The organism is Glutamicibacter sp. V16R2B1 (assembly GCF_005774635.1).
Classification (GTDB): Bacteria; Actinomycetota; Actinomycetes; order Actinomycetales; family Micrococcaceae; genus Glutamicibacter; species Glutamicibacter creatinolyticus.
In genome coordinates, this window is sequence record NZ_VATX01000005.1 from 167,325 (window position 1) to 224,373 (window position 57,049).

54 protein-coding genes (2 of these 54 only partly in view) are annotated in these 57,049 nt (G+C 65.6%); 19 read left to right on the plus strand and 35 right to left on the minus strand.

Annotation, left to right across the window (positions count from 1 at the left end; genetic code table 11):
- The 4 genes from tatC to FDN03_RS03085 all read left to right on the plus strand — a co-directional run.
- Nucleotides 1–523 carry the 3' portion of a twin-arginine translocase subunit TatC gene (gene tatC / locus FDN03_RS03070; RefSeq protein ID WP_054821779.1) on the plus strand. The gene continues 236 nt to the left of window position 1, outside the view, so the window shows 523 of its 759 coding nt (coding positions 237–759); its start codon lies beyond the left edge, outside the window; it ends in the stop codon at nt 521–523.
- A 38-nt stretch (nt 524–561) separates the two neighbouring features.
- Nucleotides 562–3,339, plus strand: coding sequence for a DEAD/DEAH box helicase (locus FDN03_RS03075; RefSeq protein ID WP_246049828.1), 2,778 nt, complete (start codon nt 562–564; stop codon nt 3,337–3,339).
- Between the two features lie 33 nt (nt 3,340–3,372).
- On the plus strand, nt 3,373–4,974 hold the full coding sequence (locus FDN03_RS03080) for an amidohydrolase family protein (protein ID WP_138173979.1): 1,602 nt from the start codon (nt 3,373–3,375) through the stop codon (nt 4,972–4,974).
- A gap of 369 nt (nt 4,975–5,343) precedes the next feature.
- Nucleotides 5,344–6,078 (plus strand): polyprenol monophosphomannose synthase, encoded by a 735-nt coding sequence (locus FDN03_RS03085; protein WP_138173981.1) that lies wholly within the window; start codon nt 5,344–5,346, stop codon nt 6,076–6,078.
- 190 nt (nt 6,079–6,268) lie between these two features.
- Here FDN03_RS03085 and FDN03_RS03090 read toward each other — a convergent pair whose 3' ends face one another.
- The 6 genes from FDN03_RS03090 to zapE form a co-directional block, all read right to left on the minus strand.
- Nucleotides 6,269–6,616, minus strand: a complete 348-nt coding sequence (locus tag FDN03_RS03090; RefSeq protein ID WP_054821413.1) for an RNA polymerase-binding protein RbpA — start codon at nt 6,614–6,616, stop codon at nt 6,269–6,271.
- Nucleotides 6,617–6,787: 171 nt separating this feature from the next.
- Nucleotides 6,788–7,711: an SPFH domain-containing protein gene (locus tag FDN03_RS03095; RefSeq protein ID WP_138173983.1), complete on the minus strand. Its 924-nt coding sequence runs from the start codon at nt 7,709–7,711 to the stop codon at nt 6,788–6,790.
- A 114-nt stretch (nt 7,712–7,825) separates the two neighbouring features.
- Nucleotides 7,826–8,296: an NfeD family protein gene (locus FDN03_RS03100; protein ID WP_054821414.1), complete on the minus strand. Its 471-nt coding sequence runs from the start codon at nt 8,294–8,296 to the stop codon at nt 7,826–7,828.
- A 118-nt stretch (nt 8,297–8,414) separates the two neighbouring features.
- Nucleotides 8,415–9,251, minus strand: a complete 837-nt coding sequence (locus FDN03_RS03105) for a putative RNA methyltransferase (RefSeq protein ID WP_138173985.1) — start codon at nt 9,249–9,251, stop codon at nt 8,415–8,417.
- On the minus strand, nt 9,251–9,892 hold the full coding sequence (locus FDN03_RS03110) for a peptide deformylase (RefSeq protein ID WP_138173987.1): 642 nt from the start codon (nt 9,890–9,892) through the stop codon (nt 9,251–9,253). Before FDN03_RS03110 ends, FDN03_RS03105 begins: the two co-directional genes overlap by 1 nt.
- A 5-nt stretch (nt 9,893–9,897) precedes the next feature.
- Nucleotides 9,898–10,956, minus strand: a complete 1,059-nt coding sequence (gene zapE / locus FDN03_RS03115; RefSeq protein ID WP_138173989.1) for an AFG1/ZapE family ATPase — start codon at nt 10,954–10,956, stop codon at nt 9,898–9,900.
- 315 nt (nt 10,957–11,271) lie between these two features.
- Here zapE and FDN03_RS16380 point away from each other — a divergent pair, with 315 nt between their 5' ends.
- From FDN03_RS16380 to FDN03_RS03130, 3 genes are all read left to right on the plus strand, one after another.
- Nucleotides 11,272–11,631, plus strand: a complete 360-nt coding sequence (locus FDN03_RS16380; protein ID WP_171021113.1) for a metalloregulator ArsR/SmtB family transcription factor — start codon at nt 11,272–11,274, stop codon at nt 11,629–11,631.
- A gap of 609 nt (nt 11,632–12,240) precedes the next feature.
- Nucleotides 12,241–13,119, plus strand: a complete 879-nt coding sequence (locus FDN03_RS03125; protein ID WP_138173993.1) for a class II glutamine amidotransferase — start codon at nt 12,241–12,243, stop codon at nt 13,117–13,119.
- 173 nt (nt 13,120–13,292) lie between these two features.
- Complete coding sequence (locus FDN03_RS03130; RefSeq protein ID WP_138173995.1) at nt 13,293–13,673, plus strand: DUF3054 domain-containing protein; 381 nt, start codon at nt 13,293–13,295, stop codon at nt 13,671–13,673.
- Here FDN03_RS03130 and FDN03_RS03135 read toward each other — a convergent pair.
- Together FDN03_RS03135 and FDN03_RS03140 are read right to left on the minus strand one after the other, a co-directional pair.
- Complete coding sequence (locus tag FDN03_RS03135; RefSeq protein WP_138173997.1) at nt 13,656–14,198, minus strand: hypothetical protein; 543 nt, start codon at nt 14,196–14,198, stop codon at nt 13,656–13,658. The two genes, FDN03_RS03130 and FDN03_RS03135, sit on opposite strands and share 18 nt — an antisense overlap.
- Nucleotides 14,195–14,791, minus strand: a complete 597-nt coding sequence (locus FDN03_RS03140) for a hypothetical protein (protein ID WP_138173999.1) — start codon at nt 14,789–14,791, stop codon at nt 14,195–14,197. The genes FDN03_RS03135 and FDN03_RS03140 overlap by 4 nt, the downstream gene beginning before the upstream one ends.
- Before the next feature lie 161 nt (nt 14,792–14,952).
- On the opposite strand from FDN03_RS03140, the gene FDN03_RS03145 reads away from it, so the two are divergent.
- Nucleotides 14,953–15,234 carry an Lrp/AsnC ligand binding domain-containing protein gene (locus tag FDN03_RS03145; protein ID WP_054820817.1) on the plus strand — a complete coding sequence of 94 codons (282 nt, stop codon included), beginning with the start codon at nt 14,953–14,955 and terminating at the stop codon, nt 15,232–15,234.
- A gap of 99 nt (nt 15,235–15,333) precedes the next feature.
- Here FDN03_RS03145 and trpD read toward each other — a convergent pair whose 3' ends face one another.
- Entirely contained in the window at nt 15,334–16,407 is a 1,074-nt protein-coding gene (gene trpD, locus FDN03_RS03150; RefSeq protein ID WP_249354250.1) for an anthranilate phosphoribosyltransferase, read from the minus strand.
- A gap of 288 nt (nt 16,408–16,695) precedes the next feature.
- On the opposite strand from trpD, the gene FDN03_RS03155 reads away from it, so the two are divergent.
- From FDN03_RS03155 to FDN03_RS03170, 4 genes are all read left to right on the plus strand, one after another.
- Nucleotides 16,696–17,334: a cytochrome c oxidase subunit 3 gene (locus FDN03_RS03155; protein ID WP_138174001.1), complete on the plus strand. Its 639-nt coding sequence runs from the start codon at nt 16,696–16,698 to the stop codon at nt 17,332–17,334.
- Between the two features lie 75 nt (nt 17,335–17,409).
- A complete protein-coding gene (locus FDN03_RS03160; protein WP_138174003.1) occupies nt 17,410–18,201 on the plus strand; it encodes a c-type cytochrome in 792 nt (263 codons plus the stop codon).
- A gap of 69 nt (nt 18,202–18,270) precedes the next feature.
- A complete protein-coding gene (locus tag FDN03_RS03165; RefSeq protein WP_138174005.1) occupies nt 18,271–19,320 on the plus strand; it encodes a Rieske 2Fe-2S domain-containing protein in 1,050 nt (349 codons plus the stop codon).
- Between the two features lie 2 nt (nt 19,321–19,322).
- Entirely contained in the window at nt 19,323–20,996 is a 1,674-nt protein-coding gene (locus FDN03_RS03170; RefSeq protein WP_138174007.1) for a cytochrome b, read from the plus strand.
- 244 nt (nt 20,997–21,240) lie between these two features.
- Here FDN03_RS03170 and FDN03_RS03175 read toward each other — a convergent pair whose 3' ends face one another.
- The 7 genes from FDN03_RS03175 to FDN03_RS03205 all read right to left on the minus strand — a co-directional run bounded on the left by FDN03_RS03175 (nt 21,241) and on the right by FDN03_RS03205 (nt 28,147).
- Nucleotides 21,241–21,960 carry a hypothetical protein gene (locus tag FDN03_RS03175; RefSeq protein ID WP_138174009.1) on the minus strand — a complete coding sequence of 240 codons (720 nt, stop codon included), beginning with the start codon at nt 21,958–21,960 and terminating at the stop codon, nt 21,241–21,243.
- 105 nt (nt 21,961–22,065) lie between these two features.
- Nucleotides 22,066–22,848 (minus strand): GntR family transcriptional regulator, encoded by a 783-nt coding sequence (locus FDN03_RS03180; protein ID WP_138174011.1) that lies wholly within the window; start codon nt 22,846–22,848, stop codon nt 22,066–22,068.
- 131 nt (nt 22,849–22,979) lie between these two features.
- On the minus strand, nt 22,980–23,381 hold the full coding sequence (locus tag FDN03_RS03185; RefSeq protein WP_054820881.1) for a cytochrome c oxidase subunit 4: 402 nt from the start codon (nt 23,379–23,381) through the stop codon (nt 22,980–22,982).
- 2 nt (nt 23,382–23,383) lie between these two features.
- Nucleotides 23,384–25,102, minus strand: a complete 1,719-nt coding sequence (gene ctaD / locus FDN03_RS03190) for a cytochrome c oxidase subunit I (protein WP_054820880.1) — start codon at nt 25,100–25,102, stop codon at nt 23,384–23,386.
- Between the two features lie 6 nt (nt 25,103–25,108).
- Nucleotides 25,109–25,999: a cytochrome c oxidase subunit II gene (gene coxB, locus FDN03_RS03195; RefSeq protein WP_138174273.1), complete on the minus strand. Its 891-nt coding sequence runs from the start codon at nt 25,997–25,999 to the stop codon at nt 25,109–25,111.
- 213 nt (nt 26,000–26,212) lie between these two features.
- On the minus strand, nt 26,213–26,587 hold the full coding sequence (locus FDN03_RS03200; RefSeq protein WP_054820879.1) for an iron-sulfur cluster assembly accessory protein: 375 nt from the start codon (nt 26,585–26,587) through the stop codon (nt 26,213–26,215).
- Between the two features lie 150 nt (nt 26,588–26,737).
- Nucleotides 26,738–28,147, minus strand: coding sequence for a dipeptidase (locus tag FDN03_RS03205; RefSeq protein WP_138174013.1), 1,410 nt, complete (start codon nt 28,145–28,147; stop codon nt 26,738–26,740).
- Nucleotides 28,148–28,219: 72 nt separating this feature from the next.
- On the opposite strand from FDN03_RS03205, the gene FDN03_RS03210 reads away from it, so the two are divergent.
- Nucleotides 28,220–28,807 (plus strand): DUF3043 domain-containing protein, encoded by a 588-nt coding sequence (locus tag FDN03_RS03210; RefSeq protein WP_138174015.1) that lies wholly within the window; start codon nt 28,220–28,222, stop codon nt 28,805–28,807.
- 339 nt (nt 28,808–29,146) lie between these two features.
- Here the strand turns inward: FDN03_RS03210 and FDN03_RS03215 are convergent, their stop codons facing one another.
- Nucleotides 29,147–30,211, minus strand: coding sequence for a quinone-dependent dihydroorotate dehydrogenase (locus FDN03_RS03215; protein WP_138174017.1), 1,065 nt, complete (start codon nt 30,209–30,211; stop codon nt 29,147–29,149).
- Between the two features lie 62 nt (nt 30,212–30,273).
- Between FDN03_RS03215 and FDN03_RS03220 the strand changes: the two genes are divergently transcribed.
- Nucleotides 30,274–31,308 carry an alpha/beta hydrolase gene (locus FDN03_RS03220; RefSeq protein WP_138174019.1) on the plus strand — a complete coding sequence of 345 codons (1,035 nt, stop codon included), beginning with the start codon at nt 30,274–30,276 and terminating at the stop codon, nt 31,306–31,308.
- A 36-nt stretch (nt 31,309–31,344) separates the two neighbouring features.
- Here the strand turns inward: FDN03_RS03220 and FDN03_RS03225 are convergent, their stop codons facing one another.
- The 7 genes from FDN03_RS03225 to FDN03_RS03255 all read right to left on the minus strand — a co-directional run bounded on the left by FDN03_RS03225 (nt 31,345) and on the right by FDN03_RS03255 (nt 38,870).
- Nucleotides 31,345–32,172: an isoprenyl transferase gene (locus tag FDN03_RS03225; RefSeq protein ID WP_138174021.1), complete on the minus strand. Its 828-nt coding sequence runs from the start codon at nt 32,170–32,172 to the stop codon at nt 31,345–31,347.
- Nucleotides 32,169–32,918, minus strand: coding sequence for a DNA repair protein RecO (gene recO, locus FDN03_RS03230; RefSeq protein WP_138174023.1), 750 nt, complete (start codon nt 32,916–32,918; stop codon nt 32,169–32,171). The genes FDN03_RS03225 and recO overlap by 4 nt, the downstream gene beginning before the upstream one ends.
- A gap of 139 nt (nt 32,919–33,057) precedes the next feature.
- The gene (gene leuA, locus FDN03_RS03235; protein ID WP_138174025.1) at nt 33,058–34,800 is read right to left on the minus strand and encodes a 2-isopropylmalate synthase; all 1,743 of its coding nucleotides are present in this window, start codon (nt 34,798–34,800) and stop codon (nt 33,058–33,060) included.
- 297 nt (nt 34,801–35,097) lie between these two features.
- Complete coding sequence (gene era, locus FDN03_RS03240; protein ID WP_138174027.1) at nt 35,098–36,060, minus strand: GTPase Era; 963 nt, start codon at nt 36,058–36,060, stop codon at nt 35,098–35,100.
- Nucleotides 36,047–37,342, minus strand: a complete 1,296-nt coding sequence (locus FDN03_RS03245; protein ID WP_138174029.1) for a hemolysin family protein — start codon at nt 37,340–37,342, stop codon at nt 36,047–36,049. The genes era and FDN03_RS03245 overlap by 14 nt, the downstream gene beginning before the upstream one ends.
- 3 nt (nt 37,343–37,345) lie before the next feature.
- Nucleotides 37,346–37,819, minus strand: a complete 474-nt coding sequence (gene ybeY / locus FDN03_RS03250; RefSeq protein ID WP_138174031.1) for an rRNA maturation RNase YbeY — start codon at nt 37,817–37,819, stop codon at nt 37,346–37,348.
- A 46-nt stretch (nt 37,820–37,865) separates the two neighbouring features.
- Nucleotides 37,866–38,870, minus strand: coding sequence for a PhoH family protein (locus FDN03_RS03255; protein ID WP_249354253.1), 1,005 nt, complete (start codon nt 38,868–38,870; stop codon nt 37,866–37,868).
- 293 nt (nt 38,871–39,163) lie between these two features.
- On the opposite strand from FDN03_RS03255, the gene FDN03_RS03260 reads away from it, so the two are divergent.
- Complete coding sequence (locus tag FDN03_RS03260) at nt 39,164–40,081, plus strand: GerMN domain-containing protein (protein ID WP_138174035.1); 918 nt, start codon at nt 39,164–39,166, stop codon at nt 40,079–40,081.
- A 127-nt stretch (nt 40,082–40,208) separates the two neighbouring features.
- On the opposite strand, the gene FDN03_RS03265 is transcribed toward FDN03_RS03260, so the two are convergent.
- The 3 genes from FDN03_RS03265 to hrcA are packed head-to-tail and all read right to left on the minus strand — an operon-like array spanning nt 40,209 to nt 43,188.
- Nucleotides 40,209–40,994, minus strand: coding sequence for a 16S rRNA (uracil(1498)-N(3))-methyltransferase (locus tag FDN03_RS03265; protein WP_138174037.1), 786 nt, complete (start codon nt 40,992–40,994; stop codon nt 40,209–40,211).
- Nucleotides 40,995–40,997: 3 nt separating this feature from the next.
- The gene (gene dnaJ, locus FDN03_RS03270) at nt 40,998–42,122 is read right to left on the minus strand and encodes a molecular chaperone DnaJ (RefSeq protein ID WP_138174039.1); all 1,125 of its coding nucleotides are present in this window, start codon (nt 42,120–42,122) and stop codon (nt 40,998–41,000) included.
- Between the two features lie 52 nt (nt 42,123–42,174).
- Nucleotides 42,175–43,188 carry a heat-inducible transcriptional repressor HrcA gene (gene hrcA / locus FDN03_RS03275; protein WP_138174041.1) on the minus strand — a complete coding sequence of 338 codons (1,014 nt, stop codon included), beginning with the start codon at nt 43,186–43,188 and terminating at the stop codon, nt 42,175–42,177.
- 153 nt (nt 43,189–43,341) lie between these two features.
- On the opposite strand from hrcA, the gene FDN03_RS03280 reads away from it, so the two are divergent.
- Together FDN03_RS03280 and FDN03_RS03285 are read left to right on the plus strand one after the other, a co-directional pair.
- Nucleotides 43,342–44,199, plus strand: coding sequence for a DUF3097 domain-containing protein (locus FDN03_RS03280; RefSeq protein ID WP_138174275.1), 858 nt, complete (start codon nt 43,342–43,344; stop codon nt 44,197–44,199).
- A 142-nt stretch (nt 44,200–44,341) separates the two neighbouring features.
- Entirely contained in the window at nt 44,342–44,689 is a 348-nt protein-coding gene (locus FDN03_RS03285) for a DUF4870 domain-containing protein (protein ID WP_246049456.1), read from the plus strand.
- Between the two features lie 120 nt (nt 44,690–44,809).
- On the opposite strand, the gene hemW is transcribed toward FDN03_RS03285, so the two are convergent.
- Both hemW and lepA read right to left on the minus strand, forming a co-directional pair.
- Nucleotides 44,810–46,039, minus strand: a complete 1,230-nt coding sequence (gene hemW, locus FDN03_RS03290; RefSeq protein WP_138174043.1) for a radical SAM family heme chaperone HemW — start codon at nt 46,037–46,039, stop codon at nt 44,810–44,812.
- Entirely contained in the window at nt 46,040–47,884 is a 1,845-nt protein-coding gene (lepA, locus tag FDN03_RS03295; RefSeq protein ID WP_138174045.1) for a translation elongation factor 4, read from the minus strand. It lies immediately after the preceding gene.
- Nucleotides 47,885–47,996: 112 nt separating this feature from the next.
- Between lepA and FDN03_RS03300 the strand changes: the two genes are divergently transcribed.
- Together FDN03_RS03300 and rpsT are read left to right on the plus strand one after the other, a co-directional pair.
- Nucleotides 47,997–48,554, plus strand: coding sequence for a type II toxin-antitoxin system PemK/MazF family toxin (locus tag FDN03_RS03300; protein ID WP_138174047.1), 558 nt, complete (start codon nt 47,997–47,999; stop codon nt 48,552–48,554).
- 169 nt (nt 48,555–48,723) lie between these two features.
- Entirely contained in the window at nt 48,724–48,984 is a 261-nt protein-coding gene (gene rpsT / locus FDN03_RS03305; protein WP_054821409.1) for a 30S ribosomal protein S20, read from the plus strand.
- A gap of 142 nt (nt 48,985–49,126) precedes the next feature.
- Here the strand turns inward: rpsT and holA are convergent, their stop codons facing one another.
- The 6 genes from holA to glpK all read right to left on the minus strand — a co-directional run.
- Nucleotides 49,127–50,113 carry a DNA polymerase III subunit delta gene (gene holA, locus FDN03_RS03310; RefSeq protein ID WP_138174049.1) on the minus strand — a complete coding sequence of 329 codons (987 nt, stop codon included), beginning with the start codon at nt 50,111–50,113 and terminating at the stop codon, nt 49,127–49,129.
- 37 nt (nt 50,114–50,150) lie between these two features.
- Entirely contained in the window at nt 50,151–52,388 is a 2,238-nt protein-coding gene (locus FDN03_RS03315) for a ComEC/Rec2 family competence protein (protein WP_138174051.1), read from the minus strand.
- The gene (locus tag FDN03_RS03320) at nt 52,385–53,167 is read right to left on the minus strand and encodes a helix-hairpin-helix domain-containing protein (protein ID WP_138174053.1); all 783 of its coding nucleotides are present in this window, start codon (nt 53,165–53,167) and stop codon (nt 52,385–52,387) included. The genes FDN03_RS03315 and FDN03_RS03320 overlap by 4 nt, the downstream gene beginning before the upstream one ends.
- Nucleotides 53,168–53,200: 33 nt before the next feature.
- Entirely contained in the window at nt 53,201–54,145 is a 945-nt protein-coding gene (locus FDN03_RS03325) for a DegV family protein (protein WP_138174055.1), read from the minus strand.
- 10 nt (nt 54,146–54,155) lie between these two features.
- Entirely contained in the window at nt 54,156–56,645 is a 2,490-nt protein-coding gene (gene leuS / locus FDN03_RS03330; protein WP_283205476.1) for a leucine--tRNA ligase, read from the minus strand.
- A 301-nt stretch (nt 56,646–56,946) separates the two neighbouring features.
- Nucleotides 56,947–57,049, minus strand: partial view of a glycerol kinase GlpK gene (gene glpK, locus FDN03_RS03335; protein WP_138174057.1) — the final stretch only. 1,421 nt of this gene lie beyond the right edge of the window; only the last 103 of its 1,524 coding nucleotides appear in the window; its start codon lies beyond the right edge, outside the window; it ends in the stop codon at nt 56,947–56,949.

Here is a 57,049-nt window from a genome sequence, read left to right on the forward strand (position 1 = left end):
CTACCAGCTGTGGGCGTTCATCGTCCCGGGACTGAAGAAGAACGAACGCCGCCTCGGGTACTCCTTCGCCGCCGCCGCGGTGCCGCTGTTTTTGGGCGGGGTCGCGATGGCCTATTACGTGCTGCCCTTCGCCCTGCAGTTCTTCGTCGGCCTGGCCCCGGAAAACTCGGAGATGCTGCTGACGATCGACAACTATCTGCCGTTCATCTTCCGGCTGCTGCTGGCCTTCGGGCTGGCCATGCTGGTGCCGGTGCTGATGGTGGGGTTGAACATGGTCGGCGTGCTGCCGGCCCGGCTGATCCTGAAGAACTGGCGCATCACCGTCTTCCTGATCGCCCTGGTCGCCGCGATGGCCGCCCCCGGCGGCGATGCGATCACCATGTTCGCCCTGGCCGGCCCGCTGTTCCTCACCTTCGCGGCAGCCACCCTGATCTGTTACCTCAACGACCGCAAACGCTCCAAGAAACTTGCCGAGCAGGAAGCCGAGAATGAACGGCTGGCTCGCGGGGAACGTCTGGAGTAGAGTCGGCCAACCCCCAACCTAGGAGACACCGAGTCAAAGTGAGCACCCCAGCCGAACGCTACCAGCAGGCCAAGGCCCGGGCAGTTGAGCGCGGCACCCTGATGCCCGACTTCCGTGCCAGCCTCGGATTCGACCTGGACCCGTTCCAGGAGCAGGGCTGCCAGTCGGTCGCCCAGGGCAAGGGGGTGCTGGTGGCCGCCCCCACCGGGGCCGGCAAGACGGTGGTCGGGGAGTTCGCGATCTTCCAGGCCCTGGCCCAGGGCCGCAAGGCCTTCTACACCACCCCCATCAAGGCGCTGAGCAACCAGAAGTACTCGGACCTGGTCAAGGTGCACGGGGCGCGCAACGTGGGCCTGCTGACCGGGGACACCTCCATCAACTCCGAAGCCCAGGTGGTGGTGATGACCACCGAGGTGCTGCGCAACATGCTCTACGCCGACTCACGCACCCTGGACGGGCTGGGCTACGTGGTGATGGACGAGGTGCACTACCTGGCCGACAAGTTCCGCGGGGCCGTGTGGGAGGAAGTGATCCTGCACCTGCCGCAGAACGTGCAGATCATTTCCCTCTCCGCCACCGTCTCCAACGCCGAGGAGTTCGGCGGCTGGCTGGACACGGTGCGCGGGGACACCGACATCATCGTCTCCGAACACCGTCCGATCCCGCTGTTCCAGCACGTCATGGTCGGCACGAAGCTGATGGACCTGTTCGCCGAGGACGTCTCCTTCGACCAGACCGCCGGACAGCAGTCCCGCGCGGCGGTGAACCCGGACCTGCGCAAGCTCACCCGGCCCTTCCGCCCCGGCGGGCGCGGACGCCGGGGCGGCTCGCGGGACCGCTACACCCCGCCGCATCCCGAAGCGGCCCGCGCCACCCGCCCGCAGAGCATCATCGCACTGGACCGGGCCGCGCTGCTGCCGGCGATCTTCTTCATCTTCTCCCGCAAGGGCTGCGACAATGCCGTGCACCAGTGCGCGATGGCGGACCTGCGCCTGACCACGGATGCGGAAGCCGCGGAGATCGCCGAGGCGCTGGAGGAAGTCGCCTACCGGATCCCCTCCGATGACCTGGAGGTGCTCGAGTTCTGGTCCTGGCGGGACGCGATGATGCGCGGATACGCCGCCCATCACGCCGGGCTGCTGCCGATCTTCAAGGAAATCGTCGAGGACCTGTTCGCCCGCGGCCTGCTCAAGGTCGTCTTCGCCACCGAGACCCTGGCCCTGGGCATCAACATGCCGGCCCGTTCGGTGGTGCTGGAAAAGCTGGTGAAGTTCAACGGTGAAGCACACGTGCAGATCAGCGCCGGGGAGTACACCCAGCTCACCGGGCGGGCCGGACGGCGCGGCATCGACATCGAGGGCCACTCCATCGTGATGTGGAACCCGGAGGTAGAACCCGAGGCGCTGGCCGGTTTGGCCTCCAAGCGCACCTACCCGCTGAACTCCAGCTTCCGCCCCACCTACAACATGTCCACCAACCTGCTCGCCCAGTTCGGCCGGGAACAGACCCGCCGGATCCTGGAGTCCTCCTTCGCCCAGTACCAGGCCGACCGCTCCGTGGTGGGTCTGGCCCGCCAGGTGCAGTCCCGCGAGGAATCCCTGGCCGGCTACCAGAAGGCCATGCAGTGCCACCTGGGGGATTTCCAGGAATACAGTGCGCTGCGCCGCAAGCTGAGCGCGGCGGAGAAGAACTTCTCCCGCAACCGCCAGCACGAACGCCGTTCGGCGGCGGAGAAGTCCATGCAGGCGGTGATCCGCGGGGACGTGGTGGACCTGCCCGGCTCGCGGCGCTTTGGCCGGGCCGTCATCGTGGAGGTGGACACCTCGCTCTACGACCCGCGGCACACCGTGCTCACCGAGGAAGGCCGGCTGCGCCGGCTCTCCGTGGAGGACCTGCGCGGTCCATTGGAGATCGTCTCGCGGATCAAGGTGCCCAAGGCGTTCACTGGCAAGTCACCCAAGGAACGCAAGGACCTGGCCGCGGCGCTGCGCAACGCCATCCACGAGCACCGGCCCCCGCGCAAGGACGCGGCCGGGTTCGACTACGCCGGCAGCGACAACTTCGAACGCGAGGTGGAGGGGCTGCGCCGCCAGCTGCAGGACCACCCCTGCCACCACTGCTCGGACCGTGAGGAGCACGCCCGCTGGGCCGAACGCTACTGGAAGCTGAAGAAGGAAACCGACCGGCTGCGCCGGCAGATCTCCGGACGCACCAACACCATCGCCAAGCAGTTCGACAAGGTCTTCGCGGTGCTCGAGCACTTCGGCTACATCGCCCCGCAGGCCGAGGACGACGAACCGGTCATCACCGATGCCGGGCGCCGGCTGCGCCGCATCTACGGCGAACGCGACCTGCTGACCAGCCGGGTGCTGGAAACCGGGGCGCTGAACTCGCTGAACGCCGAAGAGCTGTGCGCCGTCACCGCCGCCCTGGTCTACCAGGCCCGGCGCGACTATGACCGCCCGGACCCGAAGATGCCCACCGAACGGGTGGCCGGGGTGTGGGAGCTGATGGTCAAGTCCTGGGCGCAGCTTTCGGACGTGGAGGAGGCCAAGGGCCTGGAACCCACCGCCCCGCCGGAGTCCGGGCTGATCTGGCCGATGTACAAGTGGGCACGCGGCGCCACCTTGAACACCTGCCTGCGCGGGGCGGATCTGGCCCCCGGGGACTTCGTGCGCTGGGCCAAGCAGGTCATCGACACCCTGGACCAGCTGGCCAAGAACCCTGACCTGCCCACCAGGCTGTCCAAGAACGCGCGCAAGGCCGTGGACCTGGTCAAGCGCGGCGTGGTGGCGTACTCGAATGTATTGGATTAGCACCTACAGGTGCGGATTGAGGACTAGGAATTCATGGCACTGACCCTGTACCGCAACGGATCGATCTACTCGTCGGCCGACCCGTTCGCCACCGCAATGATGATCGACGGGAACACCGTCGCCTGGATCGGCGGGGAGGAAGCCGCCGACCGCCAGGCCGAACGCGCCGATGAGGTCATCGACCTTGAGGGCGGGCTCGTCACCCCGGCCTTCGTGGACTCCCACACCCACCTGGCGGATTTGGGGGCCGTGCTGGCCGGTGAGGACCTCAGCGCCGGCCGCAGCCCCGAGGACCTGGTTGCGCGGCTGCGGGAGCTGGCCGGGGCAACTGAGGGGCAGATCATCACCGCCCACGGCTGGGACGAAACCCGCTGGGCCACCGGGCAGCTGCCCGCCACCGAGCAGCTGGAGGCCGCGGCCGGCGGCAAGGGCTACTACCTGCCCCGCATCGACAAGCACAGCGCCCTGGTCAACCAGCGGCTGCTGGAGCTGCTGCAGCTCAAGGACATCACCCCGGGCCTGGTGCACGGCGCCGAACGCGATAAGATCGCCGCCGCCCTGGACGCCGACCCGGCCCGGGTGTCCGCCCACCAGCGCCGGGCACTGGAGCACTACGCCTCCCGCGGCTTCGCGGTGGTCGTGGAAATGGCCGCCGAACACCTGGGCGGCAAGCCGACGCTGAAGGCGCTGCTGGCAGAGGATGACCCGCAGCTGCCCGAGGTCTACGCCTACTGGGGCCAGGCGGTCAGCGGCGCGGATGAGGCCCGCGCGCTGGCGGACGAATTCGATTCGCCGCGGCTGCTGGGCCTGGGCGGGGACCTGAAGGTGGACGGCTCGCTGGGCAGCCGCAGCGCGGCCCTGCGCGAGGACTACGCCGACGCGCCGGGTGAGCGCGGCACCCTGTTCCTGGAACCGGAGCAAATCGCCGCCCACCTGGTTGCCTGCAGCGAAACCAACACCCAGGCCGGTTTCCACGTCATCGGCGACGCAGCACTGGACACCGTGCTGGACGGGTTCGACCTGGCCGCCGAACGCATCGGCGTGGCCCGGCTGCAGGCCGGCCGGCACCGCCTGGAGCACGCCGAAATGGTGGATGAGGCCAGCCGCCAGCGCCTGCTGGCCTACTCGATCACCGTGTCCATGCAGCCACGCTTCGACGAGTACTGGGGCGCGGAGCACGGCATGTACCGCCAGCGCCTGGGGGAGCGGGCCGGGCAGATGAACAACCTGGCCGCGATGCTCTCCGCCGGGGTGCCGGTGGTGCTCGGCTCGGACGCCCCGGTCACCGAGGTGGATGGCTGGGCGACCGTGCGGGCGGCGATGCGGCTGAACCAGCCGGCCGGGCGGATCTCGGCCCGGGCCGCGTTCCTGGCCCAGACCCGTTCCGCCTACCGCGCCATGGGCCAGGCCAGTCCGTACACCGGGCAGCTGGTGATCGGCGCCCCGGCCACCTTCGCGGTGTGGAGCGCCTCCGAACTGGCCGTGCAGACCCCCGATGAGCGCATCTCCTCCTGGTCCACCGATGCCCGGGCCGGCACCCCGCTGCTGCCGGTCATCGACGAGCAGATCCCCGAATGCCTGCGCACCGTGCGGGCCGGAATCACCCTGTTCGAAGCGCTGCCGGTACGCTCCTAGCACCGCGCCCCAAACCCCCGGAAAGGCAACTGCCAGGAAGCGCTGATTGCATGTGTGACTTGGCGCAAGTTTGTGTATCCAGTAGTCACCGGATGGTTGACACAACCGGTGGGTAGGGGACTAGGCTGGTGATCAGCGCCACGCCGCGGGCCGCTTTCCGGGCCCCTGCGGCGTAGCACATCAAGTTGATCCCCGGTGACCTTAGATAACATTCCCTGCCGTGCGGTGGGGGATAGGGCCGAAGTCACCGGGGATCAACTGTGTCACAACGCGGTTGAACGCTGCCCGGGTGACTATAATTTGAATTTGGACTAATTCCCCCGGACCGAGCTGGCGGGGATGCCAAGCAGAATTCGAGAAAGGTGCCGCGTGCGCGTCATTACGATCATCCCCACGTACAACGAGCTGGAGTCACTGCCCCTGACGGTGGGACGACTGCGCAAGGCCGTGCCGGACGCCGACGTGCTCATTGCCGACGACAACTCGCCCGACGGCACCGGGGAGCTGGCCGACAAGATGGCGGCCGAGGACAGCCAGATCCACGTCATGCACCGCAAGGGCAAGGAAGGGCTGGGCGCGGCCTACATCGCCGGCTTCCGCTGGGCCCTGGAGCGCGACTACGACGTCATCGTGGAAATGGACGCGGACGGCTCGCACATGCCCGAACAGCTGCCCCGCCTGCTGCAGGCCAGCGCCGAGGGCGCCGACCTGGTGATCGGTTCGCGCTGGGTCAAGGGCGGGGAAGTGGTCAACTGGCCGCTCTCGCGCAAGATCATCTCCCGCGGCGGCAGCTTCTACTCGCGTACCCTGCTGGGCCTGCCGCTGAAGGACATCACCGCCGGGTACCGCGCCTTCAAACGCGAAACCCTGGAGGCCATCGACTTCGACGCGATCGAATCGCGCGGCTACGGCTTCCAGGTGGATATGACCTTCCGCGTGGCCATGCTGGGCAAGCGCATCGTCGAGGTCCCGGTGACATTCGTGGAACGCGAGCTGGGGGATTCGAAGATGAGCGGAAACATCGTGGTTGAGGCGATGCTGAACGTCACCCGCTGGGGCCTGTCGGCCCGCTGGAAGAAGCTGACCGGCAAGCTGCAGAAGTAGCCGCTGCGGCGCTTTGCCGCCAAGAACAGGACGCCGCGCGTTCGGGCCCACCGGCCCGGGTGCGCGGCGTTTTCCTTTCCCCGCCGTCCCTGGGCCTAAGGCGGAACACGGCGCGAGACGCAAAAGGTGAGGCTGCCCTCCCCGTGGGGAAGGGCAGCCTCACCGTGTGCTTGTGGCGGAAGGACGCGTCCTAGACCGCTTCGCCGCGCGAGGCGCGCAGCTGGGTCAGGCGGTCGGCCAGGATCTTTTCCAGTTCCTCTTCCGAGCGGCGCTCCAGCAGCATGTCCCAGTGGGTACGAACCGGCTTCTCGTTGGTCGGCTCGGCCTCCTTGGCTTCGCCGTGCACCAGCTTGGCTTCCTTGCCGGCCTTGGTCAGCCAGGTGGCCGGGATGTCGGCTTCAGCGGCAAACACCACGAAGACGCGTTCGCCGTCCTCGCTCTGGTATTCCACGCGCTGGCGTGCAGCCGGCTCTACACCTGCCTCAGATTCCATGCTCTGTGCGCCCAGGCGCATGCCTCGTAGGCTGCGATCGCTCATGTTACTCCTTACGAGAGGTCTTCGTGTACGCTACACATTCCAACGGTCGGTGTGGCCAAAAGATTCCCCGCTCCAGTGGCCGGCACCCAAAATAACCATTATACGTGCCAACGGCGGGACCCGTTTCCGGATCCCGCCGTTGGGGACTGAATCATAGGGCGGAACCGGGTATTAGATGCCCGTGGAGCCCGAGTCGTTCTTCCGAGCCGAGTCGGATACGCCGCCCAGCGCGCCGCCGATGCCCTTCAGGGCCTCGGTGACCTCGCTGGGGATGACCCACAGCGTGTTCGAGGTGCCTTCGGCCAGCTTCGGCAGGGTCTGCAGGTACTGGTAGGCCAGCAGCTCCTGGTCCGGGCGTCCGGCGTGAATCGCGTCGAACACCTTCTGGATTGCCTGGGCTTCACCGTCGGCGCGCAGGATCGAGGCCTGGGCGTCACCCTCGGCCTTGAGGATGGCGGCCTGGCGTTCACCTTCGGCGGTGAGGATGTCGGACTGCTTGGTGCCCTCGGCGGTGAGGATCGCGGCGCGGCGGTCACGTTCGGCGCGCATCTGCTTCTCCATCGAGTCCTGGATCGAGATCGGTGGGTCGATGGCCTTCAGCTCGACGCGGGAGACGCGGATGCCCCACTTGCCGGTGGCCTCATCCAGCACCCCGCGCAGCTGGCCGTTGATCTGGTCGCGGCTGGTCAGCGCCTCTTCCAGGTTCAGCCCGCCGACCACGTTACGCAGCGTGGTGGTGGTCAGCTGCTCAACGGCCTGGATGTAGTTCGCGATCTCATAGGTCGCCGCGCGCGGCTCGGTGATCTGGAAGTAGACCACGGTGTCGATGGAGACCACCAGGTTGTCCTCGGTGATCACCGGCTGGGGCGGGAAGGAGACAACCTGTTCACGCAGATCCAGCAGCGGCAGCAGTCGGTCAACAAAGGGGATCAGGATCGTCAGCCCGGGATTCAGGGTGCGGTTGTACTTGCCCAGGCGCTCGACGATGCCGGCGCGGGCCTGGGGTACGATGCGCACGCTGCGCAGCAGCACGACGATCACGAAGATCGCCAGAACCACGAGCACGATTATCAGCCCAAGTGAATTGGACTCCATGGGTACTCACTTTCTTGGTGCGTTGATGATTTGGTCTTTGGTCTGCTCCCTGGCCGGCGGGTTTGCCGTGGCCGCGCATCCGGTCAGGGGGCGCACCGGGGGAGCTGACGGGTGTTAAAGGTCGGCCTCGGGCTTCAGCTTCAAATAGGCGGTCGCCCCTTCGATGCGGCTGACGACGGCATAGCTGCCGGGGTCCATGCTCGGCTGGTCCACGTCGGTGCGGGCCGTCCAGACCTCCCCGACGATCTTGGCACGCCCGGAGATCCGGGAGACCGGTTCGAGCACCAGTGCGTCCTGGCCGATCAACCGGTCAATGTTCGTGCGGAACCCCTCCGGCGCCTTGCGCAAATGCCTGATGGCAATCGGGCGCACCAGCAAAACCATTGCCAGTGACACCAGACCGAACACCACCACCTGCAGCCAGCCCGGGCCGCCCGCCAGGGCCACGGCCAATCCGCCGAGCGAACCAACGCCGAGCATGATGAAATACAGGTCCAGTGACAGCATCTCCACGATCGCCAACAGCAGGAACACCGCGAGCCAGATGACCCAGGCGTTGCTTAGAACCCATTGCGCTGTACTCAATGCCTCATACCTTCGTTTACGAGTTCAGCCGACCCGTCAGTCCGGTCGGCTTTGCCTCCATTCTGCCGCATGCGCCACTGGATGTCGGTAGTCACTTAGGGGGATATTTGGTTTCGCACTATCCGAATGAGTAAATGCCGAAGGCGGCGGTGACCCGGCGCGGACCCAGGCGCCCGACGGTGGCCGCCAGCGCCTGTTCATCCAGGTGATGCCCGGCCGGCCCCATGAACGCCAGGTTGTACAGCGCCGTGGGGTCCAGTTCCATGGGGTAGCTCAGCTCCCGCGAGTCGAGCAGCTCCAGCCCGGCCGCAGCGAACCGGGCCACCAGCTGCTCTTCCTTATCCGGGGCGATTCCCAGCATCTGCAGCTCCTGGCGGATCTCCTGCAGGTGAGTGGGCAGGGCGGTGACCACCACGCAGGTGCCACCGGGGGAGAGGACCCGGCGGAACTCGGCCGGGTTGTGCGGGGCGAAGCAGTTGAGCACCACCTGGCGCGAGGCGTCCGCGGTGGGCAGGGTGCGCCACACATCCCACACCAGCGCCGTGGTGTCAGGCAGTTTTGCGGCACGGCGCATCGCATAGCGGGAAATGTCCAGCGCCACGGCATCCACGGTGCGCGAGCCCGCCGCGCGCAGCAGCTGGCCCAGGTAGTAGCCGGTGCCGGCCCCGGCATCCAGCAGGTGCAGCGGCGCCCGATCCTCCGGCAGCCTGGCGGCGGCGATGATGGCCTCGGCCAGCGGCAGGTAGTGTCCGGCCTCGAGGAAGGCCGCCCGGGCGGCGACCATCGGGGCGGTGTCCTCAACGAAGTTCGTGCCTTTGCCGGTCAGGAAGTTGAAGTACCCCTGCTTGGCGGCATCAAAACGGTGCCCGTTGTCGCAGCGCAGGCTCGGGCGTGGGTCAGCGAACCGCTCCAGGGGAAACTGGCACAGCGGGCAACGCAAAGTCGTGGATGGCATCAGAACCCCAGCAGGCTGCGCGCCTGGTCCAGGTCGAACCCGGGGTAGCGGAAGGCCTCGGAGGCGCAGATCAGGGAGCGGGTCTCGGCCCGGTCAATGTAGACCGTGCCGCGCAGGTGATCGATCTCGTGCTGCACGATGCGCGCCTGCCAGCCGGAGAAGTCGCGTTCCTGCGGGTTGCCGTCACGGTCCAGGTAGCTGGCGTGCACGGCGGTGGGCCGACTGACTACCGCCTGGAAGCCGCTGAAGGACAGGCACCCCTCGTAGAACGCCGCCTGGCGCGCGCCGATCGGGGTATAGCCCGGATTGATGAACTCCAGGTAGTCCAGGGGTTCGCGCTCCCGCTCGCGGGCGGCGTCGGCCTCGATTGGATACCGGTCCTCCAGCACGGCCAGCTGCAGCGGAATGCCCAGCTGCACGGCCGCCAACCCGACACCGGGGGCAGCGTGCATGGTGTGGCGCATGACCAGCAGCAGTTCGTTCAGTGTCGGCGCATCCAATTGGCCGTCGTAGGGCAGCGCCGGCTGGCGCAGGGCCGGGTGGCCCAACTGCACGATGGGCGCCACGTTCTGCTGCGCGTGCTGCAGCACCTGCTCGACGATCTGCCCCAACTTCTCCGGGCCGAGTTCGCTATAGTCCATGGTTCCTAGTATTTCCGATGCCCAGCCGCTGCGGAAACCGGCAGCTGGGCCAGGCGGGAGAGCAGCCGGTCGCGTTCGATGCCCTGCAGGGCCTGGCCCAGACGCTGCAGGTTGTCCGCGCAGTACAGTTGCACTTCCCGGTTGTGGTCGTAAAGCACGTCGATCAGGTTCGCGAATCGGCGCTGTTCATCCATGGGCATGTCCGCCACCGCGGGAATGTCGGTGATGATCCAGTGTTCGAAGCGACGGCTCATCTCCAGGTAGTCACGGGTGTTGCGGCGGGTGCGGCACAGCTGGTCAAAGGACGTGCGCAGCCCGGTGCCCTGCATGTACACCGGTTCGATCTCGTCGTAGCCAACGGGCAGGGTGGTTCGCGGGGTGGTCGGGGCCGGGGGAGTAGCGCCAACGTTCAGGCTTCCGGCCCGGTAGCCGCTGGCCGCCGAGGCCGTCGTGGGCACCGTGCGGTAGTCCAGCCGGTGATCCAGTTCGTGAACCAGGAAGCTGCTGCGCACAACGCCAATCGTGGGCTCGATCAGATGGTGGAAATACGGGTCATCCAAGAGGAATTCCGGTGCGTAGTTCGAGGTGGTGATCAGCCTGATCCGGTGTTCCTGACAGTAGCCGACCAGCCGCGCCATGAACATCGCGTCCCCGGGCTCAACACAATGGAACTCATCGAAGCACAGGACCTCCAAACCCGACAGCTCGCGCTGCAGACCGCGCATGAAGATCGATCCCTTGGGGCCGGTTTCCGAAGCACCGGCCCGACTGACCGCATCAAAGAACTCGTGGAAATGCATCCGTGCGCTGCTGGCAGGATCCAGGGTCAGCATCAGGGCGTCCAGGATCATGGTTTTTCCGCGCCCGGGTGGGCCATAGATGTAGCAGCCGGTGGGTGCCGTCTTGTTGGCCCCCGGGTCCAACAGCCGGGATAGCGCCCCCATTAGCTCCATCTGGGATTCATCTGGGGTAATGGCCTGGCGTTCCAGGAAGTGGGTGAGCATTTGTTGGCGTTCGGTGCAACTAATTCGTCCCAGGGCTGTCGGGGCTTCAGAGGCATGCATTCCACCAGTTTGCCAGCAGCTTCCGGCCACTCAAATCGGCCCCATGCTCCCATGCAGTGCTCCGTAGCGCCCAGTTGTCTGACACCCTGCAACGAAGAACTTAAAAGCCCATGTCAAACCGGGTTTCATAGTGGAATAACAGTTTCGCTTCAGGGGAGTGGGCGGCACTACTGCTCGCAGGTGTGCTGCAGATCATTTGCTGATGACCCCTCGCCATATCGTGGGCTGGTGCCCATAATGGGTAGCACCAGGGCGTGCATGGAACCGGTATCGATTCCATGGAACTGCGGTGGATGTTCGGGGAGAGTGAGTGAAATGACCGACTATGCCGTAACACCTGCTCGTGATGTGATCATTTCCAACGAGCTGCTGGAGATGTCGATGACGGTGCTGAAAACGTTGGCTGACCCGGCTCGGCTACAGATGCTGTGGGCGTTGTCGTCATCCGATCACACCCTGTCGGAACTATCGCAGTTTGTGGGCGTCAGTCCATCGGTGGCCAGCCAGCTGCTCTCACGCCTGCGAACCAAGGGTGTGCTTCAGACACGCAAGGAAGGTCGGCACATGGTCTATTCCATGAGCGACGAGCGGCTCAAGCAGTTCATCGCGCAGACGCTGAACTTCGCGGACTACCGGCTCGACGTGGCAAATGCGGAACCCGAGGATGAGGACTAAAGGCAGAACCCAGGCAGCATCACCATGGGATATCCCAGCGCAGGAACCTGCCGACCCAGGGCCCGGGTACGGGTGCTACTACCCCGATAATCCTCAGTTCCATAAAGAGCCGATAATCTACATTATGTAAAGTAGAGGATTTCAGAATACCCTTGAGGGCTCCCCTTGGTGACCTCTTGTCGCCTGCTACGTGCTCCCATCACCTGGCACCAATCGGCCATCGGGTAACCCGGCTTAGACACCTTCGATGCGCTTGCTGACGATCAACCGGATTCATTACACGGCGATATGGCGCATGATGCGTTTGCCTCGGCTTCGCATGCGGGAACGAGAATGCCCAGGGTCACGAACTGACGAGCTCGCACCGAAGAGGTCCATGATAGTGCGTGGGAACATCGGCACCTTGCGTTCGCTGGTGCCGTGGGTTCCAGGGGCCGCTCCCCTGGCCATCTCGCGATCTCAGTCGTGTCCAGAAGCCATACCCCGGATTCGCGTGCATGCAGAAGATGAAAGGAAACTGATAGGAAATCGGCCATCCTTGAATATCCCCGTCTGATCCCTCCATGGTGGAGAAAGTGTTCAATTCAATGGGGAACTTAAGGTAGGAACATGTGCCGATTGTTCGGGATGCACGCAGGTAACGATCGAGCGAGGGCAACCTTCTGGCTGCTGCACGCGGCAAATAGCCTGGCGATTCAAAGCCATTATGAACCGGATGGCACCGGGGTGGGCACGTTTGACGCATCGGGGCACGCCATCGTGAACAAGCAGCCACTCACGGCCTGGAAGGACCGTGAGTTCGCCCAGGAAGCGAAGAACCTGAAGAGCGAGACGTTCCTGGCCCATGTCCGATATGCCAGCACGGGCGCGCATACGCAGATCAATACGCACCCGTTTGAGGAAGACAATCGGCTTTTTGCGCACAATGGGATTGTCGAGGGCCTGCAGGCCCTCGATGAGCGCCTGGGCGAACTGGGCACGGAGCCGCTGGTGCGCGGCCAAACCGACAGTGAACGGGTCTTTGCATTGATTACTGCCGAGATCCGCAGGGCAAATGGCGATATACGCGCCGGGATCAAGGCGGCCCTGGGCTGGATCGCCGAGAATCTGCCCGTGTACAGCCTGAACATGATTCTGACCACGGCAGATGAATTGTGGGCAGTGCGCTATCCCGAGACCCACGATCTCTATATCCTGGACCGAACTTCCAAGAGCGGCGGTGAGGACCACGCCCTGGTGGCCGACAGCCGTCGAATTCGGACGCACAGCCCTGAACTTGCTGACCGTCATGTGGTCATAGTCGCCACCGAGAAGATGACCGACCATGATGACTGGCGGCTGCTTGAATCTGGCGAACTGATCCGGGTCGGTGAAGACCTGCGGGTTTCCAGCGAGGTCATCTTTGATGAACCTCCGCGGCACCTGCTGAAGCTGGAACACCTGGATCAAAAGGCGGCAGCCTCGCAACATCCACCGAAGACTGCTTAACAGCTCCGGTGCAGGGTGATTGGGTGCCGCTGATGGTGCCTCGCTAGGGAGGATGACAGGGGGTGCGCCAGGAAAAGCCGGTCCCACTCCCCTGCTTGTAATGTGCATGAGCTAACACGGTGGCGGTGTGTGCGCGGACAGGCAGGGCGTGGTGGGCAACCTAAGATGGAGGCATGACTGCCAAAGTTCGCTCATGGCCATGGTGGGTTCTGCTTGATGTGGTTCTCGTCGTTATTTTTGCCACCTTGGGGCGCCGCTCGCACGAGCACTCGTTGTCCGTGGCGGGTATCGCCGAAACGGCCGCGCCTTTTGTCCTGGCCTACCTGGCCATGACGCTGATTTCCCGTCCTTGGCTCACCATCAACCGCATTTGGCCTACCGGCGTTCTGGTCTGGGTTGGCACCGTGGCTCTTGGCATTGCCCTGCGGCTTGCCTTTGGCTCCACCGCTGCGGTGCCGTTCATCATTGTTGCCGCCGTAGTCCTTGGCGTCTTCCTGATCGGCCGTCGCCTGCTGACCCGCCTGCTGACTCGTAGCTCAGCCGAGCAGCATTAGGCCCAACCCGTAGGCCCCGGCCGCACACAGGCTGCTGCTGAAGGTTCCAAGAATGAACTGCTCGGCCGCGTTGTGGTCTTTCAGTTCCGAGAACCGGCCCAAGCCCTTGATCGCCAAGATGACGGCAATGCCCTCAGGCCAGTTGGCCCAGAGGGTACAGACGAAGGCCGTGCGCTCGAGCAGGCCGATCCACAGTCCGCCGCGCAGGGGCGACTCCCCCGCCGGCGACTTGGTTTTCCGTGCCTGGTGATTGGCCGCCAGATGAAAGACCAGCTCCGTGTAGGGGCTCCCGATTGCCACGGCGAAGACGACCGAGGCAGTGACGACCAGAACGAAGGGCACTGCCGCGGCATCGGGATCATGCATCGCGATCACCGCCACGATGGCCGCTGCCACCGCAATGGCGAAGGAGATCACCGTCAGGCCAACCTTCAGCGGCGTGGGACGCTTTGCCGGCTTGAGCAGATGCGTGCCGGCGGCAACCACGGTGGAGGCCAGCATGAGAAGGAAGGCCGCCCAGGTCATGACTTCTCCCCCGGCTCAATCAGCTTGCCCAGGGCCTTCGCCGATTCGAGCATCATGCGATTGGTTTCAAACCAAAGGCTCGACGCCAGGCGCATGGACACCGCCTGCTGGGTGATCCCCAATTCCTTGGCCACCTCGCTCTGGGTCATCCCCCGGTCCATCAACAGGCCGGCTTCCCAGGAGGTGCTACGGCGCTTGGCGACGATGCTGGCCGTCAGCTGCAGCTCCGCCTCGAGCCGCTCCGTCTCTGGATGGGCGGAGCTCACCGCGATGTTCCCGGCTGCTCGCTTGGCACGTTCCACCGCATCCCGGGCGTGTTCAAAGGCCGGGCCGCGCCCGGCCCGGGTCTCCTTCGGCAAGGGCAGTTCCACCTCGCCAAACCCGACTCCCACGCTCCACTCCCCTGAGGCTGCGAGCATGACGGCCAGGTGTACCGCTTCGCCGGCGTGATCCAGCACGCCCTGAACCTCATCGCCGGCGGTACGCTGGAACGGACGCAGCGGTCCGACGGTGGAGTTGGCGTTGTCGATCAAGTGCTCAACCTTGTCCTCGCTTTTGCGGGAACCGCGCTGATCAACGGTCAAAACAATCATGCCACAAGGTTACAACTTTGTAATCGAACGCACAAACCCATAGGTTTGTGCGACCGGTGTTTTCTCGGTGGATCCCGAATGAGGTCGATCACGCCCGTGGACTAGACTTAATCTAGGTTCCCGGCCGATTCGGCCTTCCGCATCACTCCAGAGAGGTACTCATGGTCACCGCGTTCGTCATGATCCAGACAGCCACGGACAGCATCCCCGAATGCGCACAGCAGATCTCGGAGATCGAGGGGATCAGCGAGGTGTATTCGGTAGCCGGTGACTGGGACTTGATCGCCATTGCCCGGGTGCGGCGGCATGACGATCTGGCCACCGTCATCCCCAATGAGCTGTCCAAGGTTCCCGGAGTTCGCGCTACCCAGACCCACATTGCCTTCCGCGCCTACTCCAGCCATGACCTGGAAGCGGCGTTTTCGCTGGGACTGGACGACTAGCACCCCCCCCCCCACGACAGACGCGCAAGGCGTCTGCATCAGCCCCAGGGCTTGTGCAGACGCCTTGCGCGTTTTGGTTTCCGGTGGTTCAGTGAGCAGCTAGCGGTTGCTCTGCTTTGCGTTCTGGTTGGCCTCAGCCCACCGCTGTAGGGCCTGCGCCGCAGCGCCGCTGTCAATTGACTGCTCGGCCCGGCGCATGGCCGCGGAAATCCGCTCATTGAAGCTGCCTTCGGCTTGCTCGTCGTAGGCGACGATTCCCACCGCTGCATTCAATACGACGGTGTCCCGCACCGGGCCAGCGGCGCCGTTGAGGACCTCGTGCACAACCCTGGCGTTGTGTACGGCATCGGCCCCGCGCAGCTGATCCAGCGTGGTGCGCTCAATGCCCACCTCGCTGGCGTCGAACATGAACTCCTGGACCTTGCCCTCACGCACTTCCCAGACGCGGTTCGATGCCGTGGTGGTCATTTCATCCAGCCCGTCCTCGCCGCGGAACACCAGGCCGCGAGCTCCCCTGGCCGCCAGCACGCCGGCCATAATCGGCGCCATGCGCAGATCCGAGCAGCCGATCGCGGAGGCCGAGGGCAGCGCCGGGTTGGTCAGCGGTCCCAGGAAGTTGAAGGCGGTGGGGATGCGCAGCTCGCGGCGGGCCACGGCCACGTGGCGCATGGAGGGGTGGAAGAGGTTCGCGAAGCAGAAGGCGATGCCGGACTGTTCGTACACCCAGGGCAGGCGCTCCACCGGAACATCCAGATTCACCCCCAGGACCTCGAGCACGTCGGCCGATCCGGAAGATGAGGAGGAAGCCCGGTTGCCGTGCTTGACCATCTTCACCCCGGCACCGGAGCACACCAGGGTGGCCATGGTGGAAATGTTCACCGTGTTCTGCCGGTCTCCCCCGGTGCCCACAATGTCTAGGGTTTGTCCCTCGATGTGAATCTTGCGGGCATTGGCCACCATGGAGTCGACCAGGCCGGTCAATTCGGCGATGGTTTCACCCTTGGAGCGCAGGGCCACCAGGAAGCCGGCGATCTGCACATCGGTGGCGTTGCCGGACATGATTTCATTCATCGCCCAGGCGGCCTCATCGCGCTGCAAATCCCGGCCGCTGATCAGGGCGGAAAGCAAGCTCGGCCAAGTGGGGAACTTTTGGGAAGACTGGGTCGTTGACACGAGTACAAGCTTAATGAGGAAGCGCGCCGGGCTGCCACTTCATTGCGTCGCATGAGTCACACCAAAAGCCCAGAATTCCGGGCAAAATAGCGGATAATTAAGGAACAATCACGTTGCTTAAGTCCTGCAACACGGCCCCCGGCGCGACACGGCTCTACAAATTGTAGAAACAGTTTCTCGGCTACTTCCGCGAGTTTCCGGGCTTGTGGCCGAGGTGTGGTGCAAAAAACCACTGTCACGTGCCTTTTGCATTGGTATCTTCGGTCCGTTTAGAGACATAATGACAGTGTGACAACTGCGACTCATGCCCCAAATACACCGGTGCCAAGTGCACCGAACCGCCCCAATATGGCGTCGGTGGGAACGATGGTGTGGCTCTCCAGCGAGCTCATGTTCTTCGCCGCCCTCTTCGCCATGTACTTCAGCCTGCGCGCTGCCGCGCCAGAGCTCTGGGCGAATGAAACTGCCAAACTCAACGTGCCTTTCGCGCTGACCAACACCTTGATTCTTGTTGCCAGCTCGTTCACCTGCCAGATGGGTGTCTTCCGCGCCGAGGAGTTCAAGGCCCGCCGTTCCGGTGGCGTCTTCAACTTCAAGGAGTGGGGAATGATTGAATGGTTCATCCTGACCTTCATCATGGGATCCATCTTCGTCTCGGTCCAGGCATATGAATACGCCATGCTCGTTCACGAGGGTGTGGCTATGAGCTCGAACTCCTACGCTTCGGCCTTCTACATCACCACCGGCTTCCACGGCTTGCACGTGCTCGGTGGCCTGATTGCGTTCCTGCTGATCATCAGCCGTGCGATGCTGGCCAAGAAGTTCGGCCACTTCGAGGCGACTGGCGGAATCGTCGTGTCCTACTACTGGCACTTCGTTGACGTCGTGTGGATCGCCCTGTTCGCGATCATCTACTTCCTGAAGTAGGCAACTAACAATCATCAGTTGCCTCCATAGAAGTAGGGCAACACCACACCAAGAAATAAGTGAGGAACCAGCAAAGTGAAGGCTCTTTCGAAAAAGCGCCGCCACCCGCTCGCCGCTGTGGCTCTGCTGTTGTTTGGTCTGCTGGTCACCGGCAGCCTCTACACTGCAGCGGGCAGCATCAACGAAGCAAAGGCGGCCACCGCGACCGCTTCGGCTGCAGACATCCAGGAAGGTCAGAAGCTGTTCGTTGCGAACTGCGCGACCTGCCACGGGATGAACGCCGAAGGCACTGACTCTGGACCGACCCTGATCGGCGTGGGCGCAGCCTCCGTTGACTTCCAGGTGGGCACCGGCCGCATGCCGATGCAGATGCAGGGCCCGCAGGCCCAGATCAAGCCGGTCCAGTTCAATGACGAGCAGATTTCGCAGCTCGCAGCCTACGTGGCCAGCCTGGGTGCCGGCCCGGCGATCCCGGACGAAGAGTACCTGGACACCGAGAAGGGTGACGCTGCCCATGGCGGTACCGTCTTCCGCGTCAACTGCGCCATGTGCCACAACGCTGCGGCAGCCGGTGGTGCTCTGACCCGCGGTAAGTTCGCACCAACCCTGGCCGGTGTCTCTGAAAAGCACATTTACGAAGCGATGGTTACCGGACCGCAGAACATGCCGGTCTTCAACGATTCGAACATCACCCCCGAAGAGAAGCGTGACGTCATCACCTTCCTGAAGACCATTGAAGCCAACGGCACTGCCGGTGGCGCCGCCCTGGGTGGCCTTGGTCCGGTGGCTGAGGGTCTGTTCGTTTGGACCGCCGGATTGGGCATCATCATCGGCTTCGCCGTTTGGTTGACCTCGCGTCCTTCCTAAGACGCCCACGGCTTCGGCCGACCCCATCACTACGTACATTAAATTCTTGAGAGAAGGATGAGAGACAACATGGGCAACCATAGTCACGGGAGTCCCGAAGACTCGGGCACCGTTGCTAAGGCTGACGATGTGGCTCAGGATCGGTTCCCGGATCCGGGTCTACCACCGCACCGTCCGCGCATCGCAGACCGCGACCCGCGCCAAGCCAAGCGACACGAGCGCCAAGTAGCGCTGCTATTCATTATCTCCATCATCGGAACCGTGCTGTTCTTCGTGGCCTACTTCGTGCTGGGCCACCTGGGCGACATGACCTTCGCCGAACTGCGCGTGCAGAACGCCATGCTCGGCCTGGGCACCACCTTTGCGATGCTGGGCATCGGTGTGGGCATCGTTCACTGGGCCCGTACCCTGATGCCCGACCACGAGCTGGTCGAAGAGCGTCACGAAATCCGTTCCGAGGAGGACCGCCAGGACGCCGCCGAGATCGTTGACACGATCCTGGAAGAGTCCGGCATCAAGCGCCGCCCGCTGATTCGCAACACCCTGATCGGTGCGCTGGCACTGGCCCCGATCCCGGCGATCTTCTACATGCGCGACCTGGAGCGCTCGGGCAAGACCGCCCACCAGATGGTCGACCAGCTGCGCCACACCATGTGGGACACCGGCGTCCGTCTGACCCGCGACCCCTCCGGCACCCCGATCAAGGCCTCCGACGTGCAGATTGGCTCCGCCCTGCACGTGATTCCCGAAGGCCTGAACGACGCCGAGCAGCCGCTGAACGAAAAGGCCAAGGCCGTTGTGCTGGTCATGCGCATGGATCCGGCCGAGATGCAGATCTCGGAAGGCCGCGAGGACTGGCACGTGGATGGCATCGTCGCCTACTCGAAGATCTGCACCCACGTGGGCTGCCCGATCGCGCTGTACGAACAGCACACCCACCACCTGCTGTGCCCGTGCCACCAGTCGACCTTCGACCTGACCCAGGAATGCAAGGTCATCTTCGGCCCGGCCGGTCACGCACTTCCGCAGCTGCCGATCATGGTTGACTCCGAAGGCTACCTGGTAGCCCGCAGTGACTTCCACGAGCCGGTTGGCCCGAGCTACTGGGAGCGTGGTTAGTCATGTCAACGAACGCTGAGTTCACTGCCAAGACCCGCACCGGCCGCATCACCAACTTCGTGGATTCCCGCGTGGGTGGTTCGGCCATCGTCAAGGAATTCGGCCGCAAGGTCTTCCCTGACCACTGGTCATTCATGTTCGGTGAAGTCGCCCTGTACACCTTCGTACTGCTGGTGCTTTCCGGAACGTTCCTGACCTTCTTCTTCGATCCGTCGATGACCCACATCACCTACAACGGCTCCTACGTGCCGTTGAAGGGCACCGGGATGTCGGTGGCCATGCAGTCCACCATGGACATCTCCTTCGATGTGCGCGGCGGTCTGTTCATGCGCCAGATCCACCACTGGTCCGCGCTGCTGTTCGTGGCCTCGGTTTCGGTGCACATGCTGCGCGTGTTCTTCACCGGTGCGTTCCGTCGCCCGCGCGAACTGAACTGGGTCGTCGGCTGTGTGCTGTTGATCCTGGGCCTGGCCGCCGGCTTCACCGGCTACTCGCTGCCCGATGACCTGCTCTCCGGTAACGGTCTGCGCATCATCGACGGCGTGATCAAGGCGCTGCCGATCGTTGGTACCTACATCTCGATGTTCTTCTTCGGTGGCGAGTTCCCGGGCGAGGACGTTATCCCGCGCCTGTACTCGCTGCACATCATGGTCGTGCCGGCGCTGATCATCATGATGGTGGTTATCCACCTGTTCATGGTTGTCACCCACAAGCACACCCAGTACCCCGGCCCGGGCCGCACCAACAACAACGTTGTCGGCTTCCCGGTTGGCCCGGTGTACGCTGCCAAGGCTGGTGGATTCTTCTTCATCATCTTCGGCATCGTGGCCTTCATCGCAGGCTTCTTCCAGATCAACGCGATCTGGAACTACGGTCCGTACGACCCCTCCCCGGTGTCGGCCGGTACCCAGCCTGACTGGTACATCGGTTTCGTTGACGGCGCCCTGCGTCTGATGCCCGGCGTGCTTGGCAACTTCTCGTTCGAATGGGTCATTCCGTTCCCGTGGGGCGACAACACCCTGGTGCTCTCGGTGCTGCTGCCGGCCCTGGTTCCGGCAGGCATCCTGTTCGCGGTCATGTTCGCCTGGCCGTGGATCGAACGCTGGGTCACCAAGGACAACCGCGAGCACCACGTGCTGGACCGTCCGCGCAACGCGCCGTTCCGCACCGCCGTGGGCATGGCCGGTGTGGTCTGGTACTGCACCATGTGGGCCGCTGCGTCTTCGGACCTGATGGCCACCCACTTCCATGTGTCGCTGAACGACGTGACCTACTGGCTGCGCGTGCTGTTCATCGTGGGACCGTTCGTCGCGTTCTTCGTGACCCGCCGCATCTGCCTCTCGCTGCAGCGCAAGGACCGGGAAACCGTCCTGCACGGCCGCGAGACCGGCACCATCCAGATGTCGCCGGAGGGCGGCTTCGCGGAGAAGCATGAGGAGCTGGATGCGTACACCCTGTACCATCTGACCAACTTCGAGGACCGCAAGTTCATCCCGGCCGAGCCGGACGCTGCAGGACACATCTCCCGCCAGGAGAAGCGTCGTGCGAAGTGGTCGAAGTTCTTCTTCGAAGATCGCGTCGCCCCGGTCACCCCGAAGGAGCTGGAAGCAGCACACGCTGCCCACGGCCACCATGAGGTCGAAGGTGCAACCGACAGCGCATCCATCGAGAAGTAAGCTCGAAACGCATTAGTCACATCTAAAACGGTGGGACCCGCAGCCAGCGGGCCCCACCGTTTTCGTTTAACCACTGGCCACTACCCCACCATGGCCAACCCAAGGCCAGCGCTTGGCGGCGGCTCAGCAAGCCTCCGGCCCGCCGCGCGCCGATCCCCCTGCAGGAACCGGTGCGGGCCACTGCACGGAAACCGGTGCGCTGGCCACCGACACCGCTGCTGGCACTACGGTGTGGGAAAAGCCTCTACTGAACTCCGCCGCCGGTATCGTCCCGACCCGTCAGGCGCTCACTGAGATGATCCAACGCCAGCGCGACCTGCCCTGGATCCCGCAAAAATCCCAGATGGCCCAGCTGCAGTCGCTGCGCGGGCCAGCCGGATCCCACCGCCCGCTCCCAGTCCCCCAGATAACCGTCGCTCAGCAGAAGATATCCAGCCGCGGCCTGCGCGCTCCAGCCTGCGGGCACGGGAAGACGTTCATCCACGTAGGACGCCGCCACACGCGGACAGTGCTCATCCAGCTGCGCGAAGTCCGCATCACTGTCCACCAGGGCCCGCACGCTCGCCCGCGGCCACCAGCGCGACCAGCGCGGTAGCAGGCCTGCCTCCGCCCTGCCCCGCAGGGGCTCTCCCAGTGTCGCGGGCACCAGCGCCAGGCTGCGGCCATCAAACGGCGGCAAAATGGCATCCAGGAAGATGGCACGGGTTCCAGGAAAACGGTCCAGCAGGGAAGGTAGATAGGCGCCCGCGTTGGAGTGGGCGATCACGAGCACGGGCTCCGCCTCAACCTTGAGCCGGAGCCCATCCAACGCCGCTGAGTACTGTTCAAGCGCCTCTTTGGCCCCTTCGCCGGGATCAGCGCCCTGAACCTCCACTTGATGTCCTCGGCCCGTCAGCTGTTCGGCCAGGGGCAGCAGGGCGCTTGGTTGCAGAAAGATGCTCGTGAGCAGGAGCAGGCATGCCATGGCGCTGAGATTATCAGCTGCGGCAACGAGATGTACACGGCGGATCCCCTAGCACCGCCGCCAGGGGCTTGGAGGCGTTTGCACGCCGGACGGGAGGGCGAATACCTAGAAGGAGGTGGAATAACGCGGCGTGCGGGTCCCCAAGCGCTGCAGTGGCACGAAGAGCTTGTAGCGGTCCGAACGGTAGAGCGAGACCGAGTAGTCGGCCAGGCGTTCGCCGATGTAGGCGTAGCGGGTGATCTGCAGCAGCGGGAACCCGTCTTCCACGGCCAGCAGTTGGGCCTGTGCGGGGCTGGCGGCCGTGCTCTCGACCTGATCCTCGCCCCACTCCAAGAGGATGCCATAGCGCTCATGCAGTGTTTGGTAGAGCTTCGAGGGTGGCTGCCCGTCGACGAAACCGGGGACCAGGTCGGCCGGCATGTAGTTCTCGTCCAGACTCATGGGGGTCCCATCCGCCAGCAGCAGACGCTTGAAGCGCACCACGGGTGTCCCCTCGTCGACCATCAGCTGGCTGGCCAGGTGGGCGGACGCCTTGATTTCGTCGAACTTCAGCACGTGGGCGTCCGGGACCATGCCGCGGCGCATCATGTCCTCGCTGTAGGAGTGCAGACGGACCCGCAGGTCCATTTTCTCCGGAACCACGAACGTGCCGATCCCGACGACGCGTTTGAGCACCTGTTCGTCCACCAGCGCGTCGATGGCCTGACGGATGGTTTTGCGTGCGACCCCAAAGTGCTCGGCCAGTTCACGTTCCGGCGGCAGCTTGAAGCCCGGCTCGCACGACTCCCGGGCGTGGGTCTTGAGGATGCGTCGGATCTGCCGGTACTTGCTCTCGCTCGATTCTGGGTCGAGGCGGGCCGTGACGGCCGGCTGCGGCGCGTAGCGCATGGCCAGCTCCTTCCACTGGGTCTTCTCCCATTAAACGCCATCTCGGTGGCCTGGCGACAACGCCCGGCTACGGCTGGGTTAAATGAGAAAGGGCGACGAGTTCGAAAACTCGTCGCCCTTTCTCAGTTTACTTAGTGAGCGTGCTTGCCACGGCTGAATTCGTTGACCCAGCCGACCACGCCGATGATGGCCAGGCCAGCACCGATGTAGAAGACCCACCAGCCAACGGCCAGACCCAGGAAGCTGATACCAGCTGCCGAGGCCAGAACCAGCGGCCACCAGCTCCACGGTGCGAACAGGCCGATGTCGCCTGCGTTCTCGTGGATCTCGCCGTCAACACGGTCCTCGGGACGGATGCCGACGTTCTTGGCGGTCATCTTCAGGTACCAGCCGACCATGCCGGACATGGCGGCGAGCATCAGCAGGGCCAGCATGCCGACCCATTCTTCCCAGTTGACCATGTAGCCGTAAACGATGGCTACCGGAGTGAAGAAGAAGATTCCGCCCATGAAGAGCCAGGATTCAATTTTCATTCTTACTTGTCCTTCTGGTCAGCCGGGCCGAAGATCTTCGCGACCGGGTTTTCCGGAGTAGCACGTCCGTTCAGTTCCGGGTGGTGCAGGTCCAGGGCCGGACGCTCAGAGCGGATCCGCGGGATCGAGTGGAAGTTGTGACGCGGCGGCGGGCAGGAAGTTGCCCATTCCAGCGATGCGCCGAAGCCCCACGGATCATCAACGGTGACCTTCTTGGCCTGACGGTGGGTGATCCAAACGTTCCAGAAGAACGGGATCATCGAGATGCCAAGGACGAAGGAGAACACGGTGGAAACCTGGTTCATCATGGTGAACCCGTCTTCCGGCATGTAGTCGGCGTAGCGACGCGGCATGCCGATGACGCCCAGCCAGTGCTGGATCAGGAAGGTGCCGTGGAAGCCGATGAACAGCAACCAGAAGTGGATCTTGCCCAGACGCTCGTTGAGCATGTGCCCGGTCCACTTCGGCCACCAGAAGTAGAAGCCGGCGAACATGGCGAACACAACGGTACCGAAGACCACGTAGTGGAAGTGTGCCACCACGAAGTAGGTGTCAGACACGTGGAAGTCCAGGGCCGGAGCCGAGAGGATAATACCGGTCAGACCACCGAACAGGAAGGTCACCAGGAAGCCGATGCTCCACAGCATCGGGGTTTCGAAGGTGATCGAACCGCGCCACATGGTGCCGATCCAGTTGAAGAACTTCACGCCGGTCGGAACCGCGATCAGCATGGTCATGAAGCCGAAGAACGGAAGCATGACGGCACCGGTCACGTACATGTGGTGAGCCCACACCGAAACCGAGAGGGCGGCAATGGCGATGGTCGCGAAGACCAGGCCCTTGTAGCCGAAGATCGGCTTGCGGCTGAAGACCGGGAAGATCTCCGAAACGATGCCGAAGAACGGCAGCGCGATGATGTACACCTCGGGGTGACCGAAGAACCAGAACAGGTGCTGCCAGAGCACCGCTCCCCCGTTATCCGGATCAAAGATGTGTGCACCCAGACGACGGTCGGCACCCAGTGCGAACAGCGCAGCTGCCAGCGGCGGGAAGGCCATCAGGATCAGGATCGAGGTGATCAGGGTGTTCCAGGTGAAGATCGACATGCGCCACATGGTCATGCCAGGTGCGCGCAGGCAGATGATGGTGGTAATGAAGTTCACTGCACCCAGGATGGTGCCGAAGCCGGACAGTGCCAGACCGAAGACCCACAGGTCACCACCGACGCCCGGAGAGAACGTGGTGTTGGACAGCGGTGCGTAAGCGAACCAACCGAAGCTCGCGGCGCCCTGAGGAGTCAGGTAGCCGGCCAGGGCAATGGTCGAACCCAGCGAGAAGAACCAGAACGCCAGGGCGTTCAGGCGAGGGAACGCCACGTCGGGCGAACCAATCTGCAGGGGCATCATCACGTTCGCGAAGCCCGCAAACAGCGGGGTGGCGAACATCAGCAGCATCACGGTGCCGTGCATGGTGAACAGCTGGTTGTACTGTTCCTTGGTCTGCACGATCTGCATGCCCGGCTCAAAGAGCTCGGCACGGATCAGCAGTGCCATCACACCACCGATGCAGAAGAACACAAACGAAGAAATGAGGTACATGTACCCAATCTTCTTGTGGTCCGTGCTGGTGATGTAGTCAACGAAGATGCGTCCCTTTGACCTCGGGACGACGGCCGAGTTGATGCTCTTCACATCATCGGTCGCGTATTCAAAAGTTGTCATGACCGGTTACTCTCCTTCCCCTTGTCCTTCGTGCTCGACGACCACGGAGTTAACCTTGTTCGGCTGACGGTCATATTCCTCGCCGAGGTGTCCGTCTTCCAGCTTCGCCATCTGGGCCTTGAACTCGGCCTCGCTGACGACCTTGACGTTGAACAGCATCTCGGAGTGGTACTCGCCGCAAAGCTCGGCGCACTTACCGTCGAAGGTGCCCTCAACCTGCGGGGTGAGGTACATGTAGTTGGTGCGGCCCGGAATCATGTCCAGCTTCTGCACGAACGCCGGCACCCAGAACGAGTGGATGACGTCGCGGCTGTTCAGTTCCAGGGTGACAGTCTTGTTGACCGGCAGGTACAGGGTCGGCAGGGTCTCCTGGGCGCCGGCCGAGCCGTCCTCGTTCAGGTGAGCCTGCTTGCCAGCGAAGTACTTCTCCTGGCCGTCGTACGAGTAGTTGAAGTCCCAGGCCCACTGCTTGGCGCGGACGTCGACGACAACTTCGGAATCGACCTTGGTGTTGATTGCCTTTTCAACGTTGTTGTTGAAGCTAAAGAAGACCAACACCAGAACCAGCGGAATGGCGGTGTAGAAAATCTCGATTGGCAGGTTGTAGCTGATCTGACGCGGGTAGCCAGTATCGGACTTACGGCGGCGGTAGGCCACGACACACCAGAGCATCAAGCCCCAGGTCAAAACACCGATCACGGTCACAGCGATCCACGAGTTAACCCATAGATCCTGAATCATCCCGGTGTGGTTGGTGGTGTCACGCTCCACGTTCGGGAGCCAACCGCGCTTTACCTCCGCTGAACATCCCGTCAACAGCAGTGCGCCAGTACCTACCAAAGCCATGACTTTGGCTTTGGCAGATCCGCGACTGCCGGTTCGGTCTTGCGAACTCACAGACGGCCCTTCCTCTTTGTTGGTGCAGAATGTGTGGTCTTCGTAGGTCATCCCGCGTTTACGAGTGTGTCCCGTGAGCTGGCCCACGAAGCGAAACATAGTTTTACTACTTAATGTAGAGCTTACCCTCTCAAGCCCCTGAATGCAGAAAAACACCTCTGTTCCAACGAAAGTTTCTTAAACGTTTGAACAGAGGTGTTAGTTCCCGCTGATTTAGTGGAAAGAGTCCCCGCAGGCACAGGATCCGCCAGCCGACGGGTTGTCGATGGTGAAGCCCTGCTTGGAGATGGTGTCCTCGAAGTCGATGGAGGCGCCATTGAGATATGGGACACTCATCTTGTCGACGATCACTTCCACGCCGTCGAACTCGCGCACGTGGTCCCCGTCGAGCATGCGCTCATCGAAGTACAGCTGGTAGATCAGGCCCGAGCAGCCCCCGGGCTGTACGGCGATGCGCAGACGCAGGTCGTCGCGGCCTTCCTGGTCCAGAAGTGAGCGCACCTTTTCGGCGGCCACGTCGCTGAGGTTCACCTCGTGGGTCGGCAACTCGGTGGCGTCGCCCTTGACATCATTTGCTGGTGCAGTCATGTTTCTCCTCCCATACTGCAGTGGTGCGCCCTGCCCCGGTTCGTGGGGTGAAGATGTGCACCTCTCCTCTAGTTTCTATCGTACGACTCATCTGGGAATTCGCACCCATGTTTGTTTCACACTATGAGCCGATTCATAGCCGGGCGGGCTCTACAGCCCTTCGCTGTCCAGCCGGGCCAGCAGCAGCGCCTCGGCAACGATCGCGTTCTTGAAGTCCCCCAGGTGCAGCGACTCGTTGGCCGAGTGGGCCCGCGAGTCAGGATCCTCCACGCCGGTCACAAGGATCTGAGCTTGTGGGAAGACCTCGAGCAGGTCGGCGATGAATGGGATGGATCCGCCCAAACCCATGCTCACCGGTTCGGTCCCCCAGGCCTGGGCCAGGGCCCACTGCGCCTTTTCGTTCGCCGCCGCACGCAGGTCCGCCTGGTAGGCGCTGCCCGCCTCGGTGGCGGTGAAGGTGACTTCGGCTCCGCGCACGTCCTGGGCCAGGATGTGCTCCTCCAGCGCCTTCAGTGCCGCTGCCGAGTCCTGCCCGGGTGCCAGTCGCATCGACACCTTGAACCGCGTGCGCGGGATCAGGGTATTGGAGGAATGGTCAACGCTGGGCATATCCATTCCAATGACGCTCAGCGCCGGTTTATTCCACAGCCGGTCGGTGATCTTGCCGGTTCCGGCCAGGGACATCGAGTCCAGCAGGCCCGAATCGGCGCGGAACTGCTCCTCGGAGTAGTCCACGTCGGCGTGGTCGTTGGAGACGAGCCCGGGTACGGCAACGGCCCCGTTCTCATCGTGCAATGAGGAGATCAGCTTGGCGGCCAGCAACGGGGCATCGAGCACCGGCCCGCCGAACATGCCCGAGTGCACGGCATGCGTCATGGACCGGACCTCGATCTCGGCGGCGGCCATGCCGCGCAGCGAGGAGGTCAGCGCCGGGGTGCCCACGGCCCAGTTCGAGGAATCGGCCACGATGATCACGTCGGCTGCCAGCTTGTCCTGGTGCGCCTCCAGGAAGTTGCGGAACGACGGGGAGCCGGCCTCTTCCTCACCCTCGAAGAAGAAGGTCACCCCGACACCGAAGTCGGCGACCCGGTCCAGCACGGCGCGCAGCGCGGCAACGTGCACCATGATGCCGGCCTTGTCATCCGCGGCACCACGGCCAAAGAGCCGGTCCCCGACACGGGTGGCCTCAAAGGCCGGGGTGTTCCAGTCCGCTGGGTCTCCGGGGGGCTGTACGTCGTGGTGGGCGTAGAGCAGGATGGTGGGCTTGCCGGGTTTGGCTGTGCGGCGGGCCACCACCGCCGGGCTGCCCATGGTTCCCTCATCGGTGGGTTCGCGCAGGATCTCCACGCTGTCCACCCCGATGGCCTCCACCAGTGCGGCCACGGCCTGGGCGCTTTGCTCCAGGTTTGCCGGGTCGAAGGATTCCCAGGCGATGCCGGGGATTGCCACCAGCTCGGTCAGTTCGGTGAGGATCTTCTCGAAGTTGGCCTCGACGTGCTCGCGCAGGCCGGCGATGTCCACCCCGTGGGCGGCCGCTGCGGCCGAAGTGTTACTAGTCATGCTTCCAAGCCTAACAACCGATCAAGTCCGGCCAATGTCACGTCACAGCCGCGGAACCGATAGGATGGGCGGGTGTTTGGACGTAAGAAGGAAGAACCTCAGCCCCCGCAAGAGCAGGCCCCAGAGACGCTGGCCTCGCCCGATGGCCGCAAGAGCGGCCCCACCCCGAAGCGCAGCCAGCAGCAGGCACGCCACCAGCGTCCGCTGGTGCCCAATGACCGCAAGCAGGCCAAGGAGATGGAGCGCAAGCGCCGCATCGAGGCTCAGCAGCGTCTGCGTATCGCCAATGAAACCGGTGATGAGCGCTATCTGATGCCGCGTGACAAGGGTCCGCAGAAGCGTTTTGCCCGCGACTTCATCGACTCGCGCTGGATGTTTAGCGAGTTCATGATGTTCATCATCCTGCTGTTCCTGGTCGCCTCCCTGGTGTTCAGCCAGAACCTGACGCTGCAGGTCTACGTGCAGTTCGGCCTGTACATCGTGTTGGGTGTGGTGATCATCGAAGGAATCCTCACCGGATGGCTGCTCAAGCGCGAGCTGGTCAAGCGCTTTGGCAAGCTCGAGCGCGGTGTCCGACTCTACGCCTTCATGCGCGGCATGCAGTTCCGCAAGCTGCGCCTGCCCAAGCCGCAGGTCAAGCGCGGTGCGAAGCTGAGCTGATCCAAGCACTCAGACATTAAAACAAGGAGGGTTCCTAGTGGAGCCCTCCTTGTTTTTGGCTTTGGGGCGAGGATCATGCCCACCTTGTGCCTTCGGCCCAGGACTGCCCCGTGAACACGCGTTTTATGCACAAAGCCATAGTTTTGTATCATTCAATACAAACCGTTAGCTTTGTGCACAGCCTGAGGTCGGTATTGCTTCTCCCCCGAGGACTACCGAGAACCGGTCTCAGACGACCAGTCAGTTTCCGGGCACAAGAAAAGGCGGGTGCCCGCTGGCACCCGCCGTCATCTTCAACTCGACTGGCCGTATCTGGGCACGACGAACTGGTGAGAACTCCTAGAGCATCTGCGCCAGCTCCCGGTTGATGTTCCGGGCCCAGAACGGTCCTTCATACAGGAACGCCGTGTATCCCTGCACCAGGTCCGCTCCGGCGTCCAGGCGCTGCTTGACGTCCTTCGCATCGCTCACCCCACCCACGGAGATGATCGCCATTTCGGCGGGCACCAGTTCGCGCAGCTGGCGCAGTACCTGCAGGGAGCGTTCCTTCAGCGGGGCACCGGACAGTCCCCCGGCCCCGATGTCCTGGACGCGCGCCGAGTTACTGACCAGCCCCTCGCGACCGATGGTGGTGTTCGTGGCAATGATGCCGTCCAGTTCCAGTTCAATGGCCAGGCGTGCCACATCGGCCACGTCCTCGTCGCTGAGGTCCGGGGCGATCTTCACCAGCAACGGCACGTGCCGGCCGGCCACCGCATCGGCCTTGGCCCCCACCTGCTCCAGCAGCGGACGCAGGGAATCCACGCTCTGCAGCAAACGCAGCCCCGGGGTGTTCGGGCTGGAGACGTTCACCACCAGGTAGTCGGCGTGGTTCGCCAGCTGGCGGGTGGATTCCAGATAGTCGCCGACCGCGTCCTCCAGTTCGACCAGCTTGGTCTTGCCGATGTTCACGCCAACGACCGGACGGTGCCGGCGGTAATCGGCCTTCAGCTGCTGCCGGGCGGTGGCCACCCGGGCGGCGACGACCTCGGCGCCCTCGTTGTTGAACCCCATCCGGTTGATCACCGCGCGGTCCTCCACCAGGCGGAAGAGCCGCGGGGTCGGATTGCCCGGCTGGGCCTGACCGGTGACGGTGCCGATCTCCACGTGCCCGAACCCGATGTCGCTCAGCGCCAGGATGCCGGTGGCGCCCTTGTCGAAGCCGGCGGCCAGGCCAAAGGGCGAAGGGAAGTCGATGCCCATCACCGTGCGGCGCAGCTTCGGGTCGGGAGCAAAGAACTTGCGGGTCAGCTTGCTCAATCCGACACGCTGCGCCAGCTTGATGGCGTCAAAGGCGAAGTGGTGGGCCTTCTCCGGATCCATCTTGGTGAAGACGTGCTTGAAAACCAGGGGGTAAATGCGCATGGTTTCAATTTTCGCCGCTGGCCAGTGCGCTTGCCAAATTCTTTACCGGCTAGGCTGGTGCCATGAGCGGTCTGCACGGTATTCCATCAAGCCAGTGGCCGGATTTCTTGACCAGCACGGATCCCGGCGGTTGGGCCGCCGACCCGTTGGGCGAGGGCTTTGAGCACACCACCTTGAACCTAGGCGTTGATGGGGAGGGCCCGGTGTTGGGCACTTTGGTCCGCTATGTGCCGAAGCAGCCGCCCCCGGGCGATCCGGAAGAGCGCGGCATCCTGCTCAGCGTCCATGGCTGGAGCGACTACTTCTACAACCGCGAGCTGGCCGAATTCTGGCGGGCCGCCGGCTACCGCTTCTACGCCCTGGACCTGCGCCGCTATGGGCGCAGCCTGCGCAGCGAGCACCAGCGTCCCGGCTATGTGGAGCACCTGGCCGAATACCACCAGGAGCTGGACGCGGCCGCGGAGCTGCTCACGGCCGAGCACCCGGGGCTGCCGCTGCTGGTGCAGGGCCATTCCCTGGGCGGGCTGATCATCAGCCTCTGGGCCCAGCAGTCCACCGCCAAGCTGGCCGGGCTGGTGCTCAACGCCCCGTGGCTGGAATTCCAGGGCACCCAGTTCCTGCGGATACCGGCCCAGGGGCTGATGGAGGCGATGGCCCGGCGCTCCCCCACACGCACCCTGCACCTGCCCGAACTGGACCACTACTGGCTCTCGCTCTCCCAGGACGGGCACGGGGAATGGGACATCCACCCGCTGTGGCGTCCCCGGCACGCGTTCCGTCCCACCGTGGGCTGGATGCGCACGGTGCTCGAGGCGCACGCGAAGGTGGCCAAGGGGCTGGACCTGGAGCTGCCGGTGCTGGTGCTCACCAGCGCCCAGTCGCACTTCGGGGCCAGCTATGATCCGCTGATGCAGCGCACCGATTCGGTGGTGGACGTGAATCTGGTGCGCCAGCGCAGCCTGAAGCTGGGCAGCTTCGTCACCAATGCGATCATCACCGACGCGATGCACGACGTGTTCACCTCATCCGCCGGGCCGCGCGCCGAATCCTATGCGAAGGTCCGGCGGTGGCTGCACCTGCTGCAGGGCGCAAGCTAGCCGGCGCCGCGCCAGTTTTCCCCTGGCGGAGTGCGCTTAGCTGTGGGCCGGTGCGGCCTCGGGCTGGGGCTTGTCCACCGCGCCACCGTAGCGGCGGTCGCGTTGCGCGTACTGTTCGACGGCCTTGAACAAGGTGGTGCGGCCCACATCCGGCCACAGCTCGTCCAGGAACACCATTTCGGCGTACGCCGACTGCCAGAGCAAAAAGTTGCTGGTGCGCTGCTCCCCGGAGGTGCGCATGAACAAATCCACATCCGGCAGTTCCGGGGCGTGCAGGTAGCGGCCAATGGTTTTCTCGCTGATCCCGGAGGGCTTCAGCCGTCCGGCCTGCACGTCCTGGGCCATCAGGGTCATGGCGTCAGCCAGTTCGGCCCGTCCCCCGTAGTTCACGCACATGGTCAGCTGGCAGCCCAGGTTGTCTTCGGTGAGTTCCTCGGCGGCCTTCAGCTCGTTGATCACGCTCTTCCACAGCCGCGGTTCACGCCCGGACCAGCGGATGCGCACGCCCCAGGAGTTCAGGGTGTCGCGCTGGCGGCGCAGCACGTCGCGGGAGAAGCCCATCAAGAAGCGCACTTCCTCGGGGCTGCGCTTCCAGTTTTCGGTGGAGAACGCGTACACCGAGACGTACTTGATCCCCAGCTGCACGGCCCCGGCCATCACATCCAGCAGCGCGGCTTCCCCCGCCCGGTGTCCCTCGGTGCGCGGCAGCCCGCGCTGGTTCGCCCACCGGCCGTTGCCGTCCATCACGATCGCCACGTGCTGGGGCAGCACGGCGGCCGGGATGGAGGGCACCTGCGGATTCTGGGGGTGCGCATAGGGGCTGACCGGGCCGCGCTGGCCGGTGATCGGGGCGAGCTTCTTCATGTTCTCTCCACATGGCGTAGGGACTTCACGGCACGTTCCAGGTGCCACTGCAGGTAGTTGGCAACGATCTTGGCGCCCTGGTCGCGCGCCTTGGGCCCGGCGGTGGCCACCGTGTCCCAGTCCCCGGTCAGCAGCGCCTGCAGGTAACTGACGGTGACCGGGTGCGGGGAGGTGGAGCCCGGCGGGCGGCAGGCCGGGCAGACCACGCCGCCCAGCTGGATGTTCAGCGCCGAATGCGGACCGGGTTCACCGCAGCGCACGCAGTCGGTGAAGGAGGGGGCCCAGCCTGCCACGGACAGGGCGCGCAGGAGGTAGGAGTCCAGAATCGGACCGGGGTCCACGCTGCCGCGGGCCAGCAGCGCGATCGCCCCGTGCAGCAGCCGGTATTGGCGCATCGTGGAGTCGGCGTCCGCCTCCAGCAGCCGTTCGGCGGTTTCCACCATCGCGGTGGCCACCGTGTAGGCGGAGTAGTCGCCGACCAGTTTTTGCCCGTAGGGGTGGCGCAGCTGGGCCTGGGAGATGATGTCCAGGCTGCGGCCCATCACCACCTGGGCGTCGACCTCCATGAACGGTTCCAGGGTGGCGCCCATCCGCGAGGAGGTGCGCCGCACCCCCTTGGCCACGGCCCGGACCAGCCCGTTGGGGGTGATCAGGGTGATGATGCGGTCGGACTCGCCAAGCTTGTGGGTACGCAGAACAATGCCGCGGGTGCGGTAACTGCGTGATGCGAATCCAGATCTTGCCACACCCCCAATTATCGCACTTTTGCACCGCACCCGCGCACCACGGCTCGCCTGCCCGGGGCTGGGGCCGCACGGCACGGCGCCCCGCAGCGTTGCACGCTGCGGGGCGCCGGGTTGGTGGTGGTGCCGTTGGCCGGTGGGGCTACTGGGCGTCGCGGATGGCGCGGTTCACCGCGGAGACCACGGCCTTCAGTGAGGCGATGGTGGTGTTCGCGTCCATGCCCACACCCCACAGGATCCGGTCCCCGACCGCGCATTCAACGTAGGCGGCCGCCTGGGCGTTGCCGCCCTCGCTCAGCGCGTGCTCGGTGTAGTCCAGCACCCGCAAATCCACGCCGTCCTCGTTGAGCATCTTCACCAGTGCGGAGATCGGGCCGGTGCCCTCGGCGCTGCGCTCCTGGGCGTCGCCGTCCACCAGCAGCTTGGTGTGCAGCACGAAGCTGCCGTCCTCCGCGGATTCGGCGGTTGCCGAGGCGATCTTGTAGTACCCCCAGGGCTTGAGGCCATTGCCCTCGGCCACCGGCAGGTACTCGTCCTGGAAGACCTGCCAGATGGTCTGCGAGGAGACTTCCCCGCCCTCGGAATCGGTCTTCTTCTGGATCACCCCGGAGAATTCGATCTGGGCGCGGCGCGGCAGGTCCAGGTTGTAGTCGTTCTTCAGCAGGTAGGAGACCCCGCCCTTGCCGGACTGGGAGTTCACCCGGATCACGGCCTCATAGCTGCGCCCGATGTCCTTGGGGTCCACCGGCAGGTAGGGCACCGCCCAGACCAGGTCGTTGATGTCCTTGCCCTGGGCGGCGGCCTTGGCGTCCATCGCCTCCAGGCCCTTCTTGATGGCGTCCTGGTGGGAGCCGGAGAACGCGGTGAACACCAGGTCCCCGCCGTACGGGCTGCGCTCGGGCACCGGCAGCTGGTTGCAGTATTCCACGGTGCGTCGGATGTGGTCCATGTCGGAGAAGTCGATCTGCGGGTCCACGCCCTGGCCGAACATGTTCATGCCCAGGGTGATCAGGTCCACGTTGCCGGTGCGCTCCCCGTTGCCGAACAGGCAGCCCTCGATGCGGTCCGCGCCGGCCAGGTAGCCCAGCTCCGCGGCGGCCACCCCGGTGCCGCGGTCGTTGTGCGGGTGCAGGGAGAGGATGATCGACTCCCGGTTGGCCAGGTTGCGGTGCATCCACTCGATCGAGTCGGCGTACACGTTCGGGGTGGCCATCTCCACGGTGGCCGGAAGGTTCAGGATCACCTTGTTCTGCGGGCTGGCCTCCAGCACCTCGGCCACCGCCTCGCAGATGCGCTTGGCGAACTGGAGCTCGGTGCCGGTGTAGGACTCCGGGGAGTATTCGTAGGTGATCTTGGTGCCGCTAAGCTGCTCCTCATACTTCTTGCACAGCCGCGCACCCTGCACCGCGATGTCCACGATCCCGTCCTCGTCCTGGCGGAACACCACTTCGCGCTGCAGGATCGAGGTGGAGTTGTACAGGTGCACGATCGCCTGCTTGGCGCCTTCCAGCGCCTGGTAGGTGCGCTCGATCAGGTGTTCCCGGGATTGGGTGAGCACCTGGATGGTCACATCCTCGGGGATGCGGTCCTGTTCGATGAGCTGGCGCACGAAGTCGAAGTCGGTCTGCGAGGCCGAGGGGAAGCCCACCTCGATCTCCTTGAAGCCCATCTGCACCAGCAGGTCGAACATCTTGTGCTTGCGCTCGGGGCTCATCGGGTCGATCAGCGCCTGGTTGCCATCGCGCAGATCCACCGCGCACCAGCGCGGGGCCTTGGTGATGTACTTGTCTGGCCAGGTGCGATCGGGCAGGTTGACCTCGATCTGGTCCTGGAAGGGAACATACTTGTGGATTGGCATGTTCGAAGGCTTTTGCATGTTCTGCATTTCGGTATCCCCTGGACAATTGGTGGTTGTTTGTATGGGGCCGGATGAGGGCGAACTCCGCGACGAGGGGTCGGCCGTGGGACCACTAGCGGTCCGTTGGATCCTCGCAGCGGCTAAGTAGCAGTAGTAGCTCGAAATGCATTTTTCAAACATAGCACCGCCGGTGGGATGCGACGCAGTTGTTGCACGTTTATGTCACATTCCGGACGCCCGGCCCTGGACCGCGCCTTTCCCGGGCATGGCACAACCCCTGCCCGACCAGGTCGGACAGGGGTTGCGGCAGCCCGTGGCGGCGGGCTAGAAGCCGAGGCGGCCCAGCTGCTTCGGGTCGCGCTGCCAGTCCTTGGCCACCTTCACGTGCAGGTCCAGGTACACCTTGGTGCCCAGCAGCTTCTCGATCCCCTGCCGGGCGCGGGTGCCGACCTCACGCAGCCGGGCGCCGCCCTTGCCGATCACGATCGCCTTCTGGCTGGGCCGCTCCACGTACAGGCTCACGTGGATGTCCACCAGCGGGTTCTCCTTTGAGCGGCCCTCGCGCGGGGCCATCTCCTCGACGACCACGGCCAGCGAGTGCGGCAGCTCATCGCGCACCCCCTCCAGGGCGGCTTCGCGCACCAGCTCGGCGACCATCACGCTCTCCGGCTCGTCGGTCAGCTCCCCGTCCGGGTACAGCGGCGGGCCCAGCGGCAGCTGTTCGACCAGCACGTTGGCCACCTGCTCCACCTGGAAGTCCTTCACGGCGCTGACCGGGATGATCGCGGCGAACCCGTCGGGCCCGAAGTTTTCGTTGCCCAGCTCCGTGACCGCGATCAGCTGGGCGGCCAGGGTCTCGCGGTCCACCAGGTCGGCCTTGGTGACCAGGGCGACGATGGGCTTGCGCTTGAGCTGGGCGAGCTGGCTGGCGATGAACCGGTCCCCGGGGCCGATCTTCTCGTTGGCCGGCAGACAGAAGCCGATCGCGTCGACCTCGGAGAGGGTCTCGGCGACCAGGTCGTTCAGCCGCTGCCCCAGCAGGGTGCGCGGGCGGTGCAGCCCGGGGGTGTCCACCAGGATCAGCTGCGCGTCGGGGCGGTGCACGATCCCGCGGATGGTGTGCCGGGTGGTCTGCGGCTTGGCGGAGGTGATCGCGATCTTCTGCCCCACCAGGGCGTTGGTCAGCGTGGACTTGCCGGCGTTGGGCCGGCCCACGAAGGAGGTGAAGCCCGAACGGAAGTCCTCGGGCCAGCTGCCGGAGGCGGGAAGGTTGTTAGTCTCTGCCATTGGGTGATTCCTCTATGGTTTCTCTCTGGTCGGAAGCGCCGTGGTGCAGGCGCTCTACATGAATTTTGCCCACGCGGTTGCGCCGCCCGGACAGGGAGACGACTTCCAGGCGCAGCCCGTGGATCTCGGCCACCGAGCCGAGCACCGGCACCGATTCCAGGGCCTTGGAGATCAGCCCGCCCACGGTGTCCACGTCCTCCTCCTCGATGTCCATGTCGAAGAAGTCGGCCACGTCGTCGATCGAGGTGCCGGCCTGGGCGGTCAGCGTGCCGTCCGGGTTTTCCACCACGTCCGGGCGGGAGCGGTCGTATTCGTCGTCGATCTCCCCCACGATCTCCTCCAGCAGGTCCTCCAGGGTGATCAGCCCGGCGGTGCCGCCGTACTCGTCGACCACGATGGCCAGGTGGATGGACTCCTGCTGCAGTTCCTGCATCAGCTCGGCCGCGTTCTTCGATTCGGGCACGAAGCGCACCTTGCGGGCCAGTTCGCCCAGTGATTCGGCGCGCTGCAGCCCGTGCACCTCGCGGATCACGTCCTTGAGGTAGATGATCCCGCGGATGTCATCGGCGTCCTCCCCGGCCAGCGGGATGCGGGAGAAGCCCGAGGCCATGAACAAGTCCAGGGCCCGGTGGATGGTGGTGTCCGCGTCGAAGTAGACCATGTCGGTGCGCGGGACCATCACCGAGCGCACATTGGTTTCCTCCAGGTCCATCACCGAGGAGATCAGCTCCGCCGATTCCTCCTCCAGGTCCGCGCCCTCGCTGGCCCGGTCCACGATGTCACGCAGCCGGTCCTTGTCCAGGTAGGTGTCCTCATGGCTGGAGCCCGAGGGGGCCAGCGCCTTGCCGATGGAGGCCAGCCAGTTGGTCACCGGCCCCAGCAGCACGCGCAGCAGGCGCACCAGCGGGGCGGTGCTGCGCACCACGGAGGCCGCGTTCGCCCGCCCGTAGCGGCGCGGGGAGACCGAGACCAGCACGAAGCCCAGCCCCGCCATGGTGATGGTGGCCAGCAGCCCGGCCAGCCAGATGTTGTGGATAAAGCGGGAGAAGACCAGGGCGATGGCCACCGCGGAAGCGGTTTCGAACCACATCCGCCAGAAGCGGATGGACTGGGCGTGGGATTCGCTGTCGTCCAGGATCCGGGTCAGCGCCTTGGAGTTCGAGTCGTTGCGCAGTTTTTCCGCCGTGTGGCGGGAGAGGGCATAAAAGGCCGAATCCGCTGCCGTGAGAACCGCCGCGCAGGCGAGGAAGATCAGGGCAGCGATCACTAAAACGGTGCTCACCGGCTACTCCACGGTCTCCTTCGGGGCCGGGCGGCCCAGGAAGGATTCCAGCAGCTTGCGCTGCAGGCCGAACATCTCGGCGCGTTCGGCCTCCTCGTCGTGGTCGAAGCCCATCAGGTGCAGCAGGCCGTGGGTGGTCAGCAGCAGCACCTCGTCCTGGACGCTGTGCCCGCCGGCGGCGGCCTGTTCGGCGGCCACGGCCGGGCAGATCACCACATCGCCCAGGATCCCGCTCTCGGCCGGGGTGTTGGCGCTGCCCGGACGCAGCTCGTCCATCGGGAAGCTCATCACGTCGGTGGGTCCTTCCAGGTCCATCCACTCAACGTGCAGCTGGCTCATGGCCTCCTCGTCGACGAACACCACCGAGACCTCGGTGCTGGGGTGCAGGTACATGGTCTGCAGCACAAAGCGTGCCAGCTTCTCCACGGCCTGCAGGTCGACCTGCGCTTCGGTTTCGTTATTGACTTCGATGCTCATCTATTGCTGCTCACTGGTTCCTGGAGGCTAAATCGGTGGGCGGGGTTCACTTGCCGCGCCGTTCACGATGCGGCTGGCGCTGGGCGGCGTCCCAGCGGTCGTAGGCCGAGACGATGTCGGAGATCAGCCGGTGGCGCACCACGTCGGTGGCGTCCAGGCGGCAGATGCTGATGTCGTCGATGTCCTTGAGCACCTCGGTGACCAGGCGCAGCCCGGAGACCGCGTTGCCCGGCAGGTCCACCTGGGTGATGTCCCCGGTGACCACCATCTTCGAGCCGAAGCCCAGGCGGGTGAGGAACATCTTCATCTGCTCCGCGGTGGTGTTCTGCGCCTCGTCCAGGATCACGAACGCGTCGTTCAGGGTGCGTCCGCGCATGTACGCCAGCGGGGCGACCTCAATGGTGCCGGCCTCCAGCAGTCGCGGGATCGACTCGGGGTCCACCATGTCGTGCAGCGCATCGTAGAGCGGGCGCAGGTACGGGTCGATCTTCTCGGAGAGGGTGCCGGGCAAAAAGCCCAGCTTCTCCCCGGCCTCCACGGCCGGGCGGGTGAGGATGATCCGGTTGACCTGCTTGTCCTGCAGCGCGGCGACCGCCTTGGCCATGGCCAGGAACGTCTTGCCGGTGCCGGCCGGGCCGATGCCGAAGGTGATGGTGGAGTCGTCGATCGCGTCCACGTAGGACTTCTGGTTCACCGTCTTGGGGCGGATCGACTTGCCGCGCCCGGAGAGGATCTTCAACCCCAGTACATTGGAGGCGGACTGCTCCCCGTTGCCCGAGACCATCTTGATGATCTGCTCGATGGTCTCCACGCTCATGCGCGAGCCGCGGCCGGCCAGCTGGCGGGCCTCCTCCAGCACCCGCTGGGCGCGGCGCACCTGGCCGGGTTCACCCAGCAGGGTCAGCCGGGAATCGGCGGGGCGCAGCTCCAGCGACGGGTAGGCTCCGGTCAGGATCCGCAGCAGCTCGTCATTGGGTCCCAGAGTGGAGATCATATGCTCGGGATTGTCGAAGGTGACGGTCAGGGATGCGCGTTCGGCTTCGGATGGCATCCGATCTTTTTCTACCTGCATACGGTGTTGTGGGCCCCTTAGGCGTAAACGAGAAAATGTTGCACCTTCCAGTCTAGCGAGCGAAGGCTGTTTTGGGGCATGTGCCGTGGGATAAATCCCCAAATCTACCCCTCACTTTGGATGCTGAAGGTATAGATTTGGTTACAGATCGCTATCCTGTACGGTTTTTCGCCCTTTAGCCCAGTTGGGTATGGCATTGTGTTGAACCGTCAGCTACAAATGTTACTGGTGAGTTCCACGTCACAGGTGGACCATGTGGATAGGTGTATTGATTGCCTCTAGGAAAGTTTTCGCGGCGCGCAACAGCGGCGGCCCTGGCCCTTGGCCTGGCCGTCGCCGTGGGCTGTGGGGCGAGCACCGGCAACGAGGAACACCGCATGCCCGACACCTCGAACAGCGCCCACCAGGACCTGCCCAGCGCCTCGGGTTCGGTGGAAACCCCCTCGGACAAGGAGCTGATCCCGGTCTACTGGCTGCAGGCCGATAATGACGGGGTCTACCTGTACCGCGAGTACGCCCGGGCCAAGGCCAGCGGGGACCCGGTCACCGACGCCATCAGCTACATGCTCAACGACAAGCCGGCCAAGGACGGGTGGTTCACCTACCTGAAGCCCAGCACCGACATCGGGGTGTCGATCAGCTCCGAGAACGTGATCACCCTGGACCTGCCGAAGAAGGTCTTTGGCGCGCACCTGGATGAGGGCCTGGCCCAGCGCAGCATCCAGCAGCTGGTGTTCACCGCCACCGCCGCGGCCGCCAACGCCGGGGTACTGAACGGCAGCCAGCCGCCGAAGCTGCGCCTGCTGGTGGACGGGGCCGCGAACGCCACCGTGTTCGACGACTACCGCCTGGAGAGCGAATACGAACGCAACTCCAGCTTCATGGCCCCGATCTGGATCATCGACCCGCAGAACTCCAGCCAGTTCGCCGCCGGGAAGGTCAAGCTCAACGCCCGCTCCGTCGCGTTCAGCGACGGGCTGTACTACCGGGTGGAGCGCAAGAACACGGCCGGGGACTGGCAGCCGGTGGACGAGGCCCAACGGGTGAAGGCCACCGAGCTGGATGAGGACGGGGCGCTCAGCCGCGAGCTGGCGCTCTCCCCCGGCGAATACCGGGTGACCCTGTGGGGCCAGAACAACGGTTCGGGCGCGAAGATCGCCCGCACCACCAGCATGTTCAACGTCAGCTAACCGGGCAGCCGAAGAACTCGGGCTCCAAAGTCCCCGGGAACCACGCTTAACCACGAACCCGGCCATCGCCGGCAGACGCGAAATCGCGTCCACCGGCGATGGCCGGGTGAAGTTTTTTCCAAGCCCCCTACAGGTCCCCGAGCAGGTGACGGACCAGCACCAGGGCGGCCGGGCCGGCGGTGGAGGCCCGCAGCACATGCTGGCCCAGAACCACGGCCCGGGCACCGGCGGCGGTGAGCACCGCCAGTTCCCCGTCGCTGATCCCGCCCTCGGGACCCACGATCAGGCACACGCCCGGCGCCGTGCGGCCCGCCGATCCGGCGGCGGCCTTCCAGTCCCCCACGATGCGCCCCAGCGGCGCGGTGGCCGCCTCATGCAGCACCAGCACCAGGTGCCCATCGGCGACCCGGTCCGAGACCTCCTCGGCCAGCTGCCGCGTGGTGAGCATCGGGTGCAGCACCGGCTCATAGCTGCGCCGGGACTGCTTCTGGGCGCTGCGCACCTGGGAGCGCCACTTCTCCAGCGCCTTCTGCGCCTTGGCGGCGTTCCAGCGCACGATGGAGCGTTCGGCCTGCCAGGGACGCACCGCGCTGACGCCCAGCTCCACGCTGGCCTCCACCGCCTGCAGGTCCCGGTCCCCCTTGGCCAGCGCCTGGATCAGGGTGACCGGGTGGCCCGGCGGGGCTTCGTCCACGACCTCCAGGACGGTGACGTGCAGCGCCTGCCTGTCCCCGTCCTGCACCTCGACCACCAGCCGGCGGCCGTGGCCATCGAGCAGGTCCAGGTGCTCACCGGGCTTGACCCGCTTCACGTTCAGCGCGTGGTGCGCCTCGGAGCCCTGGATGGAGAGCCGGTCACCGGCGGCGACCTGGGCGGCCTGCTGCCGGTCGATGACGAAGCTGTGGTTGCTCATGGCCTAACGCTGGCCCAACTTGTCGCGCAGCCGGGCGAACATGCCCCCGGCGTGCTCCACCTGTCCGGCCGCCATTTCCTCCCCGCGCAGCTTGGCCAGCTGCTCGAGCAGGTCGCGCTGGGCGGCGTCCAGCTTCGTGGGGGTTTCCACGCTCAGGTGCACGATGATGTCCCCGCGTTTGCCCCCGCGCAGCCGCGGCACGCCCAACCCCGGCAGGGTCACGGTGTGCCCCTCCTGGGCCCCGGGCTCCACCTGGATCGACTGTTCGCCGTCGAAGGTCTCCAGCTTCAGCTCGCAGCCCAGGGCGGCGGCGGTCATCGGGATGCTCATCTTGGCGTGCAGGTCGTTGTTCGCCCGTTCGAAGATCTTGTGGCGGCGCACCTCGACTTCCACGAACAGGTCGCCGTTCGGCCCCCCGCCCGGCCCGGCCTCGCCCTGGTCGCGAAGCTGGATGCGGGTGCCGCTGGCCACCCCGGCGGGGATGTTCAGCTGCTTGGAGACCCGTTCGCGCACCCGCCCGTCCCCGTTGCACTCCAGGCAGGGGTCCGGGATGGTGGTGCCGTGGCCGCGGCAGGCGGCGCAGGTTTCCACGGTCATCATCTGGCCCAGGAACGAGCGCACCGGGCGCTGCACCTGGCCGGCGCCGTGGCAGATGGAGCAGGTGACCGGGCTGGTGCCCTCGCGGGTGCCCTCACCGTGGCAGGTCTTGCAGGTGACCGCGGTTTCCATCTCCAGCGGGTACACGGTGCCCTTGACCGCGTCCTCCAGGTCGATGGTCACGGTGATCAGTGCGTCGCGTCCACGCTGGGTGCGCGGGATCGGGCCCTGGCCCTGTCCGCCGCCGCCGAAGAACTGCTCGAAGATGTCCCCGAACCCGCCGAAGCCGCCGGCCCCGCCGAAGCCCTGGTGGCCGTTGCCGTTCTCATCCCCGGTGGCGTCGTAGTTGGCGCGCTTGGTCTCATCCGAAAGGACCTCGTAGGCGCGGGTGACCAGCTTGAACTGCTCCGCAGCGTCCTGCCCGGGATTCACATCCGGGTGCAGTTTGCGGGCCATCTTGCGGTAGGCGCTCTTGATCTGTTGTTGCGTGGCGTCCTTCGCGACACCCAGCGTCTCGTAATGCGAGCTCACGTTTCTCGCGTGTCCTTTCCTAACCGTTGGTCAAAGTCTGTGCCGGCGAGTCTCAGTTCGCCAGGATTCGGGACAGGTAGCGTGCCACGGCGCGCACCGAGGCCATCGAGGAGGGGTAGTTCATCCGGGTCGGGCCCAGCACCCCGAGCTTGTTGCGGGCATCGCTGCCGTAGCTGGTGGCCACCACCGCCGCCTCGGACAGCTCCCCGATATGGGTTTCGGTGCCGATGCTCACCGACAGGCCGCGCGAATCGGCTTCCAGTTCGGAAAACAGCTTCAACAGCACCACCTGCTCCTCCAGCGCCTCAAGCACCGGGGTGATGCTCAGCGGGAAGTCTCCCCCGGCACGGGCCAGGTTCGCGGTTCCCGCCATCACGATACGCTGTTCGGTGGCCGAATGCGCCATTTCGCGCAGGGCCGCAAGGATTTCTCCCAGCAGGTCCTGGTCCTGGCCCGGGATTTCCACGCTGTGGGTGGAGAGCAGCACGGACAGCTCGGAAAGCTGGTACCCGGCCAGCGCCTCCAGCAGCGTGTTCTTCAGCCCGGCCAGCGACTCGTCGGTGAACGGCGCGGCGGTGCTCAGCACCCGCTGGTCCACGCTGCCGTTGGAGGCAATGAGCACCAGCAGGAACTGGTGCTGGCTGAGCCCCACCAGTTCGATGTGCCGCAGCGCGGCCGTGTCGTACTGCGGCACCTGGATCATCGCGACTTGGTTGGTCAGCTTCGCCAGCAGCCGCACGGTGCTGTGCAGCATCTCCTCCAGATCCTGGGAGGTGTCCATGATCCGGTTGATCGCCTCGCGTTCGGCGCGCGAGAGCGGCTTGATCTCACCGATCTCGTCGACGAACCGGCGGTAGCCCTTTTCTGTGGGCACCCGCCCGGAAGAGGTGTGCGGGGCGACGATGAGTCCTTCGTCCTCCAGCGCGGCCATGTCGTTGCGGATGGTGGCCGCCGAGACCCCCAGGTCGTGCCGGTCCAGCAGGGTCTTGGAGCCCACCGGTTCGCGGGATTGGACATAATCCTCCACGATGGCTCGCAGCACATCCAGGCGCCGCAATTCGCTCACTGTCACACCACCTTCCATGCCTCACGGCATTTAGCACTCTACGTCCTCAAGTGCCAAGTCTAGTACGTTCAGCGCTTGCTAGCATTGGAATCTGGTTCGTATTCGGTCACAGCGAAAGGGCTGCATTCAGTGAGCAACTACCCGTGGGGCGCCATGGATCTGGGCACCCCCGCTCCCAAGAAACTGCGTCAGGTTCCGGTGGAGCGCGGGCTTCTACTGGAGGATGTGGCCTCCGGTTGGGTTGGTGAGCTGGTGCGCACCGAGAAGTCCGGGGGCATGCGGGTCATTGTCCTGGAGGACCGCCATGGGCGCACCAAGTCCTTCCAGAGCGGCTTCGGCTTCCTGCTGGAGGGAGAGCCGGTGGAGCTGGTCGAACCGCGCGCCCAGGCACAGGCCGGAAGCACCCTGCGTTCCTCCTCCGGGTCCCGCGCGGTGACCGGGCAGAAGGCGCGCACCGCCCGGGCCAGCCGCATCTGGGTGGAGGGCAAGCACGACGCCGAGCTGGTGGAGAAGGTGTGGGGCCATGACCTGCGCGTCGAGGGCATCGTGGTTGAACCGCTGCACGGCGTGGACGATCTGGCCGCGGCCATTCGGGACTTCGACCCCTCCCCGCAGCGCCGCCTGGGGATCCTGGTCGACCACCTGATTTCCGGGACGAAGGAGGAACGCATCGTGCAGCAGGCGATGGCCACGCCCGGCGCGCGGGGCAACGTGCTAATCCTGGGCCACCCCTACGTGGACATCTGGCAGGCGGTGAAGCCCGAGGTGCTGGGCATCACCGCGTGGCCGGTGATCCCCAAGGGCACCGACTGGAAAACCGGGGTGCTGCGCAGCTTCGGCTGGCCGCACCACAACGCCGCCGACATCGGATTGGGCTGGCAGCGGATCCTGTCGAAGGTCGAATACTATTCGCAGCTGCAGCCCGAACTGCTGGGCAAGGTCGAGCACCTGATCGATTTCCTCACGACCGAAGATTACGGTTTCCTAACAATCGGTGAATCGCAGGGTTAGTTCCGCGAGTCGAGCTTCCGATGCGGTCCCGGTGGCTAGACTCGAGGCAGTAACCACACTTCAGACATTGCAAGGAAATTCGACAGTGCCATCTCGCCAGACTGAGTCTTCACCGGAGAACTCACGCTTTGAGGGTTCGCAGGTGACCGCTTTGCCACTGAGCCCCACCGAGGATCGGCAATGGGCGATGCTCGCTCACTTCGGCAGCATCCTGGGGTGCATCCCCTCGGCCATCATCTACGCGGTGTACCGTGACCGCGGTCCGTTCACCGCGCAGGAATCCAAGGAAGCGTTCAACTTCACCTTCCCGCTCACGGTCCTGGCCATCCTGCTGAACCTGCTGAGCCTGATCCCGTTCATCGGCTGGCTGTTCGCCGTGGTCGGTGTGGCGCTGTGGGTGTTTATGACGCTGATGGGTGCCCGCGCCGGCATCCAGGTCAACAAGGGACGCCCCTTCCGCTACCCGCTGAACCTGCGGCTGATGAAGTAGCGCGGGCCTGGCCCGCGCCCAAGAACCAGGGAAAAACCCCCGAAGCCCACCGCCGATGAGGATCAAGCGGTGGGCTTCGGACGTTTTGGCGGCCAATGCCGCCGGGCCAAGGTCTACGAATTAGAAGTTCAGCAGTTCGCGCACCACCAGGTCGGCCAGCAGGCGACCGCGCTGGGTCAGCACGATCCGCCCGGCGAAGGCCTGGCGCGGATCGATCAGCTCATCGGCGATCAGCCCGGCCACGGCCCGGCGCCCGGTTTCGTCTAGTTCGGAGATCGGCATGCCGGTGTCCAGGCGGGTCAGCAGCATCGTGCGCTCGAGCTGCACCGCCTCGGCGTCCGGGAATTCGCGTCCGGCCCCCGGGGAGATCCCGGCGTCGATCCGCTGCTGGTAGGCGGCCGGGTGCTTCACGTTCCACCAGCGCAGCCCGCCAATGTGCGAGTGCGCCCCGGGTCCGGCGCCCCACCAGTCCCCGCCCTGCCAGTAGGCCAGGTTGTGGCGGCAGGCGTGCTCGCGCCCGCGGGCCCAGTTGCTCACCTCGTACCAGTTGTAGCCGGCGGCGGCGAACATCTCGTCGGCCAGCTGGTACTTCTCGGCGTGGTCGTCATCGTCGATGTCCGGCACCACCCCGCGGCGGATCTGCGCGGCCAGCTTCGTGCCCTGTTCGATGATCAGCGCGTAGGCGCTGATGTGGTCCGGTTCGTAGCTCAGGGCCGCCTCGACGCTGGTGCGCCAGTCGGCAACCGACTCCCCCGGCGTCCCGTAGATCAAGTCCACGCTGACATCCAATCCGGCCGCCCGCGCCCAGCTGACCGCCTCGGGAACCCGTTCGGGGTTGTGGGTGCGGTCCAGGACCTTGAGCACGTGCGGCACCGCGGACTGCATGCCGAAGGAGACCCGGGTGAACCCGGCCGCGGCCAGTTCCTCAAGGCTCTCGGGGCTCACCGAATCCGGGTTCGCCTCGGTGGTGACCTCCGCGCCCTGGGCCAGGGAGAAGTTCTCCTTGATCCGCCCCAGCACGCTGGCCAGGTCGCTGGCCGGCAGCAGGGTCGGGGTGCCGCCGCCGAAGAACACGGTGTCGATCGGCCGGGCCGGCACCGAGGAGGCCTCCAGCACCTGGCGGGAGAAATCAATCTCCCGGCCCACGGTAGCCGCATAGGACTCCTGCGTCGCCCCGGAGCCCAGCTCCTTGGCGGTGTAGGTGTTGAAGTCGCAGTAGCCGCAGCGGACCGTGCAGAAGGGAATGTGGACGTAAAAGGACATGGTCCGCCCCGCGGCACCGTGCGCACACGCTGCCGGGAGCAGACCATCGGCCGGAGCCGGATCCCCGTCCGGAAGGACTGCGGGCATCTACTTCTTTTTCGGTTCGTCGGTGGACAGTGCGGCGATGAAGGCCTCCTGCGGCACCTCGACGCGCCCGACCATCTTCATGCGCTTCTTGCCTTCCTTCTGCTTTTCCAGCAGCTTGCGCTTGCGGCTGATGTCGCCGCCGTAGCACTTGGCCAGCACGTCCTTGCGGATGGCGCGGATGTTCTCACGCGCGATGATGCGCGAGCCGATGGCCGCCTGGATCGGCACCTCGAACTGCTGGCGCGGAATCAGTTCGCGCAGCTTGGAGGTCATCATGGTGCCGTAGGAGTAGGCCTTGTCACGGTGGGTGATGGCGCTGAACGCGTCCACCTGCTCGCCTTGCAGCAGGATGTCGACCTTCACCAGGTCCGCGACCTGCTCCCCGTCGGCCTTCCAGTCCAGCGACGCGTAGCCGCGGGTGCGGGACTTGAGGTGGTCGAAGAAGTCGAACACGATCTCGGCCAGCGGCAGCCAGTAGCGCATTTCCACGCGGTCCTCGGAGAGGTAGTCCATCCCGCGCATGGTGCCGCGCCGGTTCTGGCATAGCTCCATGATCGCGCCGATGAACTCGCTCGGGGCCAGGATGGTGGCGGCCACCATCGGCTCATGCACCTCCAGGATCTTGCCCTCGGGGAACTCGGAGGGGTTGGTGACGGTGATCAGCTGCTTGTCCTCACCCATCACCTCGTACACCACGTTCGGGGCGGTGGAGATCAGATCAAGGTTGAATTCGCTCTCCAGGCGCTGGCGGGTGATTTCCAGGTGCAGCAGGCCCAGGAAGCCCACGCGGAAGCCGAAGCCCAGGGCCACGGAGGTTTCCGGTTCGTAGACCAGTGCGGCGTCGTTCAGCTGCAGCTTGTCCAGCGCATCACGCAGCGCCGGGTAGTCCGACCCGTCGATCGGGTACAGCCCGGAGAACACCATCGGCTTGGGTTCCTCGTAGCCGCCCAGGGATTCGGCGGCCGGCTTGGCCGCGTTGGTGACGGTGTCACCGACCTTGGACTGGCGCACATCCTTCACACCGGTGATCAGGTAGCCGACCTCGCCCACGCCCAGGCCCTTGGTGGGGATCGGGTTCGGGGAGGACACCCCGATTTCCAGCAGTTCGTGGTTGGTGCCGGTGGACATCATCTGCACGCGTTCACGCGGCTTCAGGTTGCCGTCCACCACCCGCACGTAGGTGACCACGCCGCGGTAGGTGTCGTAGACCGAGTCGAAGATCATGGCGCGGGCCGGGGCGTCGGCCTGGCCCACCGGCGATGGCAGCTGCTTGATCACTTCATCCAGCAGCGCCTCGACGCCCTCACCGGTCTTGCCCGAAACCTTCAGCACCTCATCGGGCTCGCACCCGATCAGGCCCGCCAGCTCCTCGGCGTACTTCTCCGGCTGGGCGTTGGGCAAATCGATCTTGTTCAGCACCGGGATGATCGTCAGGTCGCCCTCGATGGCCAGGTACAGGTTCGCCAGCGTCTGGGCCTCAATGCCCTGCGCGGCGTCCACCAGCAGGATCGCGCCCTCGCAGGCGGCCAGCGAGCGGGAGACCTCATAGGTGAAGTCGACGTGCCCGGGGGTGTCGATCATGTTCAGCGCGTACGAGGTGCCCTCGACTTCCCAGGGCATGCGCACGGCCTGGGACTTGATGGTGATGCCGCGTTCGCGTTCAATGTCCATCCGGTCCAGGTACTGGGCTTTCATGTCACGCGCGGCGACCACGCCGGTCAGCTGCAGCATGCGGTCGGCCAGGGTGGACTTGCCGTGGTCGATGTGCGCGATGATGCAGAAGTTCCGGATCAGCGACGGATCGGTCGCGGCGGGCACCGGCGCGGTGCGGGCCAAGGGAGACACCTAAACAGACCTCACTAGGTAACGTAGAGAACAGGTGGATTTCGTCCCTATTCTGTCATGATTCACCCCAAACCGCGCTATTGTGCGCCCGTCCGCTGGTAGTTTGTGCTTCATGGCATTGAATGCGCGAAAGATCTTTTCCCTGCTGAATCGCGTGGTGCGCGAGGTTTCCCGCTACCAGTCCGCCTCCCGTTCCCGGCAGGCCCCCTCCCCGCGGCCACATCCGGCTTCCGGGCAGAACCCCGCTCCCCGCCCGGCCGGCTCCGCGGTGCAGGGCGGGGTCTATCCCGGGGACTACACCGCGGCGGTGGCGGTGAACTACAACCCCAGCCTGGACGGTGAGCCGGATCCCGGGGAGATCGTCTGGGGCTGGGTGCCCTACGAGGAGGACCACTCACAGGGCAAGGACCGCCCGGTGCTGCTGGTGGGCCGTGACGGCAAGTGGCTGCTGGGTCTGATGCTCACCTCGAAGGACAACACCAACGGGACCCACCGCAACGATGACTATCTCGACATCGGCAGCGGCAGCTGGGACGCGCAGGGCCGGCCCAGCGAGGTGAAGCTGGACCGGGTGATCCGCATGGATCCGGCCACGGTGCGCCGCGAGGGCGCGGTGCTGGACAAGCGGCGCTTCGACCTTGTCGTAAGTCACCTGAACCGGCGGCGCTAGGGGTTCGGCCCGGCCGGTGGATTCTGGTAGTGTTAATTGCTGTGTGTCGCGCAGGTTGGGCGACACGCCCCCTTCGGGTCGCCATAGGTGCCCCACACCGCTCAGTCGATGGCCTGGAGGATGAACCCTCTACCGACCGTATAAAACGATAAACGAGAGAGTTTATTAAGTGGCTAATATCAAGTCCCAGAAGAAGCGCAACCTGACCAACGAAAAGGCTCGCGTCCGCAACGTCGCAGTCCGCTCCGAGGTCAAGACCCTGATCCGCAAGGTCAACGAAGCCGTCGTGGCCGGTGACAAGGAGAAGGCAACCGAGGCGCTGCAGGCCGCCGGCCGCAAGCTGGATAAGGCCGTTAGCAAGGGTGTTCTGCACAAGAACAACGCTGCTAACCGCAAGTCGGCCATTGCCAAGAAGGTTAACGCCCTCTAGGCACTAGCAAGCTTCTCAAGAACCCGGGTTCCCGCAAGGGGCCCGGGTTCTTGTGGTTTAACCGGCAGGTCCCCGCCCCGCGCCGCCGTGCCGGGATCCGCCGAAAACAGCGGGGCGGCACCACTTGGGAACGAGTGGGTGCTCAGCGCGGGGACTTCTCGGCGATGAACAGCACCGCCTGCTCCAGCGCGTAGGCCGGGGCCCGTCCCCCGCCCTTGACCATGCGGTCGGTCAGGGCGACCTTCTCGATGCAGTCGGCCAGGTCCTTGCGCTTCCAGCCGCGGGCCTGCTGCTGGGCGGACTGCACCTGCCAGGGGGCCATGCCCAGTTCCCCGGCCAGTTTCGCCGCCGGCTCGTTCACTCCCAGCACCTTGGCCAGCTGGCGCACCTTCATGGCCAGCGTCGCCACCACCGGGATCGGGTCGGTGCCGGTGTCCAGGGCGTGGCGCAGCGTCGCCAGCGCCTGCTCGGCGTCCCCGGCGATGGCCGCGTCGGCGACCTTGAACGCGGTGGCCTCCACCCGTCCGCCGTAGTAGCGGTCGACCACCTCCTGGTCCACGGTGCCGGTGGTGTCAGCGATCAGCTGGTGGCAGGAGGCCCCCAACTCGGCCAGGGAGGAGCCGACCGCGGCGACCAGGGCCTTAACCGCGTCGTTGGTGATGCGCCGCTTGGCGGCCTTGAATTCATTGGTGACGAAGTCGATCTTGTCCGCATCTCGCTTCAGCGGCTGGCAGTCAACCACCACCGCCCCGGCCTGCTTCAGGGCATCGATCAGCTTCTTGCCGCGCTGACCCGAGTGGTGCATGATCAGCACGTTCTCCGGTGCGATGTCCTTCAGGTAGGCCAGCGCGTCGCGCAGGAACACCTCGTTCATGGAGGCCAGGTCCGTGATCTCCACCAGGTTCGCCGAGGCGAACAGGGAGGAGCTGGTGGCCATCAGCAGTTCGCCGGGCTCATAGCTGGAGGCCGAGAGCCGGGTGACCTCGATCCCCTCGCGCTGGGCGGCCTGCTGGCGCAGCGTGTCAAAGGCCCGGGAGGCCAGGTACTCGTCGGGGCCCGAAAGCAGGATCAGCGGCTGGGGGGTCAAGTCGCGCCAGGAGATACCGGCGGATTTGGGGGCGCGTGCCATCAGGCTCCTTCACGGGGACGAACTACCAGCTACGATCCTATCGAACCGGGACCCCGATCCGGGTGGCGGTGGCCCGCCCGTGGGCAAATGTGATGGTTACCGTTCCCTGCTGGTCGGTGCGCAGCACCTGGGCGCCGACTAGCTTCGCCGCTTCCAGGATCTGCGGGTGCGGGTGACCGTAGCTGTTGCCGGCACCGACCGGGATCAGCAGCAGTTTCGGATGCAGCCGCTCGATCAGTGCGCTGCCGCCGTTGCGCGCCCCGTGGTGGGAGGCCTTCAACACGCTGATGCCCTGTGGCGGGTTGGGAGTCAGCAGCCGGGACATCGCCTCGGATTCCATGTCCCCGGCGGTGAAGAAGGAAACCGGCCCGCCCGGGGCCTGGAAGTCAACGCGCAGCACCAGGGAGGTGTCATTCACCGACGCGCCGCGCAGCAGGCCCGGTTCCGGACCCAGCACGGTGAAGCTGACCGAGCCTTCCTGCTGCTGCTCGCCGGGCTGCAGCACGCGCAGCGGGGCCTGCACCGCGCCGCGGAACCCGCCCGAGACGAGCACCTCTCCCACCTCGATGGCCTGCAGCACCTCGGGCAGCGCGCCCATGTGGTCCTCGTGGGCGTGGGTGATGAAGACCTTCTCCAGATGCCTGATGCCCAGGGTGTCCAGGCACTGCAGCACCCCGGAACCTGGATTACCGGTATCGATCAGCCACCCGCCCTGCCCGCCGGTGTTGATCACCAGTGCGTCCCCCTGCCCCACATCGCACATTGCCAGGTTCCACTCCGGCGCGCTGGGCCGCACCAGCAGCGTGGCCGGCAACACCAGGGCGCACAGGACCAGCACCACCGCGCCCAACAGCGCCCGCATCCCGTGGCGCAGCCACGGCACCTGCGCATGCGCCAGCAGCAGGATCGATGCACAGAGCACCAGCGTGATCACCACCGCCAGCAGCACCCCGCCGGTCCCCTGCGGCCAGGGCCTCTGCGCCCCGGGCCAGCCGGCCGCCCACCCCGCCAGCCCGCCAATCCCCCACGCCGGCAGCCCCGGCACCCACACCAGCCAACCGGCCAGGACGGGAAGGGCCGGGGCCAGCAGCACGCACAGCATCCCGCTCACGGTGATCAGCGGGACCAACGGGGTGATCAGCAGGTTCAGCGGGATGGAGTAGACGCTGAAATGCTCGGACAGGGCAATGACCACAGGCAGACAGGTCAGCTGGGCGGCCGTGCAGATCGCGATGGGCTCGGCCAGCAGTTTCGGTACCCGGCGCGCCAGCACCTCGGTGATCGGTGGGGTGAACACCACGATGCCCAGGGTCGCCAGCACCGAGAGCAGGAACGCCGGTTCCCCCGCCAGTGACGGGTCCGCGAACAGCAGCAGGGTTCCGGTCAGGCACAGGATGCCCAGGCTCGCCCGGCCCCGGCCGACATACAGGCTGAGCGCGGCGAGGCCGCCCATTACCGCGGCGCGCAGCACACTGGGTTCGGGCCCCACGAACCCGGAAAAGAGCAGCAGCGCACCACCCAGGCCCAGCAGCGCCAGCCAGCGCGGCGCCCCGAGCCCGCGCAGCACCAACAGCACCAGACCGGCGATGATGGCACAGTTCGAGCCGCTGACCGCGGTCAGGTGGCTGAGCCCGGTCTGCTTCATCGCGGTGCTCAGGGCATCATCCTGCAGGGAACGGTCCCCGTAGAGCATGCCCGGCAGCAGTGCCCGTGCCGGTTCGGGCAGCCGGTCCAGGGTGTGCACGAACCGCTGTTTCAGCCGTTCGGCCGGCCCGTGCGGGGCGCGGCCGTGCCCGGTGGAGGGGCTGTTGACGCTGGCGAAATACTGGATGCCGGTGCGCGACTCGTAGCCGGCCACGGCCCGGGGCAGCGGAACCGTGCTGGTCGCGTACACCTGGATCGGGCAGTGGTGCCAGGTTCCATCCTGCCAGTACCGTTGGATCTGCGCCCGTCCCTTCAGTGCGCCGTCCTGGCCGGTGCGCGGAGTCTCGCTGAACGCCCACATCACCCGGTAGCTTTGCGTCCCATGTCCGGGCAGCTGACAGTGCGCCCGGCCCTGGTCGCTGACGATCACCGCGGTGGCCGCCAACAGCGTCAGCAGCAGTGCGGTGAACCAGGGCGCGGAGTACCGCGGGTCGTGGCGGCGGCGGGCGGCCAGCACGAACAGCACGGCGATCATTCCCAGCAGCGGGACCAGCACCCAGCGTTGCGGGGCGAACCAGGCGGCCGCCCACGCCCCGCCCAGCATCCACAGTCCCCGGAAGTCGGTGCTCACGGCGCCTGCACCAGTTCCCGCAGCTTGCCCATCAGCACCGGACCGATCCCGGAAACCTGCTCGAGTTCCTCGACGGACTTGAACGGCCCGTTTGCCTCCCTAAAGTCGATGATCCGTCCGGCCAGTGCCGGTCCGATGCCCGGCAACTGCATCAGGGTCTCGGCGTCGGCCTGGTTAATGGGGATCTTCGCGCCCGGGGCACCCGGGGTGCCGCCTGCCGCAGCCCCCGACGGCGTAGCTGAGGTGGTGTCGGTGTCGCCGGTGCCTGGTCCAGCGGATGGTGGCTGCGCCGCCGGGGAGAATCCCGGCGGGTCGTCCTTGTGCGGCAGCAGCACCTGCTGCCCGTCGCTGACCGGAGATGCCAGGTTCAGCAGTTCGGGCCGGGCCCCGGGGCTCATCCCGCCGGCCGCCTCGATGGCGTCCACGATCCGTGCCCCGCCCGGCAGGCGGTACACCCCGGGGCTGCGCACCGCCCCGACCACGTGTACGACCACCCCATCCCCCGTGGCGGGGCCAGCCTCGGTGGAGGCCGGCCCGCTGCTGCCCGGTTCTTCGGGTGCCGTGCCCTGCCCCGGCGCCGGCGGGTCCGGGCCCGGCTGCCCGGTGGTGGTCTGCACGGTGCCCAGCGTCTGGTTGGGATCCGGGGGCGCGAACAGGATCGACAGCGCGATCCAGCCGATAACGGCCACCACCAGGGTAATGGCCGCGGCCCGGGACACGGCGAAGCGGACCCTGGAGGGGCGCGGGGAGCGCTGAGGAAAGAAGTTGTGCCGGCCCATGCCAGCCAGTGTGGGTGCTGCCCGGCGGGCCGGCTACTGCCGTTCGTCCGCTTGTGGATGCTCCGGGGCCGGCGGGTAGTGCGGGGCCACGCAGACGGCGAGCACCCCCACCCCGGTGTGGGCGGCCAGCACCGCCGGCAGCGGTTCCAGGGCCACCGGGTGAGCGGTGAGCTCGGCGACCTCGCGGGCCAGTTCCTCGGCCGGGTCCTGCGCTCCGAAGTGCATGATCCCCACTTCCACGTCGGCCCCCGCCTGCCGGGCCTGCTCGGCCACCTGGCGCCCGAGCGCCACCAGCCGGCTTTGGGCGCGCGGGAAGGTGCGCGGCTTCTCCACCGGGTGGATCGCCCCGTCCTGGATGGCCAGGATCGGCTTGACGCTGAGCAGGTTGCCCACCACCCCGGACAGGGTGCTGATCCGCCCGCCGCGGCGCAGCTGGTCCAGGCTGGGCACCGCGAAGAATACGGAGTTGTCCTTCGCGGCGCGGGCAATGTCCAGCAGCTCATCCAGCCCCGCCCCGGCGGCGCGGGCGGTGAGCATGCGGCGCACCGCGAACCCCAACGGCAGGGCGACGGTGCGCGAATCCACCACGGTGACCGGCACCTGGACCTGCCCGGCCGCCAGCCGCGCGGATTCGTGGGTGCCCGAGAGCCCGGCCGAAAGGTGCACGGAGATGATGGCTTCGCAGCCGGCCTCGGCCAGCTGCCGGTAGGCGCGCATGAACTGCCCCGGCGCAGGACGGGAGGTGCGCACCGCCTGGCCCATGGCCAGCCCCATCACCAGCGCGTCGGTGTCATCCCCGCACACCACGTCGTCGATGATCACCGGGATGGTGAGCATCTCAAAGTCCGGGTGCTCCAGCCATGGCCCGCCCAGACAGGCGGAGGAGTCAGTGACGATCCCGATCCGGGCGGCGGGCGCCGGACGGGGACGGCGTTTGGCAAACCACCGTCCCCGCGCGGCGCTGGGGCGTTCACTCATGTGCCCGACCCTACGGTGCCGGCACCACGTTGACCAGCTTCGGGGCGCGCACGATGACCTTCAGCGGCGCCTTGCCATCCAGCAGGCGCACCACGTTCTCGTGGGCCAGGGCCGCGGCTTCCAGCTCCGCCTCGCTGATGTCCACCGACACCTCCAGGCGGGCGCGGACCTTGCCCTTGACCTGGACGACCGCGGTGATGGTGTCATCCACCAGCAGGGCCTCATCCACGGTGGGCCAGGCGCTGTTGGCCACGCTCGGCTCGTAGCCCAGCGCCGCCCACATGTCCTCGGCCGTGTAAGGGGCGAACAGGGAGAGCAGCTGGGCGACCACGCCGGTGGCCTCGCGCACCGCCGGGTCGGCGGCGCCGGCCCCGGTGTCGATGGTCTTGCGGGTGGCGTTGACCAGTTCCATGGTCTTGGCGATCACCACGTTGAACTTGTGCCCGTCCAGCAGCTGGGCCGCCTCGTGCACGGTGCGGTGGGTGACCTGGCGCAGCGCCGTGTCCCCGGTGGTGTAGTCCACGCCCGGGGCGCTGGCCACATCCTGGGCCAGGCGCCAGGCGCGGGCCAGGAACTTCTGCGATCCGGACGGGGAGACGTCGGCCCAGTCCACGTCGTCCTCCGGCGGGGAGGCGAAGACCATGGTCAGGCGCACCGCGTCCACCCCGTACTCATCGAGCTGTTCGCCCAGGTCCACGCCGTTGCCCAGCGACTTGCTCATCGCCTTGCCGCCGTTGAGGACCTGGCCCTGGTTCAGCAGGGCGCTGAAGGGCTCGGTCGCGTCGATCAGCCCCAGGTCGTGGATGACCTTGGTGAAGAAGCGCGAGTAGAGCAGGTGCAGGATCGCGTGCTCCACCCCGCCCACGTACTGCCCGACCGGCATCCAGTCGCGCACCGCCTTCGGGTCGAACGGGCCCTGGGTGTAGTCCGGGGAGACGAAGCGCAGGAAGTACCAGGACGAGTCCACGAAGGTGTCCATGGTGTCGGTGTCCCGCTTGGCGTGTCCGCCGCAGCTCGGGCAGGCCACGTTGACCCAGTCCGCGGCCGCGGCCAGCGGGCTAGTGCCCTTCGGGGCCAGTTCCTCGCCGCGCAGGTTCTCCGGCAGGCGCACCGGCAGCTGGTCATCGGGCACCGGAACCTCACCGCACTGCGGGCAGTGGATGATCGGGATCGGGGTGCCCCAAAAGCGCTGGCGGGAGAGCAGCCAGTCACGCAGGCGGAAGTTCACGGTGTGCTCGCCGGTGCCGGCGGCCTCCACGATTTCGATGGCCTTGGCGATGGCGGCCTGCTTGTCCAGCCCGTCCAGCTGCCCGGAGTTCACCAGCTTCCCGTCCCCGGAGGTGGCGGTCCTGGACACGGTCGGGTCTTCCTCCCCGGTGTCCACGACCACGCGCACCGGCAGGTCGAAGGCCAGGGCGAATTCCAGGTCGCGCTGGTCGTGGGCGGGCACGGCCATGATCGCGCCGGTGCCGTAGTCGGAGAGCACGTAGTCCGCCGCCCAGATCGGCAGCTTCTCCCCGGAGAGCGGGTTGATGCCGTAGCGGCCCAAAAACACCCCGGTCTTTTCGCGTTCGGTGCTCTGGCGCTCAATTTCGGACAGGTGGTTGACCTGCTCCTGGTAGTCGGCCAGCGCCTGGCGCTGCTCGTCGGTGACCAGTTCCCCGGCCAGGTCCGCGTCCGCGGCCACCACCATGAACGTCGCCCCGTACAGGGTGTCCGGGCGGGTGGTGAACACGGTGACGTCCTTGGCCGGCTTGTCCCCGGCCGCCTCGATGCTGAAGGTGACCTCGGCGCCCTCGGAGCGTCCGATCCAGTTCTTCTGCATCAGCAGCACCCGCTCGGGCCAGTGGCCCTTGAGGTCCTCCATGTCCTGCAGCAGCCGGTCGGCGTAGTCGGTGATCTTGAAGTACCACTGGTTCAGCGACTTCTTGGTCACCTGGGTGCCGCAGCGTTCGCAGGCGCCGTTGACGACCTGCTCGTTGGCCAGCACGGTCTGGTCCTTCGGGCACCAGTTCACCGGGTGGTTCTTGCGGTAGGCCAGGCCCTTTTCGTAGAAGCGGTTAAACAGCCACTGGGTCCAGCGGTAGTATTCCGGGTCCGAGGTGTGCAGCCGGCGCGACCAGTCCGCGGAGATGGCGTAGCGCTTGAAGCTGGCGGCCTGGGTCTCGATGTTCTTGTAGGTCCATTCGGCCGGGTGCGCGTTGCGCTTGATGGCCGCGTTCTCGGCCGGCAGCCCGAAGGAGTCCCAGCCGATCGGGTGCATCACGTCGTAGCCCTTGAGCTTCCAGTAGCGGGCGACCACATCCCCCATCGCGAACGCCTCGGCGTGGCCCATGTGCAGGTCCCCGGAGGGGTAGGGGAACATGTCTAGGACATAGCGACGCTCGGCCGAACCGTCATCCTTGGGCTTGAAGACCTCTAGGTCTTCCCACACCTTGGCCCAGTTGGCCTCCATGGCACGAAAGTCGTAGGTTTTCGTCTCGTTCGTCGATGATGTCACTTAGCTCGTCTCACAAACATGCTCTGAATTGTTGGTCTCTCCCAGACACGCAAAGACCCCCGCAGCTGGCGTCGGGGGCGGCACCTTAGAGTAGGTGAAACTGGGAATACATATCACGATTCTACCGTACCGGCACCGGGTGGTGCCGCATCGGTGACGGGGTCCGATCCGCGGCCTGAACAGGCGCGCCACGGCACGCGCTTTGGGGCCGGTTAAACTGCCGCGCACCCCAGGCGTGGGCCTGGGGTGCGCGGCGCGCGGTGCCCGCGCCGCAGCGTGGCGGTGCGGGCGCCTGACCGGCTTAGACGTGCCGGGTGTCCTCGTCGACCCAGTCGAAGGTGCGGGTGACCGCCTTCTTCCACAGGCGCAGCTTGCGCTCGCGCTCCTCGGGGTCCAGGTTCGGC

Bases quoted from the DNA above. Each gene is read 5' to 3' on its own strand.
- FDN03_RS03175 (WP_138174009.1), bottom strand. From the start codon at position 21,960: ATGGCATGCCTGCTCCTGCTCACGAGCATCTTTCTGCAACCAAGCGCC.
- FDN03_RS03105 (WP_138173985.1), bottom strand. From the start codon at position 9,251: ATGCCATCCACGACTTTGCGTTGCCCGCTGTGCCAGTTTCCCCTGGAG.
- FDN03_RS03200 (WP_054820879.1), bottom strand. From the start codon at position 26,587: ATGACTGCACCAGCAAATGATGTCAAGGGCGACGCCACCGAGTTGCCG.
- FDN03_RS03170 (WP_138174007.1), top strand. From the start codon at position 19,323: ATGTCAACGAACGCTGAGTTCACTGCCAAGACCCGCACCGGCCGCATC.
- FDN03_RS03180 (WP_138174011.1), bottom strand. From the start codon at position 22,848: ATGCGCTACGCGCCGCAGCCGGCCGTCACGGCCCGCCTCGACCCAGAA.
- hemW (WP_138174043.1), bottom strand. From the start codon at position 46,039: ATGCCCGCAGTCCTTCCGGACGGGGATCCGGCTCCGGCCGATGGTCTG.
- FDN03_RS03080 (WP_138173979.1), top strand. From the start codon at position 3,373: ATGGCACTGACCCTGTACCGCAACGGATCGATCTACTCGTCGGCCGAC.
- FDN03_RS03135 (WP_138173997.1), bottom strand. From the start codon at position 14,198: ATGACCTGGGCGGCCTTCCTTCTCATGCTGGCCTCCACCGTGGTTGCC.
- ybeY (WP_138174031.1), bottom strand. From the start codon at position 37,819: ATGAGCATCGAAGTCAATAACGAAACCGAAGCGCAGGTCGACCTGCAG.
- FDN03_RS03140 (WP_138173999.1), bottom strand. From the start codon at position 14,791: ATGATTGTTTTGACCGTTGATCAGCGCGGTTCCCGCAAAAGCGAGGAC.
- FDN03_RS03220 (WP_138174019.1), top strand. From the start codon at position 30,274: ATGAGCGGTCTGCACGGTATTCCATCAAGCCAGTGGCCGGATTTCTTG.
- FDN03_RS03255 (WP_249354253.1), bottom strand. From the start codon at position 38,870: ATGCCATCCGAAGCCGAACGCGCATCCCTGACCGTCACCTTCGACAAT.
- holA (WP_138174049.1), bottom strand. From the start codon at position 50,113: ATGGCACGCGCCCCCAAATCCGCCGGTATCTCCTGGCGCGACTTGACC.
- FDN03_RS03300 (WP_138174047.1), top strand. From the start codon at position 47,997: ATGGCATTGAATGCGCGAAAGATCTTTTCCCTGCTGAATCGCGTGGTG.
- FDN03_RS03225 (WP_138174021.1), bottom strand. From the start codon at position 32,172: ATGAAGAAGCTCGCCCCGATCACCGGCCAGCGCGGCCCGGTCAGCCCC.
- FDN03_RS03145 (WP_054820817.1), top strand. From the start codon at position 14,953: ATGGTCACCGCGTTCGTCATGATCCAGACAGCCACGGACAGCATCCCC.
- FDN03_RS03265 (WP_138174037.1), bottom strand. From the start codon at position 40,994: ATGAGCAACCACAGCTTCGTCATCGACCGGCAGCAGGCCGCCCAGGTC.
- ctaD (WP_054820880.1), bottom strand. From the start codon at position 25,102: ATGACAACTTTTGAATACGCGACCGATGATGTGAAGAGCATCAACTCG.
- FDN03_RS03325 (WP_138174055.1), bottom strand. From the start codon at position 54,145: ATGAGTGAACGCCCCAGCGCCGCGCGGGGACGGTGGTTTGCCAAACGC.
- FDN03_RS03320 (WP_138174053.1), bottom strand. From the start codon at position 53,167: ATGGGCCGGCACAACTTCTTTCCTCAGCGCTCCCCGCGCCCCTCCAGG.
- era (WP_138174027.1), bottom strand. From the start codon at position 36,060: ATGGCAGAGACTAACAACCTTCCCGCCTCCGGCAGCTGGCCCGAGGAC.
- FDN03_RS03165 (WP_138174005.1), top strand. From the start codon at position 18,271: ATGGGCAACCATAGTCACGGGAGTCCCGAAGACTCGGGCACCGTTGCT.
- FDN03_RS03215 (WP_138174017.1), bottom strand. From the start codon at position 30,211: ATGCGCATTTACCCCCTGGTTTTCAAGCACGTCTTCACCAAGATGGAT.
- leuA (WP_138174025.1), bottom strand. From the start codon at position 34,800: ATGCAGAACATGCAAAAGCCTTCGAACATGCCAATCCACAAGTATGTT.
- FDN03_RS03110 (WP_138173987.1), bottom strand. From the start codon at position 9,892: ATGGACTATAGCGAACTCGGCCCGGAGAAGTTGGGGCAGATCGTCGAG.
- FDN03_RS03130 (WP_138173995.1), top strand. From the start codon at position 13,293: ATGACTGCCAAAGTTCGCTCATGGCCATGGTGGGTTCTGCTTGATGTG.
- FDN03_RS03205 (WP_138174013.1), bottom strand. From the start codon at position 28,147: ATGACTAGTAACACTTCGGCCGCAGCGGCCGCCCACGGGGTGGACATC.
- FDN03_RS16380 (WP_171021113.1), top strand. From the start codon at position 11,272: ATGACCGACTATGCCGTAACACCTGCTCGTGATGTGATCATTTCCAAC.
- FDN03_RS03090 (WP_054821413.1), bottom strand. From the start codon at position 6,616: ATGAGCGATCGCAGCCTACGAGGCATGCGCCTGGGCGCACAGAGCATG.
- FDN03_RS03095 (WP_138173983.1), bottom strand. From the start codon at position 7,711: ATGGAGTCCAATTCACTTGGGCTGATAATCGTGCTCGTGGTTCTGGCG.
- zapE (WP_138173989.1), bottom strand. From the start codon at position 10,956: ATGCATGCCTCTGAAGCCCCGACAGCCCTGGGACGAATTAGTTGCACC.
- FDN03_RS03280 (WP_138174275.1), top strand. From the start codon at position 43,342: ATGGATCTGGGCACCCCCGCTCCCAAGAAACTGCGTCAGGTTCCGGTG.
- FDN03_RS03125 (WP_138173993.1), top strand. From the start codon at position 12,241: ATGTGCCGATTGTTCGGGATGCACGCAGGTAACGATCGAGCGAGGGCA.
- FDN03_RS03185 (WP_054820881.1), bottom strand. From the start codon at position 23,381: ATGAAAATTGAATCCTGGCTCTTCATGGGCGGAATCTTCTTCTTCACT.